Annotated in this window: 57 protein-coding genes (2 of these 57 cut by a window edge); 18 read left to right on the top strand and 39 right to left on the bottom strand. The window is 64.8% G+C overall.

The annotated features are described in order from the left end of the window. Positions 1 to 396, bottom strand: partial view of a tRNA 2-thiouridine(34) synthase MnmA gene (gene mnmA, locus JY451_06110; GenBank protein ID QZH76124.1) — the beginning only. 771 nt of this gene lie to the left of the window's left edge; the window shows 396 of its 1,167 coding nt (coding positions 1-396); it begins with the start codon at positions 394 to 396; its stop codon lies beyond the left edge, outside the window. A gap of 110 nt (positions 397 to 506) precedes the next feature. On the opposite strand from mnmA, the gene JY451_06105 reads away from it, so the two are divergent. The 6 genes from JY451_06105 to JY451_06080 all read left to right on the top strand — a co-directional run bounded on the left by JY451_06105 (position 507) and on the right by JY451_06080 (position 7,769). Further along, positions 507 to 842 (top strand): hypothetical protein, encoded by a 336-nt coding sequence (locus JY451_06105; GenBank protein QZH76123.1) that lies wholly within the window; start codon positions 507 to 509, stop codon positions 840 to 842. Then, positions 839 to 1,138 (top strand): DUF1153 domain-containing protein, encoded by a 300-nt coding sequence (locus JY451_06100; protein ID QZH76122.1) that lies wholly within the window; start codon positions 839 to 841, stop codon positions 1,136 to 1,138. The genes JY451_06105 and JY451_06100 overlap by 4 nt, the downstream gene beginning before the upstream one ends. A gap of 131 nt (positions 1,139 to 1,269) precedes the next feature. Continuing rightward, positions 1,270 to 1,536, top strand: coding sequence for a GlsB/YeaQ/YmgE family stress response membrane protein (locus JY451_06095; protein QZH76121.1), 267 nt, complete (start codon positions 1,270 to 1,272; stop codon positions 1,534 to 1,536). A gap of 282 nt (positions 1,537 to 1,818) precedes the next feature. Continuing rightward, positions 1,819 to 2,991 (top strand): efflux RND transporter periplasmic adaptor subunit, encoded by a 1,173-nt coding sequence (locus JY451_06090; GenBank protein QZH76601.1) that lies wholly within the window; start codon positions 1,819 to 1,821, stop codon positions 2,989 to 2,991. A 13-nt stretch (positions 2,992 to 3,004) separates the two neighbouring features. Beyond that, positions 3,005 to 6,505: an efflux RND transporter permease subunit gene (locus tag JY451_06085; GenBank protein QZH76120.1), complete on the top strand. Its 3,501-nt coding sequence runs from the start codon at positions 3,005 to 3,007 to the stop codon at positions 6,503 to 6,505. Between the two features lie 55 nt (positions 6,506 to 6,560). After that, positions 6,561 to 7,769: a DUF445 domain-containing protein gene (locus tag JY451_06080; protein QZH76600.1), complete on the top strand. Its 1,209-nt coding sequence runs from the start codon at positions 6,561 to 6,563 to the stop codon at positions 7,767 to 7,769. A gap of 3 nt (positions 7,770 to 7,772) precedes the next feature. Here the strand turns inward: JY451_06080 and JY451_06075 are convergent, their stop codons facing one another. The 18 genes from JY451_06075 to JY451_05990 form a co-directional block, all read right to left on the bottom strand. Further along, entirely contained in the window at positions 7,773 to 8,153 is a 381-nt protein-coding gene (locus JY451_06075) for a flagellar protein FliS (protein QZH76119.1), read from the bottom strand. A 1-nt stretch (position 8,154) separates the two neighbouring features. Beyond that, positions 8,155 to 9,594, bottom strand: a complete 1,440-nt coding sequence (gene fliD / locus JY451_06070) for a flagellar filament capping protein FliD (protein QZH76118.1) — start codon at positions 9,592 to 9,594, stop codon at positions 8,155 to 8,157. Between the two features lie 30 nt (positions 9,595 to 9,624). Continuing rightward, a complete protein-coding gene (locus JY451_06065; protein ID QZH76117.1) occupies positions 9,625 to 10,758 on the bottom strand; it encodes an EscU/YscU/HrcU family type III secretion system export apparatus switch protein in 1,134 nt (377 codons plus the stop codon). Continuing rightward, positions 10,755 to 11,555, bottom strand: coding sequence for a flagellar biosynthetic protein FliR (fliR, locus tag JY451_06060; GenBank protein QZH76116.1), 801 nt, complete (start codon positions 11,553 to 11,555; stop codon positions 10,755 to 10,757). The genes JY451_06065 and fliR overlap by 4 nt, the downstream gene beginning before the upstream one ends. Continuing rightward, positions 11,552 to 11,827 (bottom strand): flagellar biosynthesis protein FliQ, encoded by a 276-nt coding sequence (gene fliQ, locus JY451_06055; protein QZH76115.1) that lies wholly within the window; start codon positions 11,825 to 11,827, stop codon positions 11,552 to 11,554. Before fliQ ends, fliR begins: the two co-directional genes overlap by 4 nt. 13 nt (positions 11,828 to 11,840) lie before the next feature. After that, the gene (fliP, locus tag JY451_06050) at positions 11,841 to 12,632 is read right to left on the bottom strand and encodes a flagellar type III secretion system pore protein FliP (GenBank protein ID QZH76114.1); all 792 of its coding nucleotides are present in this window, start codon (positions 12,630 to 12,632) and stop codon (positions 11,841 to 11,843) included. Continuing rightward, complete coding sequence (locus tag JY451_06045) at positions 12,629 to 12,898, bottom strand: flagellar biosynthetic protein FliO (GenBank protein ID QZH76113.1); 270 nt, start codon at positions 12,896 to 12,898, stop codon at positions 12,629 to 12,631. Before JY451_06045 ends, fliP begins: the two co-directional genes overlap by 4 nt. Further along, the gene (fliN, locus tag JY451_06040; protein QZH76112.1) at positions 12,898 to 13,170 is read right to left on the bottom strand and encodes a flagellar motor switch protein FliN; all 273 of its coding nucleotides are present in this window, start codon (positions 13,168 to 13,170) and stop codon (positions 12,898 to 12,900) included. Before fliN ends, JY451_06045 begins: the two co-directional genes overlap by 1 nt. Next, a complete protein-coding gene (locus tag JY451_06035) occupies positions 13,160 to 14,086 on the bottom strand; it encodes a FliM/FliN family flagellar motor switch protein (GenBank protein ID QZH76111.1) in 927 nt (308 codons plus the stop codon). Before JY451_06035 ends, fliN begins: the two co-directional genes overlap by 11 nt. After that, the gene (locus tag JY451_06030; protein QZH76110.1) at positions 14,083 to 14,667 is read right to left on the bottom strand and encodes a flagellar basal body-associated FliL family protein; all 585 of its coding nucleotides are present in this window, start codon (positions 14,665 to 14,667) and stop codon (positions 14,083 to 14,085) included. Before JY451_06030 ends, JY451_06035 begins: the two co-directional genes overlap by 4 nt. A gap of 23 nt (positions 14,668 to 14,690) precedes the next feature. Then, on the bottom strand, positions 14,691 to 15,890 hold the full coding sequence (locus JY451_06025) for a hypothetical protein (protein ID QZH76109.1): 1,200 nt from the start codon (positions 15,888 to 15,890) through the stop codon (positions 14,691 to 14,693). A 34-nt stretch (positions 15,891 to 15,924) separates the two neighbouring features. After that, a complete protein-coding gene (locus JY451_06020) occupies positions 15,925 to 16,353 on the bottom strand; it encodes a hypothetical protein (GenBank protein ID QZH76108.1) in 429 nt (142 codons plus the stop codon). Beyond that, entirely contained in the window at positions 16,328 to 17,611 is a 1,284-nt protein-coding gene (locus tag JY451_06015) for a FliI/YscN family ATPase (GenBank protein ID QZH76599.1), read from the bottom strand. Before JY451_06015 ends, JY451_06020 begins: the two co-directional genes overlap by 26 nt. Positions 17,612 to 17,673: 62 nt before the next feature. Next, complete coding sequence (locus JY451_06010) at positions 17,674 to 18,282, bottom strand: flagellar biosynthesis protein (GenBank protein ID QZH76107.1); 609 nt, start codon at positions 18,280 to 18,282, stop codon at positions 17,674 to 17,676. Beyond that, positions 18,266 to 19,222: a flagellar motor switch protein FliG gene (locus tag JY451_06005; protein QZH76598.1), complete on the bottom strand. Its 957-nt coding sequence runs from the start codon at positions 19,220 to 19,222 to the stop codon at positions 18,266 to 18,268. The genes JY451_06010 and JY451_06005 overlap by 17 nt, the downstream gene beginning before the upstream one ends. 57 nt (positions 19,223 to 19,279) lie before the next feature. Continuing rightward, positions 19,280 to 20,842, bottom strand: a complete 1,563-nt coding sequence (gene fliF, locus JY451_06000; GenBank protein ID QZH76597.1) for a flagellar M-ring protein FliF — start codon at positions 20,840 to 20,842, stop codon at positions 19,280 to 19,282. Between the two features lie 54 nt (positions 20,843 to 20,896). Then, the gene (gene fliE, locus JY451_05995) at positions 20,897 to 21,265 is read right to left on the bottom strand and encodes a flagellar hook-basal body complex protein FliE (protein ID QZH76106.1); all 369 of its coding nucleotides are present in this window, start codon (positions 21,263 to 21,265) and stop codon (positions 20,897 to 20,899) included. Beyond that, entirely contained in the window at positions 21,262 to 22,395 is a 1,134-nt protein-coding gene (locus JY451_05990) for a sigma 54-interacting transcriptional regulator (GenBank protein ID QZH76596.1), read from the bottom strand. Before JY451_05990 ends, fliE begins: the two co-directional genes overlap by 4 nt. Before the next feature lie 388 nt (positions 22,396 to 22,783). Here JY451_05990 and JY451_05985 point away from each other — a divergent pair, with 388 nt between their 5' ends. Both JY451_05985 and JY451_05980 read left to right on the top strand, forming a co-directional pair. After that, entirely contained in the window at positions 22,784 to 23,602 is an 819-nt protein-coding gene (locus tag JY451_05985) for a flagellin FliC (protein ID QZH76105.1), read from the top strand. Positions 23,603 to 24,025: 423 nt separating this feature from the next. Continuing rightward, positions 24,026 to 24,721, top strand: coding sequence for an HPP family protein (locus tag JY451_05980; GenBank protein QZH76104.1), 696 nt, complete (start codon positions 24,026 to 24,028; stop codon positions 24,719 to 24,721). Between the two features lie 117 nt (positions 24,722 to 24,838). Here JY451_05980 and rplL read toward each other — a convergent pair whose 3' ends face one another. The 7 genes from rplL to JY451_05945 form a co-directional block, all read right to left on the bottom strand. Next, a complete protein-coding gene (gene rplL, locus JY451_05975; protein ID QZH76103.1) occupies positions 24,839 to 25,213 on the bottom strand; it encodes a 50S ribosomal protein L7/L12 in 375 nt (124 codons plus the stop codon). 99 nt (positions 25,214 to 25,312) lie between these two features. Next, the gene (gene rplJ, locus JY451_05970) at positions 25,313 to 25,828 is read right to left on the bottom strand and encodes a 50S ribosomal protein L10 (protein ID QZH76102.1); all 516 of its coding nucleotides are present in this window, start codon (positions 25,826 to 25,828) and stop codon (positions 25,313 to 25,315) included. 544 nt (positions 25,829 to 26,372) lie between these two features. Beyond that, positions 26,373 to 26,600 (bottom strand): helix-turn-helix transcriptional regulator, encoded by a 228-nt coding sequence (locus JY451_05965; GenBank protein QZH76101.1) that lies wholly within the window; start codon positions 26,598 to 26,600, stop codon positions 26,373 to 26,375. Then, entirely contained in the window at positions 26,600 to 27,127 is a 528-nt protein-coding gene (locus JY451_05960; protein QZH76100.1) for a DUF2975 domain-containing protein, read from the bottom strand. Before JY451_05960 ends, JY451_05965 begins: the two co-directional genes overlap by 1 nt. A 305-nt stretch (positions 27,128 to 27,432) precedes the next feature. Then, on the bottom strand, positions 27,433 to 28,707 hold the full coding sequence (locus JY451_05955) for an MFS transporter (protein QZH76099.1): 1,275 nt from the start codon (positions 28,705 to 28,707) through the stop codon (positions 27,433 to 27,435). Further along, a complete protein-coding gene (locus JY451_05950) occupies positions 28,704 to 29,573 on the bottom strand; it encodes an alpha/beta hydrolase (protein ID QZH76098.1) in 870 nt (289 codons plus the stop codon). The genes JY451_05955 and JY451_05950 overlap by 4 nt, the downstream gene beginning before the upstream one ends. Positions 29,574 to 29,593: 20 nt before the next feature. Next, on the bottom strand, positions 29,594 to 31,942 hold the full coding sequence (locus tag JY451_05945; GenBank protein ID QZH76097.1) for a TonB-dependent receptor: 2,349 nt from the start codon (positions 31,940 to 31,942) through the stop codon (positions 29,594 to 29,596). Positions 31,943 to 32,050: 108 nt separating this feature from the next. Between JY451_05945 and JY451_05940 the strand changes: the two genes are divergently transcribed. Then, complete coding sequence (locus JY451_05940) at positions 32,051 to 32,671, top strand: TetR/AcrR family transcriptional regulator (GenBank protein ID QZH76096.1); 621 nt, start codon at positions 32,051 to 32,053, stop codon at positions 32,669 to 32,671. On the opposite strand, the gene JY451_05935 is transcribed toward JY451_05940, so the two are convergent. From JY451_05935 to cysD, 3 genes are read right to left on the bottom strand one after another with little or no spacing between them, the layout of a single operon-like run. Then, positions 32,654 to 33,385: a 3'(2'),5'-bisphosphate nucleotidase CysQ gene (locus tag JY451_05935; GenBank protein ID QZH76095.1), complete on the bottom strand. Its 732-nt coding sequence runs from the start codon at positions 33,383 to 33,385 to the stop codon at positions 32,654 to 32,656. The genes JY451_05940 and JY451_05935 overlap by 18 nt on opposite strands. Before the next feature lie 11 nt (positions 33,386 to 33,396). Then, positions 33,397 to 35,322 (bottom strand): sulfate adenylyltransferase subunit CysN, encoded by a 1,926-nt coding sequence (gene cysN, locus JY451_05930; protein QZH76094.1) that lies wholly within the window; start codon positions 35,320 to 35,322, stop codon positions 33,397 to 33,399. Next, complete coding sequence (gene cysD, locus JY451_05925) at positions 35,322 to 36,227, bottom strand: sulfate adenylyltransferase subunit CysD (protein QZH76093.1); 906 nt, start codon at positions 36,225 to 36,227, stop codon at positions 35,322 to 35,324. The genes cysN and cysD overlap by 1 nt, the downstream gene beginning before the upstream one ends. Before the next feature lie 140 nt (positions 36,228 to 36,367). Between cysD and JY451_05920 the strand changes: the two genes are divergently transcribed. Both JY451_05920 and mmsB read left to right on the top strand, forming a co-directional pair. Continuing rightward, positions 36,368 to 37,369 (top strand): helix-turn-helix transcriptional regulator, encoded by a 1,002-nt coding sequence (locus tag JY451_05920; GenBank protein QZH76595.1) that lies wholly within the window; start codon positions 36,368 to 36,370, stop codon positions 37,367 to 37,369. A 53-nt stretch (positions 37,370 to 37,422) separates the two neighbouring features. After that, positions 37,423 to 38,295, top strand: a complete 873-nt coding sequence (mmsB, locus tag JY451_05915; GenBank protein ID QZH76092.1) for a 3-hydroxyisobutyrate dehydrogenase — start codon at positions 37,423 to 37,425, stop codon at positions 38,293 to 38,295. Between the two features lie 104 nt (positions 38,296 to 38,399). Here the strand turns inward: mmsB and JY451_05910 are convergent, their stop codons facing one another. From JY451_05910 to JY451_05885, 6 genes are all read right to left on the bottom strand, one after another. Then, complete coding sequence (locus JY451_05910; protein QZH76594.1) at positions 38,400 to 39,200, bottom strand: class I mannose-6-phosphate isomerase; 801 nt, start codon at positions 39,198 to 39,200, stop codon at positions 38,400 to 38,402. A 110-nt stretch (positions 39,201 to 39,310) separates the two neighbouring features. Continuing rightward, positions 39,311 to 39,523: a helix-turn-helix transcriptional regulator gene (locus JY451_05905; GenBank protein ID QZH76091.1), complete on the bottom strand. Its 213-nt coding sequence runs from the start codon at positions 39,521 to 39,523 to the stop codon at positions 39,311 to 39,313. After that, positions 39,520 to 39,942, bottom strand: a complete 423-nt coding sequence (locus tag JY451_05900; protein ID QZH76090.1) for a hypothetical protein — start codon at positions 39,940 to 39,942, stop codon at positions 39,520 to 39,522. Before JY451_05900 ends, JY451_05905 begins: the two co-directional genes overlap by 4 nt. Next, complete coding sequence (locus JY451_05895) at positions 39,939 to 40,532, bottom strand: hypothetical protein (GenBank protein QZH76089.1); 594 nt, start codon at positions 40,530 to 40,532, stop codon at positions 39,939 to 39,941. The genes JY451_05900 and JY451_05895 overlap by 4 nt, the downstream gene beginning before the upstream one ends. Next, on the bottom strand, positions 40,532 to 40,726 hold the full coding sequence (locus tag JY451_05890; GenBank protein QZH76088.1) for a hypothetical protein: 195 nt from the start codon (positions 40,724 to 40,726) through the stop codon (positions 40,532 to 40,534). The genes JY451_05895 and JY451_05890 overlap by 1 nt, the downstream gene beginning before the upstream one ends. 221 nt (positions 40,727 to 40,947) lie before the next feature. Next, entirely contained in the window at positions 40,948 to 42,993 is a 2,046-nt protein-coding gene (locus tag JY451_05885) for a TonB-dependent receptor (protein ID QZH76087.1), read from the bottom strand. Positions 42,994 to 43,057: 64 nt separating this feature from the next. Here JY451_05885 and JY451_05880 point away from each other — a divergent pair, with 64 nt between their 5' ends. The 3 genes from JY451_05880 to JY451_05870 all read left to right on the top strand — a co-directional run bounded on the left by JY451_05880 (position 43,058) and on the right by JY451_05870 (position 47,008). Next, on the top strand, positions 43,058 to 44,242 hold the full coding sequence (locus JY451_05880; protein ID QZH76086.1) for a winged helix-turn-helix domain-containing protein: 1,185 nt from the start codon (positions 43,058 to 43,060) through the stop codon (positions 44,240 to 44,242). Between the two features lie 130 nt (positions 44,243 to 44,372). Continuing rightward, positions 44,373 to 46,274, top strand: a complete 1,902-nt coding sequence (gene ftsH / locus JY451_05875) for an ATP-dependent zinc metalloprotease FtsH (GenBank protein QZH76593.1) — start codon at positions 44,373 to 44,375, stop codon at positions 46,272 to 46,274. 23 nt (positions 46,275 to 46,297) lie between these two features. After that, entirely contained in the window at positions 46,298 to 47,008 is a 711-nt protein-coding gene (locus JY451_05870) for a 2OG-Fe(II) oxygenase (GenBank protein QZH76085.1), read from the top strand. On the opposite strand, the gene JY451_05865 is transcribed toward JY451_05870, so the two are convergent. Beyond that, the gene (locus tag JY451_05865) at positions 46,986 to 47,948 is read right to left on the bottom strand and encodes a hypothetical protein (GenBank protein ID QZH76084.1); all 963 of its coding nucleotides are present in this window, start codon (positions 47,946 to 47,948) and stop codon (positions 46,986 to 46,988) included. The genes JY451_05870 and JY451_05865 overlap by 23 nt on opposite strands. Continuing rightward, on the bottom strand, positions 47,945 to 49,021 hold the full coding sequence (locus JY451_05860; GenBank protein QZH76083.1) for a DUF3667 domain-containing protein: 1,077 nt from the start codon (positions 49,019 to 49,021) through the stop codon (positions 47,945 to 47,947). The genes JY451_05865 and JY451_05860 overlap by 4 nt, the downstream gene beginning before the upstream one ends. An 80-nt stretch (positions 49,022 to 49,101) precedes the next feature. Here JY451_05860 and JY451_05855 point away from each other — a divergent pair, with 80 nt between their 5' ends. After that, on the top strand, positions 49,102 to 49,902 hold the full coding sequence (locus JY451_05855) for a sterol desaturase family protein (GenBank protein ID QZH76082.1): 801 nt from the start codon (positions 49,102 to 49,104) through the stop codon (positions 49,900 to 49,902). Positions 49,903 to 49,957: 55 nt separating this feature from the next. Here JY451_05855 and JY451_05850 read toward each other — a convergent pair whose 3' ends face one another. Next, positions 49,958 to 50,302 carry a DNA-directed RNA polymerase subunit omega gene (locus tag JY451_05850; protein QZH76081.1) on the bottom strand — a complete coding sequence of 115 codons (345 nt, stop codon included), beginning with the start codon at positions 50,300 to 50,302 and terminating at the stop codon, positions 49,958 to 49,960. 103 nt (positions 50,303 to 50,405) lie between these two features. Between JY451_05850 and JY451_05845 the strand changes: the two genes are divergently transcribed. The 3 genes from JY451_05845 (at position 50,406) to JY451_05835 (ending at position 56,566) form a co-directional block, all read left to right on the top strand. Then, complete coding sequence (locus tag JY451_05845) at positions 50,406 to 51,590, top strand: phosphatidylserine/phosphatidylglycerophosphate/cardiolipin synthase family protein (protein ID QZH76080.1); 1,185 nt, start codon at positions 50,406 to 50,408, stop codon at positions 51,588 to 51,590. Between the two features lie 127 nt (positions 51,591 to 51,717). Next, positions 51,718 to 53,904 carry a YadA-like family protein gene (locus JY451_05840; GenBank protein QZH76079.1) on the top strand — a complete coding sequence of 729 codons (2,187 nt, stop codon included), beginning with the start codon at positions 51,718 to 51,720 and terminating at the stop codon, positions 53,902 to 53,904. A gap of 214 nt (positions 53,905 to 54,118) precedes the next feature. Next, entirely contained in the window at positions 54,119 to 56,566 is a 2,448-nt protein-coding gene (locus JY451_05835; GenBank protein QZH76078.1) for a YadA-like family protein, read from the top strand. On the opposite strand, the gene JY451_05830 is transcribed toward JY451_05835, so the two are convergent. Further along, positions 56,563 to 56,673: the end of an epoxyalkane--coenzyme M transferase gene (locus JY451_05830; GenBank protein QZH76592.1), read on the bottom strand. It continues 948 nt past the right edge of the window; the window shows 111 of its 1,059 coding nt (coding positions 949-1,059); the start codon falls outside the window, past its right edge — the gene reads right to left on this strand; it ends in the stop codon at positions 56,563 to 56,565. The genes JY451_05835 and JY451_05830 overlap by 4 nt on opposite strands.

The raw sequence follows: 56,673 nt of genomic DNA, 5'->3' as shown, positions 1-56,673 counted from the left end.
CCCCATATTGCAGCGGATGCAGGGAATCGGGGTGCGCCCTGCGAGGTATTCATCGGCAAAGGCTTCGACCACATCTTCGCGAAAGGCGCTTTCGTGATCGAACACATAGTGCGCGATGCCCAGCCGGTCCGCCACCTTGCGCGCATCGCGGATATCGTCACCCGCACAGCAGGCGCCCTTGCGTCCGGTCGCCGCGCCGTAATCGTAGAGCTGGAGCGTGATGCCGATGACTTCCGCCCCGCTCGCCGAGGCCAGCGCCGCAACGACGGAAGAGTCCACCCCGCCCGACATTGCCACCACGATCCGGCACTGCGCTGCGGCGCGCGGCAAGTCGAACAGCGCTGCGGCGTTAACCGCAATCGGCAGGTCGGGAATCGAGGCGTGGACGGCAGGCATTGCCCGTGCGCCTACACGCTCTGCGGCCCTCGCAAAACCCCGCATAAATGTAACACAAGGTTAAGCGCCGCTTTACCCGATCTTGACGCTTGGACGCTATTGCTCTTGGCATGTTCGAAGGGAAACCTCTCATTGCATCGGGCGCAAATGGCTCAGAACACGGTGATTCCGTGGGCGGGGAACTGTTCGTGCCCAACTGGAAGGATTTGACCGCCCGGCTGGCTGCCGCCCGCGAGCTTAACCGCCAGCTGGCAGTCTCGGACGAGACCGAGTTCGCCAGCTTCGATGCGCAAAGCGCGCGCAAGATCGCATGCCAACACGGACTAGCCGCAGGGAGCGGCAAACATGGCGTTAACCCTGATGATTTAGCCAATGGCAAATGGCCGGAGCCCAATGTGGGCCAGCGGATCGCGACAAGCGAACCGGCCAACCGAGGAAACACATGATCGAGAACCAGAAAATCCGTCCAGCGCAAGTTATCGGCCCTCTCGGTGAGCCGCTGACCATTGCGGATCTGCCGTCTCCAGGGACGAAGCGCTGGGTCGTGCGCCGTAAGGCTGAAGTCGTGGCGGCGGTCAACGGTGGCCTGCTGACCATTGACGAAGTGCTCGAACGCTACGGGCTGACGCTGGAGGAATTCGCCGGCTGGCAGCGCGCGGTCGATCGCTCGGGGATGCAGGGGCTGCGGGTGACGCGAATCCAGCACTACCGCGACCTTTATGAACGCCAGCTCAAGTATTGATCTGTCAGGTGGCGCTGCGGCTGAGCCGCGCCACAATCCCTTCTCCGGAAAGAATTTCGGAACGCGCGCAAGCCTGCCACGTTGTCCCATGAAGAAACCCAAATTCGGGTGAAGCACAGGAGAACAGGGTTATGGGTTGGATCATCGCAATTATCGTCGGCGGTGTCGCAGGCTGGATCGCCAGCATGGTGATGAACCGCAACGGATCGATGGGTATTTTCTGGAACATCGTCGTCGGGATTATTGGAGCGTTGATCGGCAATGCATTGCTTGCCCCACTGCTCGGATTCGGCGGCAGCATCCAGACGTTCGATCTCGGTTCTTTCGTGATCGCCATTCTGGGCGCGATTATTCTGCTGGCGATCGTCAATCTCGTCCAGCGAGGCCGGGTGCGCTAATCCGCATACGGACAATTTGATACAAAATCGTCAAAGGGGCGGAAAGTCACGGCTTTCCGCCCCTTTTGCATGTGTTGAAACGGAATTCGTCGGACCGGATCGCAGCTTCGCAGAACGTTGCATTGCACCATTGGCATGGATGCAGCTATGAGCGGGCAACCGCCATAGGACCCGGTCGCGCGCGCAGCACAGTTGTGCTACATTCTCGCGCGGCGATCCCGTAAGGGCTACGATAAGGCATATGCGCCGATGAATTATGAAACCAGACTGACCCCCAGCGATATGTCCGATCCGCTGGTGATCGAAGACGGCATCGATGGACATGTCCCGGACGATGCCAGGAGCGGCAAGGGCGGGCGTCGCCTGTGGGTGGTGATCGCCATTCTTGTGGTGGGTGCGATTATCGCCGCCTTCATGCTTTCCGGTGGCGAGGAAGAAGTGCCGTTCATGGCCACTGACAGCGAAGGAACACTCCAGGCAGTGACCGTCGCGGCTCCCGGAGCAGGAACGCTTGAAGGCACGATCAACGCTACCGGCACGCTCGCTGCGCGGCGGGAAATGCCTGTTGGCGTGGTGGGTGAGGGCGGCCGTGTAGTCTCGGTTTCAGTCGAGGCCGGCGACTGGGTCCGCGCCGGGCAAGTGCTGGCAGTGATCGACCGCTCGGTGCAGAATCAGCAGGCTAGCGCACAGGCGGCGCAGATTGAAGTGGCACAGGCCGATGCCGATCTGGCGCAGGCCAATCTGGATCGTGCGCTGCAACTGGTGGAGCGCGGCTTCATCAGCCAGGCCGATATCGACCGGCTGACCGCGACGCGCGATGCCGCCGTGGCCCGGGTGCGCGTGGCTCGCGCCCAGCTCGGCGAACGGCAGGCGCGCAATGCCCAGCTCAATATTGTTGCTCCCGCGGCGGGCCTGCTGCTCGAACGCAATGTGGAGCCGGGTCAGGTTGTCAGTCCGGGTTCGGGTACGCTGTTCTCGATCGCGCGCGGCGGCGAGATGGAACTGCTTGCCCGCGTAGGAGAGACCGAACTGGCGACCATCCCCGTGGGTGCCACCGTAACCGTCACCCCGGCAGGCAGCACACAGAACTTTACCGGCCAAGTGTGGCAGATTTCTCCGGTGATCGACACGACCAACCGCCAAGGCACGGCGCGCGTAGCCCTTCCGTATGATCCCGCGCTGCGCCCCGGTGGCTTTGCTAGTGCGCAAATCGCCAGCGGCACTGTCGTTTCGCCAATCCTGCCCGAAAGTGCGATCCTGTCCGACGACCAGGGCAGCTATGTCTACATCGTGGATGCAGAAGACAAGGTTGTGCGGCGCAATGTTGAAATCGGCATGATTCGCGAAGATGGCATTGCCATTGCCGAAGGCCTGACCGGTTCGGAGCGAGTGGTGCTGCGCGCTGGCGGATTCCTGACCGAGGGCGACACGGTCCGGCCGATGGTCGAGGAATAGACAGACCCTTACGATGAACTTCAACGAGATCTCTGCCTGGTCGATCCGCAATCCGATCATCCCCATCCTTGCTTTCCTGGGGCTGACGCTTGCGGGCGTGATGAGCTTCATGCGCATGGATGTGCAGAACAATCCGGACATCGAGTTCCCGATTGCCATCGTCAGTATCTCGCAGCCAGGGGCCGCGCCAACGGAGGTCGAAAACCAGATCACCCAGCGGGTGGAAGCGGCGGTCCAGACGCTCGAAGGAATCGAGAACATCCGTTCGACTGCATCCGAAGGCAATTCGCAGACGGTGATCGAATTCGAACTGGGCACCGATATCGATGCTGCCGTCAACGAGGTCGAAAGCGCGGTGGACCAGATCCGCAGCGAACTGCCCGACGGCATTCTCGAGCCGCGGATATTCAAGCAGCAGACCAGTTCGCGCCCGATCGTCTACTTCGCCGCCGATGCCGACGATATGACGATCGAGCAGTTGAGCTGGTTCATCGACGACACGATTACGAAACGCCTGCTGACAGTGGAAGGCCTCGCCGAAGTCAATCGCAACGGCGGGGTGGACCGGGAAATCCTGGTTATTCTCGATCCGGCGCGGATGCAGTCGCTCGGCCTTACTGCATCGCAAGTGAATGCGGCGCTTCGCCAGCTCAATATCAATGCCGCCGGAGGGCAGACAGAGATTGCCGGGGCAAGGCAATCGGTTCGCGTGCTGGGCAATGCACAATCCGCCTATGAACTCTCACAAACGCAGTTGTCGCTCAACGGGCGGTCGATCAAGCTGGCGGACATTGCCCGGGTAAGCGATTCATTCGGCGAATTGCGCTCGCTGGCAAAGTTGAACGGCGAACAGATCGTCACCTTTTCGATAACCCGCGCGCGGGGCGAATCCGACGTCACCGTTTACGATGGCGTGGTCGAAGTGCTGCAGCAGATCGAGGAAGAAAATCCCGGGGTGAAATTCACCCGCCTCTTCACCGAGGTCGACTACACGAAGGCGCAATACGAAAGCTCGCTTGCGGCGATGGTGGAAGGCGCCTTGCTGGCGGTGGTGGTGGTGTTCCTGTTCCTGCGCGATTGGCGCGCAACGATCATCGCTTCATTGGCGATCCCGCTATCGGCGATTCCTACCTTCTGGTTCCTGGAAGCCTGGTTCGGCTTCACGCTGAACACCATGTCGTTGCTGGCGCTGGGGCTGGTTGCAGGGGTGCTGGTGGACGATGCCATTGTCGAGATCGAGAATATCGTGCGCCACATGCGCATGGGCAAGAGTGCTTATCAGGCCAGCATCGATGCGGCGGACGAGATCGGACTGGCAGTGGTGGCTACCACCTTCTCGATCGTGGCGGTCTTCCTCCCGGTCGGGCTGATGTCGGGCATCACCGGTATATTCTTCAAGAATTTCGGTATCACCGTGGTCGTATCGGTGCTGATGAGCCTCGCCGTAGCGCGCATGATCACGCCGATGATCGCTGCTTATTTCCTCGAAGCAAAGGGGCAGGCTTCGCACGGCGAGGGCCGGATGATGGATCGCTACATGGCGGTGCTGCGTTGGTCGCTGGACGACAGCGCGCTGCGCCGCCGGGTAAGCGAGCTTGGCAGGGTGCCTTTCAAGTGGCAGTATGGCCTTGCCGCAACACCGCTGTTCGTCCTTATCACTGGCGCGGGAATTGTCGCCTTCGGTTATGTGATCTACCTTTGGTTCACTATCGAGTGGCTGGCCCAGAGCATGGACGCGCGATATTGGGCCGGCACGGTTTCCTTCCTGCCCGAGATTGTCGCTCAGATCATCGGCTTCGTCATCGCGGTGATCGCAATGTCCGCTGCCGTGTTCGCTGCGGGAATCGCATCGTGGATGGCGGGCGGTGGAATGCGCCTTGGGCTCACCATGCTGACCAATCTGGGTGGTGGCGATTTCCATCGCTGGTTTGACAATCGCATGGGTCGCCTGCGCGCACGCTTCCTCGATCACCGCGTGTGGATGATGGGCGTGGGCGTGGGGGCATTGGCGATGACCGTGTTCACCATGTACGTGCTGCCCAAGCAGTTCTTCCCTGAAACAGACAGCGACTTCTCGCTGTTACGCGTGGAGATGGTGCCCGGCACCACTCTTGAGCAGACCGAGGTCGTCATCGACACAATCGCGGCACGGCTGCGCGAGGAACAGGAAGTGGCGCTGGCGCTGGGGATCGTCAACGAAGGCAGCGGGCTGGTGCGACTGGTGCTGAGCCCTGACCGCGAGCGCGACAGCCTGCAGTTCGAGCGCGAGATGACGCCGATCCTGCAAGACTTTCCCGATGCGCGGATCAATTTCCAGGACCAGAGCGGCCCCGGCGGCCCCAGTGCCACCGGCAGGGCCATCTCGATCATGCTGGCCGGATCCGACCCGGAGGCGCTCAACGCCACCGCGGAAACTCTGGCGGAGCAAATGCGCGGGGTTCCCGGTGCGGTCGCGCCGCGGGTGGAGATCGATCTCCAGAGGCCCGAGCTGATCATCGAGCCGCGCATGGATCTGGCTGCCAGTCTGGGCATAACCACCAGTGCGCTGAGCCAAGCCATCCGCATCGCCACGCTTGGCGATATCGATCAGAACGCGGCACGCTTCTCGCTGTCGGACCGGCAGGTGCCGATTCGCGTGCGGATGGACGAAAGTGAGCGGAGCGACCTTTCCTCCATCCGCAATCTACCGGTTCCCACCGCGTCGGGGGGGTCCGTTCCGCTGGAACGGGTAGCGGATATCAGCTTCGGTATGGGTCCGACCTCGATCGAGCGCTATAACCAGAGCCGCCGTGTATTCGTAGGGGCAGACATTGCCGCAGGTTATGCGCGCGGAGACATTACCGCTGCGATCAACGCCCTGCCGGTAATGCGGGATCTCCCAACCGGCGTTTCCAGTCCCGCTGTCGGTTCGGACGAAGCGCAGGAAGAATTGCAGGAGAGCTTTGTTCCCGCGCTGCTCACCGGAATCCTGCTGGTGTTTGCCGTGCTGGTGCTGCTTTACCGGCGCTTCGTCTCACCCCTGGTCAACATGGGTTCGCTGTTCCTTGCCCCGCTGGGCGGGCTGCTCCTGATTATGGCGGCAGGGATGGAACTGACCTTGCCGGTATTCATCGGCATGCTGATGTTGTTTGGCATTGTCTCCAAGAACTCGATCCTCCTGATCGATTTCGCTCTGGACGAACTGGAAACGGGCAAGCCGAAGCGTGAAGCGATCATCGAAGCCGGGCATAAGCGTGCGCAGCCGATTGTTATGACCACTGTGGCGATGACGGCGGGAATGATTCCTACCGCTCTCGCGCTCAGTGCCGACGGCGCATGGCGCCAGCCCATGGGTATGGTAGTGATCGGCGGGCTGATGCTTTCCACCCTGCTCACCCTGCTGATCGTCCCGGCGGGTTTCAGCCTGGCCGACGGGATGGAAAAGCGCTTCGGGCCTTGGCTCCGCAACAGCCTGCTGACCTACAAGCCGGGGGACGAAGGACCGGCCGCAGCGCAGCCGCAACCTGCCGAATAGGCTCACCATGACCATGCGTTCCGCCGCGCCGCTGCCGCCTGACAAGGCGCGGCGGATGCGCATCGCTGCGACGCTGATGCTGGTGGCGATGGCCGCGCTGTTCCTCGGCTCGCATCAGATGCTCGGCGCGCATCCCGCGTGGGGCTATATCAACGCCTTCGCCGAAGCGGCGATGGTGGGAGGGCTGGCGGACTGGTTCGCGGTGACGGCGCTGTTCCGTCATCCGCTCGGCATCCCGATACCCCACACCGCAATCATTCCGGCCAACAAGGACCGGATCGCCGACACGATGGCGAGCTTCCTGCGCTCGAACTTCCTCACTCCGGTGGTGGTTGCGCGGAGGATGCGCGAGATGAACGTGGCGCAGGCGGCGGGCGATTTCCTTGTCGATGGCAGCGCGGGTCAGGCAGGGCGGCTGCGCGCGGGCGCCGGGCAGATGCTGGTCGAACTGCTCGAGACACTCGATCCGGACCGTCTCGGCCTGCAAGTGAAGGCCGGGCTGGCGCGGCAGGCGGAAAAGCTGGACGTCTCGCCACTGCTCGGCCGGGTGCTCGAAAGCGCGATTGCCGACAACCGCCACCGACCGCTGATCGATGGCTTCATCCGCTGGGCCGGGCTGGCGCTGGAGGACAACGAGGACATGGTCCGCAAGATGGTGCAGGCGCGTGCCAATGCGGTGATCCGCTGGACCGGGCTGGACGAGCGGCTGGCGAACACGGTGATCGACGGGCTCTACAAGCTGCTGGCCGAAATGCATGTTGATCCCGAACACCCCGTACGCGGCAAGGTGGAAGAAGGACTGGCCAGCCTCGCGCGCGACTTGCAGCACGATCCCGAAATGCGCGCCAAGGTGGAGCGGATGAAGAACGACCTGCTCGCCAATCCTGCCGTGGGCGATTGGTGGATGGGTGTTTGGGAACGGTTGCGCCGCTCGCTGATCGACATGTTGCGCAACCCGGACAAGGCGATGGCGGGGCAGATGGGCAGCAGTATTGCCGAACTCGGACAGACGCTGCGCACCGATCCGGCCTTGCAGGTTCAGGTCAACCGCTTCGCCCGCCGCACCTTGGTCGGTGTGGTGAATCGCTATGGCGACCAGATCGTAAGCCTGGTGTCCAACACCGTGAAGGGCTGGGACGCGTCCACCATCACCCTGCGCATAGAACGGGCTGTGGGGCGCGACCTGCAATTCATCCGCATCAATGGCACGCTGGTGGGCGGGCTGGTGGGCCTGACACTGCATTTCCTGACCGGAATTCTTTAGGCGCTAGCCTGCGCGGTTCATCCGGTAGACGGAGGAGATATCGTCAAGATCGGCCACCACCCGCTCCATCGCCGGGCGATTGAAGCGGAACTGGCTGGCAGTAATGCTTGTCTCCATCGCCCCGTAGAGCGTAAGCAACTGGCCGGCGAGCGGGCTGGCGCTATCCACTCCCAGACGCAGCGCGACAAGCCCACTGCGCGCCCGCGCCAAGGACTTGTTTGCGCCATCGCGGCGACCATGGCGCTCCGCCCACAGCGCTTGTGACAGTGCGCACCGGACATGATCGATACACAGCAGCACAAGATCGCTGCTGCTCGATCCTGCGACGCAGGCGTCCAGTTCGACGCGACGATAGGCTTCGGCAGGGTCGGCGAGGCGCAGCATGTCAATTGTCCGAATTGTTCCAGATCGCGATCTGGTTCTGGATGAAGCTCAGGGTCGATTGCGAAGCAGAAACGTTGCGATCCACCGAAGCAAAGTCCTTGACCATCCGCTCGCGCAGCGCGGCTTGCTGGTCGGCGATCTTCTCCAGCTTCTCATCGACGGTTTCGAGTTGGCTGTTATACCGCGCCAGCGATCCGCCGAGCGAGCCGGGGTTGGTAGTGAGCGTGAGATCGCGCGCCAGCTTGTCCACCGTGCCGAATACGCCAAAAAGGCCGGTGGTGAACATCGCGCTTGCCGCTGCGAGATTGTTTCCCAGCGTGGCCGAGAGCCGTTCATTGTCGAGCCGGAAGTTGCCCTCGCGGGTTCGTACCAGGCCGAGGTCCGCAAGCGTAGAAGGAGCGCCGTCCGCAGCGATCGGCATCACGACCTGTGTGGTGAGCGACGCAAGCGCGCGCTTCAGCGCCCGCGCCCCGGGATCGTTGCCAAGATCTCCGCCCAGCGGTGCGGCCAGTTCAGCCAACGAGGTGGCAATTTCGTTCAGCGCACCGACGAAGTCGCCCATCATCGAACTGATCTGCGCGGACTTGTCGGCAAAACCGATCGTGGTTGGCGCACCCTGATTGGTGCCGGTAAGATTGAGAACCAGCCCTTCGGGCAGGCCGGTCACCTTGTTGCTGGAACTTGCCAGGGCAACTCCGTCGAACAGCAATTGCGCATCGGCGGCCACGGCCTTGCGCTGGCCGCTATCGCTTGCAGGGCTCCAGGCGAGATAATCGAGATCGCCCGCAGCCGGAGCCCCGCCCGAGACGGATGCTCCTGTCGCCTCCATCACAAAGGCATTGGCAGCCCCCGTCTCGCCCTTGACCACCAGTTGCGCGCCGCTGGCGGTCCGCGCGACATAGGCATCGAGCCCCGCGCCCGAAGAGCGAATCTTTGCGGCAACATCGGCGAGAGTGTCGGTACCGAGCACGTCGATGGTGGCGGCGGTACTGGAGGCATCTTCAGTAAACGCAGCCCCGGCAATCGTCCCGAAGCGGATCGTCAACTGGCCTTCACCCGCCAAATCGGTAGCTGCGCTGTACGCATTGCTCGCCAGTGTCTGCGAAGCGGCGAGGCTCTGCACTTCCAGCGTGTAACTGCCCGATGCGCTGCTGCCCGAAAGCACCGAGACCTGCGCCACCCCACCGTTGGCGATGGTTGCCGAAGGCGCGAGATCGCCGTTACGAATACGGTCACCCAACGCGCTTGCGAGCTGGGTCAACTGGCTGCGCAGGGTGGAAGCGGCGGATATCTTGGCTTCCAGCGCCGTGCTGCGCGCTTCAAGCTGGCCGATCTGCGGAAGGAAGCGGGCTTCGGCGAGATCTTTGGCGAGCTGCGCCATATCAACCCCGCTGCCGCCGCCGAGCCTGCTGACAATCGATGAGGTTGTGCTGGTTTCCATGCTCTCCAGAACGGCGAAACCGGGAGACCTTTAAGCGCCTTTCACCCTCCCCTCGGCATCGAATTGCAGTTCTACCGGCACGTTGATGTGCGGTCGCTGTGGGCTTTCGCCGCGCTTTAGCGACATCACAAAGGCGAGCACGCCGGCAATCGCGCCATAGAGCTCGGCGCGCACAACCTGGTTTTCGCGGGTGGTGAAGTAGATCGAACGCGCCAGCGCCGGATATTCGAGCAGGGGCACCGCATATTCCGCCGCCAGCTCGCGCATCGCCAGCGCCTTCTCGCCGCGCCCCTTTGCCAGCACATAGGGGGCCGGGGCCACCGCCGGATCGTAAGCCATTGCCACCGCAAAATGCGTCGGGTTGGTCAGCACGAACTGCGCTTCCTTCACCGCCCGCGCCACTCCGCCGCGCGCCATGTCGCGCTGGCGCTGGCGGATCGCCGTTTTCTTTTCGGGCGATCCTTCGGCCTGCTTGTGCTCGTCGCGCATTTCTTGGCTGGTCATCTTGAGCTGGGAATTGCGGCGGAACCAGGCAATCGGCCAGTCGATCAGCGCGATCACTGCCAGTCCGGCGGCGAGCAGCAGCAGCAGGGTAGCAATGGCGTGCCAAGCGGCGCTTAACTGCCCGGTCAGTTCACCACGTCCGAGCGACAGAACGGTGAGCAGGTTCGCTTTCCCCCAGTACCATGCAATTGTACCGAGCAGCCCCAGCTTTGCCAGGCTCTTGCCCAGTTCGATCAGCCCCTGCATCCCGAACATCCGCTTCAGCCCGGTGACCGGGTTGAGCTTGGATGGCTTGGGCAGGGCATTGCCGGAAACCCAGCGCCCGTCGCCCAGCAGCAATTGCGCCGCCATGGTCGTGAGAATCACCAGCATCCCCAGTCCCAGCAGCAGTGGAAGCACGTCGAGCATGGCATCGCGCAGCATCTGGCCGGGACGGAAATCGGCGATGGTCTCGCGGTCGAACGCAAGCGATGCAGCGGCATTGCCTTCAATAGCCGCAAGCAGGCTTGGCCCCGCCAGTTTAAGCCATAATGCACCGACCAGCACCGAAATCGCCGTCGCCACTTCCTTCGAGCGCAGGACATTGCCCTTCTTGGCGGCATCCTGCTTGCGCTTTTCGGTCGGGGCAAAGGACTTTTCGCCCGATGGCTGTTCGCTCATCGCGGCGCCACTCTGTCAGGCCGTGCCACCGCGCCGACCTGTTCGATGGCGCTCCCCGCCAGCGTGAGAAATTGTTCGTTCAGCAGCGGGGTCGAGGCAATCAGCGCCACCAGTCCGGCCAAGACCCCGGCAGGCAGGCCCAATGCGAACAGGTTGAGCGACGGGGCCGAGCGGCTGATCACCCCGGTCACCATTTGCACCAGCAGCAGCACCAGTGTCACTGGCAGGGCAATGGCCAGCGCAGTGGCGAAGGCCTGCGCGGCAAAGCTCGCTACCAGCCAGCCCTGCGCGCCCACATCCCAGTCGCTTCCCGGCGGGAACAGCACGTAGCTTTCCAGCACCAGCCGCAGCCACAGCAGGTGCCCGCCAATGGCGAGGAAAATCAGCGTCAGCATGATCCCCAGCAATTGTCCGACTGCGCCCGACTGGCTGCCGCTGGCGGGATCGACCGCCGTGGCAATTGCCATGCCCATGCCGCCGGCAATTTGCTCGCCGGCTATGGAGGGAATGGCGAAGGCCAGTTGGAGCACGAAGCCGAGCGCGAAGCCGATCACCGCCTCGCCCACCAGCGCCACGAAAGTCTCGACCGCCAGCATGTCCTCAGGCACCCGTACAGGGATCCAGTTGAGCACGAACACCGCCATCGCAGCGGAGAAGATGATCCGCACCTGCACCGGCACCGCACGAATGCCGAACAGCGGCGCGGCAAGCAGCGCCGCCCCCACCCGCACCATCGTGAACAGCAGCATCCACGGATAGGGCTCCAGCCCCGCAATGCCAAGATCGAGCAAGTTCACTGGCCGGAAATCCCGGCAATGCGGGTGAAGATCTCGGTCATGAAATCGCCGATCAGGCCGACCATGCTCGCCCCGAACAGCACCAGCACAACGGCGGTGACTGCCAGCTTGGGGACGAAGGTAAGCGTCTGTTCGTTGATCGAAGTCGCGGCCTGGATTACCCCGACGACCAGGCCGACCACCAGCGCGGCAAGCAGGATCGGCGCGGCAACCAGCGTGGTGACCCAAAGCATCCGGTCCGCCAGCGCGAGCAGCGAAGCATTGTCTTCCATCACGCGCCTCCCGCTACCCGAAGCTCATCGCCAGCGATCCCATCAGCAGTACCCAGCCGTCCACCAGCACGAACAGCAGCAACTTGAACGGTAGCGAGATGATTGTGGGTGAGAGCATCATCATGCCAAGGCTCATCAGCACGCTGGCAACGACGAGATCGATGACGAGGAACGGCAGGAACAGCATGAAGCCGATCTGGAACGCGGTCTTGAGTTCGCTGGTGACGAAGGCGGGGAGCAGGATCGAGAACGGCACATCCTGAGCGCTGGCGAAGTCCTCCTGCCCGGCCATGTCCGCGAACATGGCAAGATCAGTCTCGCGCGTCTGGCGGATCATGAAGGCGTGGAAGGCGTCCCCGGCATTGGCGATGGCGGCATCGGCTTCGATAGTGCCTTGGGCATAGGGTTCGATCGCCTGGGTGTTCACCTGCTCCAGCGTCGGGGCCATGATGAACAGCGAGAGGAACAGCGACAGGCCGATCAGCACCTGATTGGGCGGCGACTGCTGCAGCCCCAGCGCCTGCCGCAGGATGGCGAGCACGATGATGATGCGGGTGAAGCTGGTCATCATCAGCACCAGCGCGGGCAGCACGGTGAGCAGCCCCATCAACAGCAGCAATTGCAGCGAGAACGAGAGCGGCGCACCGTCCGGCCCGTTTGCCCCGTCGAGCGCGCGTTCGAGCGCGCCGCCGATTCCGGCGGGCTCGGGCATGACCGGCGCAGCCGTGGTAGTGGCGGCCTGGGCCAAGTCGGGGGCAAAAAGCGCGGCGAGGATCACTCCGCCAAGGGCAAGCGCGCGGATCATTGCACCTCCTCCCGCTTGGCTTCGGCCAGCCGCACCAGCCCCTGCCGGGTCGCACCGACGAGGATTTCGCGCCCGCGAAACTCGATCACCGCCAGCCGCATTCCGGGGCCGAGCATGGTGGTTTCCACCAGCCGCGCCGCCCGTTCGCCGCCGCCCGGCTTCACGCCCATGCCGCCCTGCACCTTGCGCGCCAGCCACAGGCTGCCCCAGATCATGCCCGCCAGCAGCGGCAGCAGCAGCGCCAGCTTGAGGATGTAGACGAGCATCAGGCGGCTTCCTCGGTGGTGCTGCGACCACCTGCCAGCTCGACGATCCGCAGCCCGAAGCGATTGCCCTCCGTCACCACTTCGCCGCGCGCGATCAGCTTGCCGTTGACCAGGATGTCGAGCAGCTCATCCACCTGCCGGTCAAGCGGAACGACCGCGTCCTCGACCAGGTTGAGCACGTCTTTCAGCGCCATTGTGGTGCGGCCCAGTTCCACGCTCAGCGCCACATCGACATCGCGGATCAAGTCCAAAGCGCGCAGGTTATCGGTCATTTTCGGTGTTTCCTTCGGTCCAGAGAATTTTCGTCAGCCGCAGCGCCAGTTGCCCATCGGCACTGCCCGCTTCGGCATGGGCGATCTCCACCTTGCCGAGCCGCAGCGGCACCTTGCTGCGCAATGGCATCGGCAGAATGTCGCCGGGCTTGAGGCTGGCCAGCCGCCCAACCGGAATGCGGGTTTCGGCGAGCACGGCGGTGAGGGTCAGCGGCATGTCGCCGAACGGTGCGCCATCGGGGCGGCGGCGGTCCCCGCGCGAGCGGGCCGAGGCATTGCCCGTGCCGCGCAGCAGCCGCTCCACTTCGCTTTCGCGCAACACCAGGTGGATCGGCCAGCTATCGCCTTCGCCAACGGCCACGGTGCAGCGCAGCAGGAAGAACATGTCCTCGTCTCGCGCAGGAAGCAGTTTGCCGAGCACGTCCGCGCGTTGCGCCAGAGCCAGCGCGGCGGGGCGTTCGAATGCACTGCCGATGGCGCGTCCCAGCGCTTCGCCAAGGCGGTCCATCGTCAGGCTGGCGGCGGCGGGCAGGTTGTCGGGCAGCTTTGCCGGAGCCGCGCCGCTGCCGCCGAACATCTGGTCGGTCAGCATCAGTGCACCCACCCGGCTGAGCGAGACGAGCAATTCGCCCGCTCCGCGCATTCCCAGCGCCATGTGCACGCCTACGGGTTCGAGCAGCCGGTGCGCCTTCGCAGCCGCGATCCGCTCGATTTTGCCAGAACTGACTGCGGCGCGCTTCTGCCCAGTCAATTCACAGACAGCGGAGGCAAGCGCATCGCGCAAGCCAGGCAGCGCTTCGTCCAGCATCTCGGCCAGCGACTGCGGACTGGCAGCGCCAGCACAACTGCGGGCCGCCAGCCGCTCGCTATGGTGCGCCAGCGGGCGTTCTGCCACGAGGAAGCCAGGCGACTTCACTGGACGAGGAAAGTCTGGAAGTGGACCGCTTCGACGCCGCCGAAACCTTCCTGTTCTTCGAGAACGCGGTTGATCGCTTCGGCCAGCCGCTCCTTCAGCCGCTCCTTGCCCTCGACGGTATAGACATCGTCTTCCACCGTATCGGCGAGTTCGACGAGGATCGCCGAGCGGATCGCCAGTTCGTGCAGTTCGAGCCACTGGATCACCCGCCCGTCATGCCGGGTGGAGGCGGCGATGCTCACCTGCACCAGCCCTGCCGAATCCTTGAGGTTGGAGGTGAAGCCTTCCTCGAACACGTAGTAGGCGGTGCGATATTCGCTGCCGCCTTCGCCATGGACGATCGGCGCAGCGTCGGGTTCGGCAGCGGCGGAATAGGGATCCTCGCCATCCTTGGCGACCAGCTGCGGCACATCTGGCCCGCTTTCGCCGCCGTGCGCAGGGCCGAGCAGGCCTGCCGCCACGGCGCCGTAGGCCCCGCCGGCCCCGGCGGCGAGCAGCACCAGCGCGCCGATCACGATCTTCATCTTGCCACCCCTGGGCTTCTCGCCATCGGCGGTTGCGGGTGCAGGTTTCTTGCTCATCGTATCATCCTTGCTGAAGCGGATCAGGCGAACAGGCCGGAACCGCGCCGGTCAGTCCTGGCAGCGGGATCGCGGGATTCGGGGGTGTTCCGGGATTGTGGGCCGGGTTCGGGCTGGCGGCTGGCGGGCGTGTTGTTGCCGTCGCGATGTTGACCGGGCTGCGGCGAACCGCTGCCGGACTGCTGGCTTGCAAAGCCGCCGGGATTCTCGCTCCGGGACGTCTCCACCACTGCCAGCGGCCCGCGTTCGGCCAGCGCGGCCTGCACGGCAGGTGCGAAATCGGCGTCGGCGCTGGCGAGCGATACCCGCAGCTGCCTCCCCGCCATGTCGAGTTGCATCGCCACATGGCCGAATTCGCGGTGCAAGAGAGTGATGTCCGCGGAGGCTGGACGCGCGGTTTCGCGCGCTTCGGCGAGCCGCTGGATGATGGCTTCGAATTCCTGCGGCTGGGTTTCGGTAGCGGCGGGCCGGAAGCCGGGCGCGGTATTCTCGCTGATCGGGGAAGCGGCGTATTGCGGGAGGGCGACGGGAGCGGTGGTGACTGCCGGAGCAGTGGCGCCCTGCGCAGGGCGGTCGGTTGCGGGCGCGGCAGGCACGGGCTTGGCGGACTTGCCTTCCTGCCTGTCTTGCCTGCCTTCGCCCGATTGCGGCTGCGCTTCCCCGTCATCCGGCTGTCCCGCAATGGGCGCGCGAACGCCCGGTCCTTCGTTACGCTGGATCAGGGCGTCGGGTTTTTCAGCCGTAGGCGGCGCAGATGGCAACAGGGGGGCAAGTGGCACCTCGGTGATTGCCGCTGGCGTCATGGGAGCCTGAGTGACGGCTTCATCGGGTGTGCCAACGGTGATGGTCAGAGATGGGACCGATTGGGCCTGGGCCTGCGCGGTGCTGGCGAGAGTTGTGAGCGGAGAGTCTTGTCCCTGCACCGGCGCAGCGGCAATTGCCGGGAGCTGCGGCAAGCCCAGCGGCAAGAGCGGCAAGATCTTGCCGCCCGTCTGCGGCGGGGGATTGCCGGGCACTGCCGCTTCTGCCGGTGATGCCGGGATCAGAAGAGCAGCGACAGCGAGCTCTTCCGCCGCCAGTTCCGGCGCGACAGCGGCGCTGAGTTCTGCAAATTCGAGCGAAAACAGTGCATTCGCGCCATTCTCGCCCTCGGCCGGGGCAATTGCACCTGCACCTGACGCCGCAGCGGAACCGGCAGGCATTGGAGCAATGGTGAGGTTCACGCGGTTCGTCCCTTCAGAAAGGAGTGCTTCGCGATCAGCCTTTCAACTTCCGTGCCAAAACGGGATCGCGCTGCGCATCGCGGGCATCGAGCAGTTGCCGCAGGCCGCGTCGTTCGGTGGAAAGCCGTTCGCTGGTGACTTCGCGCTTGCGTTCGGCGCGGTGCAGTTCGGCGAGCGCCTCGCCGCTCAGCACTTGCGCGCGGGCATGTTCGCTGGCGGTCTCGCGGCGAATCCGCCCCACGGCCTGGGCAAATCCGAGCAGGCGGGCGAGGTCCGCCCCCGTCTGCGCATCGCGCCGCGCGGCATAGCTGGCAGCGATTTCGCCGCTACGGGCTTCCAGCGCGGAGAGCTTGCCCTGCGTGTCCTGCGCGTCCGCAGCGCGCCGGGCGGCATCGCGCTTCTCCACTTCGCGCAGCAACTCGAGCCGCCGAAGCAGTTCAAGCCGCCGGGGATTGGCCTGCATCGTCCATCAACCGTCCCAGCGCCGCGCGGCTGTCGGCCAGCGTAACGCTTGTGCCCGATTCCTGCGCGAGGAACGCCGTGATCGGCCCCTGCATGGTCACCGCCGCATCGAGCAGCGGGTCTGCCCCGGCGCGATAGGCACCCATCAAGAGGAAATCGCGATTGCTTTCATGCGCGGCAATCATCGCCCGCAAGCGGCGTGCCTGCTGGCGGTGGGCGGGATCGGCAATCGCTTCCATCACCCGGCTGAGCGAGGCGGGCACGTCGATCGCCGGATATTGCCCGCGCTGGGCGATTTCGCGCGACAGCACGATATGCCCGTCGAGGATGGCGCGCGCTGTGTCCACCACCGGGTCGTTCGCGTCGTCCCCATCCGCCAGTACGGTGTAGATCCCGGTAATCGCCCCGCCACTGGTGGCGGAATTGCCCGCGCGTTCGATCAGCTTGGTGATCGTTGCCAGGGCCGATGGCGGATAGCCGCGCGCCGCGCCCGGTTCGCCCAGTGACAGCGCAACTTCGCGCGCAGCGTGGGCGACGCGGGTAATGCTGTCGAGCACCAGCAGCACGCGCTTGCCCTGGCTGCGATAGTATTCGGCCAGGGCGCAGGCGTGTTGCGCCCCGCGCAGCCGCAGGTTGGCGGCGTGATCGGCGGGAACGGCGATCACCGCAGTGCGCTTGCGCCGTGCCGGATCGGCCATGTGCCTTCCGACGAAATCGGACACTTCGCGTGCCCTTTCGCCGATCAGGCCGACCACCATCACATCCACGTCGCAACCGCGCAGGATCATGTCGAGCAGCATGGATTTGCCGACGCCCGATCCGGCGACGATCCCCACCCTCTGGCCTTCGCCCAGCGTGGCGAGCGCATTGATCGCGCGCACCCCGCAATCGAACGGACGTTCGACCGAAGCGCGTTCAAGCGCCCCCTCACGCACCCCGCCGAGCGGCCAGAACGTGGCGCAGGTAATCGGCGCACCGCCGTCGATCGGATGGGCAGAGCCATCGACCGCGCGGCCAAGGAATTCGGTGCCGACCATCACTTGCCCCGGATGGCCTTCGGCGCGCACCAGCGATCCGGGTTGCAGGCGGACGGTATCGCCGAGCATCATCATCAGGCTGCGTCCGCCGCGAAAGCCGACGACTTCGGCGGCGGGCGTTTCCTCACCGTGGCCGGTCTGGATGCGGCACAGCGTGCCAATCGGGGCATTGATGCCAGACACCTCGATCATGGTCGAATCACAACTGACGATCCGCCCCATCGGCACCGGGCCGTATGCCGGGGCCGCGCGCGCAATCCGCCCGAGCTGGTCGTCGAGGAAGCCTAGCACAGGCCCAGTGCCTCGCGCAGGGCGATCCGCCATTCCTCTGGCCCGTCCCTCACCGCACCTTCGGGCATGTCGAACACCACCGTGCCGCGTTCAAGCGCGCCGTCGGCAACGATATGCCAGGTGGCAGCGAAGGCGGGATCGAGCAGGTCGATATCTGCCGGGTGCAGCCGCAGGCTGGCATCGATGATCCCATCGCCCACCGCGCAGGCCGCATCGACGCAGCGGCGCTGCAAGGCTTCGCGATCCAGCGCCAACGGGGCGAGCGTTGCTTCGCACAAGGCTGCCACCGCTTCTGCCAGACGACCGGCGAGCACATCGCGCAGTTCCCCATCGAGACCGGCGAGTTCAATGGCCAGCGCCTTGCGCGCGGCATCGTCCAGCGCCGCTTCCGCCAGCGCCGCCGCGCGTCCCGCCGCTTCGCCTTGGGCATAGGCAGCGGCAATGGCCGGGTCTTCTGCAGGCGGCATCGTGGCGGGAAGGACCTCTTCATAGGTGTGTCGCGCCGTGAATCCGCCTCTGCCCGGTTGTGCCGCCAGCGCAGTCAGCCAGTCCGGTGCGCCGTCAGCGCGTGGGTGCAGAAGCGGCTCAAACGAACTCGCCATCGTCGCCTCCCAGGCTGATTTCGCCCGCTTCGGCGAGCTGGCGGGCCTTGGCGATGATGCTCCGCTGCGCCGTGATCACATCCTGCCGTCGCAGCTTGCCGCGCATGTCGATCTCGTCCTTCACGCCGTCGGCGGCGCGGCTGGACATGGCGGCGAAGAACGGATCGCGCTGCGGCTCTTCCAGCCCCTTCAGCGCATCGACCAGCACTTCGTTTTCGACTTCGCGCAGCAGGCGGCCCATTTCCATCGGCGCGAGGCCGAACAGCATTTCGAAGGTGAACATCTCGGCTTCGATCGCCCGCGCCAGATCGGCATCGCGGCTGGTAATCGCAGGCATCACCGTCTTGCCGACATGGCCTGCTGCCATGTTGATCAGTTCCGCCGCTTCGCGCGCGCCGCCCATTTCCATCGGGGCAGAGCCGAAGCGATTGGCGATGCGACTGGAAAGGATCGTATCGAGCATTCCCATCGCCTGCGCCGAAACGCTACGCATCCGGGCGATCCGTTCGACCACGTCCGACTGGCGCTCGCCAGGCAACATGGCGAGCAGTTCGGCGGCGGGTTCGGCTTCGAGCAGCAGCAGCAGCACCGCAATAGCCTGCGGGTGCTCGTCCTCCAGCAATGTCAGCAGCACCGGCGGGGCGAGCCAGCGCGCCAGTTCGAGCGAGCGCGACTGCGCCTGCTGAGGGGCGATCCGCTGCATGATCGAGTCCGCCTTAACTTCGCCCACCGCGCGCACCATCCGCCCGCGTACCTGCGTGGGCCGATCGTGGGCGGAAAGGGTGGTGGCTTGCGCATGGCCCACGAATGCCTCGATTGCCGCCGTGATGCGATCCGCACCGATTTCCCCCAGTTGAAGCATTTTCTCGCCGACCCGCTGCAATTCATCCGGTCCGAGCTGGGCGAGCAATTGCGCGGCCTCGTCTTCCTCCATCAGCATGAGGATGACGGCGGCGCGCTCGACTTCGCAGGGCTGGCTGGGACTTTCCACGTCCACTTATCCGCGCGCCGGTTCGGCGAGCATCCGCCGCAGCGCTGCGGCGGCGCGATCGGGTTGTTCGCTGGCAAGGCGGCGCGCGAGTTCGACCTGCTCGCGCAAGTCGCCTTCGCTCGGCGCAGCACGACCCTGAATGGGGATTTCGTTGCTCTCGATGCCCGTGACTGGGGTCTCCGGGTCATCTCCCTCTGCCGCGCTCAGGCTTTCGGCAGGTGTAGCTGGCTTCAGCGCGCGCATGATCGGGCGCACCACGAAGAACAGGCCGAGCAGCGCGACGATGAGGCCGATGCCGTAACGCAGCGCCAGCGCGAACCATCCGGCTTCATAGAACGGCTCGCTCACTTCCTCCACCGGATCAAAGGCGCCGGCGACAATGGTTACCTGATCGCCGCGATCGGCATTGGCACCGACAGCAGCGCTGACGAGTTGCTGGAGCTGTTCTTCGGTCGCCGGAGCGATCGCTGCCAAGGCTTCGCTGCTCAGGGCCACCGCTACCGAAATGCGCCGCACTCCGCCGGGGCTGGTGCTGGTCACCGCCACTTCGCGGCCGATTTCATAGGCGCGTTCGGTACTCCGCGCGCCGTTGACAGGGGCAGCACCGGCAGCGGGATCGGTGCCTTCGGGTGCGCCTTCCTCCAGCACGGCAGCGGGTGGAGGAGTGTTCGCCAGTACGCCCGGAACCCCGCCTGCCAGTGCCTCGCCGCCCTGTGTGGACGTGCTCTCGCGTTCCTGCCGCACCGCCCCCTGATCGTCGTAGCTTTCGCGCGCCTGTGTCACTTCACTCATGTCGAGTTCCACCTGCACTTCGGTGGAGAAATTGCCTTCGCCCAGCATCGGCAGCAGCAATTGCCCGACTTGCAACCGCAGCTTGTCCTCGAACTCACGTTGCAGTTCGAGCGCCGTGGCGCCGTTGCCGCCGGTATCGGAAAGAAGCCGTCCGGACTGGTCCACGACCCGTACCGCATCAGCAGAGAGTCCCGGCACCGATCCGGCAACCAGATTGACAATCGCCTGCACCTGATCGGGAGTGAGTGAACGCCCGCGCGCCATCCGCAGCATGACCGAGGCCGAGGGCGGGGCATTGTCGCGCACAAACACCGAGCGTTCGGGCGAGGCGAGATGGACGCGGACCGATTCCACCCCGTCGATTTCTTCAATGGTGCGCATCAGTTCGCGTTCGCGGACATTGCGGAGCCGTTCGCCTTCGAGCGTCCGGCTGGAGCCGAGCGGGATCGAATCGAGCAGTTCGATGGTGTTGTCGGGGCTGGCGATCGAGCCCTCCGAAGCAACCAGCATCCGCGCGCGATAGACGTCGTCTTCCGCTACGCTGAGCATCCCGGTGGCGGAATCGATGTCGTAGGAAATGCCGCCGGTTTCCAGCGTGGTGACGACGCCCGCGCGTTCGGCATCGGAGAGAGTCGAATAGAGTACCCGTTGCGGCCCTTCGGCCAGCGCCAGATAGGCAAGACTCACGGCGGCCATGGCGCCGATTCCGGCCAGCGCTGGAAGCACGCGGCGGACGGCGGGTTGGCCCAGCGCTGCGGCAAGCCGTTCGGGCAACAGGCCACCCGCTGAAGGTGACCCTGTGGGAGATGGAAGCGTTGCTTCAGCCATTCATCAAACTCCCATCCGCATGATTTCCTGGTAGGCTGAAAGCAGCTTGTTGCGCACCTGCAGGGTGGCTTCGAAGGCTACCGATGATTCCTGCCGTGCCAGCATTACCTGCGCGATGTCCGTCACTTCGCCGCGCTCATAGGCTTCGGTAATCGCACTGGAGCGCGCCTGCGTGGCGCTGACCTGGTCAATGGTGGTACGAAGCGTTTCGGCAAAGCCGCCCCCGATGGTGGTGGCGGCGGGTTGCGGCGCAGCGGTGGGCGATCCCGATTCGCGCAGGCCGCGCAGGGTTTCCGACTGGTCGGCAATCTGCCGGCGCAGCGCCAGCACGTCCTGCAGGCCACCCATCGCGGCTGGTCCCACGCTGCTCATCGCACGCCGCCTGCGGCCAGCAATCCGGCCTCGCGCATGGTGGCAAGGCGGTAGCGCAGCGTGCGCTCGGAGATTCCCAGCGCCCGTGCAGTGGCCTGGCGGTTACCGTCATTTGCGGAAAGAGTGTCGGCGATGGCCTGCATTTCCGAATGGCGGGCGATGCTGGACAGGTGGCGCGGGGCGCTGTCGCCGAGGACGCGCGGTGCGGTTTCAGTCAGCGGGGTGGCCATTTCACGCGCTGCGACCACGCGGGCGCGGTGATCGAACACGATGTGGTCCGGCCCGATGACTGGGCCATGGCCCAGCAGGAGCAGCGCCCGGCGCACGACATTGGCCAGTTCGCGCACATTGCCCGCCCAGCAATGCGTTTCCAGCTTGGCGATCGCGGCGCTGGACAGCCACGGGATGTTGCCCCGGTCCGGCGTATGGCGCAGCAGCATGGTGAAAGCGAGCGGAGCGATGTCGGCACGCCGCTCGCGCAGCGCTTCGAGCTGGAGCGGGAAGACGTTGAGACGGAAGTACAGATCCTCGCGGAATCGCCCCTCGGCAATTTCCTGCGCCAGATCTCGGTTGGTGCAGGCAATGATGCGGACATCGACCGGGATCGGCACAGTAGCCCCCAGCGGCACCACTTCGCCCTCTTCCAGCACCCGCAGCAGTTTGGCTTGCAGGCTGAGCGGCATTTCGCCCAACTCGTCGAGCAGCAGCGTGCCCCCGTCAGCCGCGCGAAAGAAGCCCTCGCTCGCTTCGGTCGCGCCGGTAAAAGCACCCTTGCGATGGCCGAACAGCAGCGCTTCGAGCATGGTTTCAGGCATTGCCGCGCAGTTCACCGCCACGAACGGGCCGGTGGCGCGGGGGCTGGAGTTGTGGATGAAGCGGGCGAGCACTTCCTTGCCGGTCCCTGTCGGCCCTTCGACCAGTACCGGGATTTCGCTCTGCCCTACCCGCTGGGCGAGAGTGAGCATGGCGATGGTGCCGCTGTCCGCCGCCACCGGCTCGCCGGGCGCAATCGCGGCGGCAACCAGCGCGGCGCGCGCAGCTTCGGCTTCGGCGGCTGGATAGGCAATCCGGGCGGCGTTGCTGCCCAGCAGTTCGAGTGCGGGCACATCGGCGTGGGCAATCGTCACCATCCGGTCGTCCCGGCGACCGCCGGGAGAAACTTCACCCGGCTCGCAAAGCACCAGGCGAGCGGTTCCGGGCAGGCTGGCGACAATCGCCGCCGCGTGGCCGGCCACTTCCGGATGTTTTTTTTGCAGCTCCGGCGTGCTTGAAACCCGTGTCATTGCCTTGCCCCTGTTAACCTTGTTGGCACGCCATTCGGGCCTCAACGGGCAACGAAGCGAAAAGTTAATCCCTCGCACTAATACCTAATGCCGAACGGGCCGGGTTGATCTGCCTCCCTTAAACATTCCCGCCGGGGGCCGCTCTGGGTCTTGGCAGCCGCGCCAAACGCAAGGTTCGGAAGGCTGCGGCTACGACACTTAGACCCAACGAAGACACCCAATCAGGAGACCAATCATGGCCGTTATCAACACCAACATCAGCGCGCTGCGCGCTTCGAACGCTTCGAGCATGGCTGACCGCATGCAGGCAGTCGCCATGGAGCGCTTATCCACCGGCAAGCGCATCAACGGTGCGAAGGACGATGCCGCCGGCCTCGCCATCGCCACCACGATGACCGCCGACATTCGCGCCATGAAGCAGGGCGCCCGCAACGCCAACGACGGTATTGCCCTGGCGCAGACCGCGGAAGGTGCGCTGGATGAAGTGAGCAATATGCTGCAGCGCGTCCGTGAACTCGCCGTGCAGTCGAAAACGGACACCTATTCCGCTGCCGATCGTGGCCACATGGATGCCGAAGTCGACCAGTTGCAGGAACAGATCAGCGACATCCTTGCCAACACCGAATTCAACGGCGTGACGCTGTTCAGCACCACGGCGGGTACTGATGTGACGGTGACGATCGCTACCGATGCCACCAACACGGTGGATCTCACCAGCGTCGGCATCGACGGCACCAACCTGACTGCCACCGCGCTCGATGTGACGACCACCGCGCTGGCCGACACCACGATTACGGCGGTCGACGCGGCGCTCGAAGACATCAGCGCCACCCGCGCCACCCTGGGTGCCGGTCAGAACCGGCTGGAATCGGCGATCAACAACCTGACCACCAATTCCACCAACCTGGCCGACGCCCGCAGCCGCATCATGGACACCGATTACTCGGCGGAAACGACCGCGCTGGCGAAATCGCAGATCCTCAGCCAGGCGAGCACCGCCATGCTGGCGCAGGCCAACCAGAGCCAGCAGAACGTTCTCTCGTTGCTGCGCTAAACGTACCGAGAGCGACCCGAGGGGTCGCCACCCAGGACGGCCCGGAGCTTCGCGCTCCGGGCCGTTTTGGCGTGGGCTGGCCCAGCGAAGGCGGGGAATTATGGAGCACTTGGAGCACAGTCCAGGGGCAAGAAACCGCCCTCTGTCACCCTGGCGGGTAATCGTGTAACCCTGCACCGCGAAGCGACACCCTTTGCAGAGCAAGACGTGGCCTAGCGGCGGCGGCGAATCCGAACGCGGGTGGAGCAAGGCAGGCGACGCGTGCATGGCTGCTGCCGAGCACGGCAGGCGGAAGTAGGAAAGGGGCTGCTCCGGGCAGACGGTTACCGCAACTTGCGCCAGGACGAACAATTCTTTGCTGCAATCGACTGCGGATTGCCCCACAAGCGCGCCGGTCCCGCAGCAGCAGATAGAAACCCCACCTTGTTCCAGGCTTTTCTCGATCGTTCGGCAACGCTTCTGCCGCAGGCAGCGCTCGGCCACATCGGCTGGTTGCGCGGTGCAGTGGGCGCGACGATCGCGATCGGTTGTTCTGCGTTGCTGACTCGACTCCTGCTCGGCCAGAACAGTGCCGACCTGCCGTGGCTGGTGGCACCACTGGGCGCTTCCGCAGTGCTGGTCTTTGCCGTTCCCGCGAGTCCCCTGGCCCAGCCGTGGCCCGTCATCGGGGGCAATCTCCTTTCTGCGCTCATCGGCCTCGGGTTGGGGGCCTACCTCGGATCGCCCTGGCTTGCCGCCAGCCTCGCCGTGGGGCTGGCGATCGCCTGCATGAGCCTCGCCCGCTGCCTGCACCCGCCGGGCGGTGCCAGCGCTCTGCTTTGTGCGCTGGGAGCAAGCGGGCCTGAGATGTGGTCGTGGCCGCATCTGGTGCCGATCGCGACCAATGTGGTGATGCTGGCTGTGGCCGGATGGGCCTACAACAACGCCACAGGGCACCACTGGCCGCACCGTGCAGGTCCTGCCCTGCTTGAGCCGGTTACCCCGGCAGGAAATCATACACGTGAGGACATCGAGCACCTTCTGCGCGAATGGGATGAAGTGCTTGACGTCGATGTCGATGATCTCGATGCGTTTTATCGCGAACTGAACCGGCGGATTTCCTTGCGGTCGCGCAGCTAGGGTTGCCGCGAGGTTGCAAGGTAGCGGAGCCAATGGGCATTGAAAAAGGGCGGCACCTTGCGGTACCGCCCTTCCTTCCGCAGGTGCTTCAAGACACCTGCAAAATCGTTTTCGAGATTACTTGATCTCGACCGTGCCGCCAGCGGCTTCGATCTTGGCCTTGATCTCTTCGGCTTCGGCCTTGTTGACGCCTTCCTTGATCGCCTTCGGAGCCGATTCCACGAGGGTCTTGGCTTCGGTCAGGCCGAGCGCGGTGATGGCGCGGACTTCCTTGATGACCTGGATCTTCTTGCCACCGTCGCCGGTGAGGATCACGTCGAATTCGGTCTGCTCTTCAACTGCTTCGGCGGGCGCGCCACCGGCGGGGCCGGCCACGGCAACAGCAGCAGCGGCGGAAACGCCCCACGCTTCTTCAAGCGCCTTGGCGAGTTCGGCGGCTTCCATGACGGTCAGCGCCGACAGGTCTTCTACAAGCTTGGCAATATCAGCCATGATGTTCACTCCAAATTATGGGCGGGGCAAAAGAACCATTTCCTGGGCCCCAGAATGTTTCGTTTCGAAATTCGAAAAAACGTCTCTTGCGCCTGAAACTCAGGCAGCATCCTTCGCCGCGTAGGCGCCGATGACACGCGCCAGCATTCCGGCGGGCTCGGCAATCGTCCGGACAACCTTGGTTGCCGGAGCGTTGACGAGGCCGACGATCTTGCCGCGCAGCTCGTCGAGGCTGGGCATCGAGGCCAAAGACCGGATGCCTGCTTCGTCGAGCACTTGCGCGCCCATCGATCCACCGACGATTTCCAGCTTGTCGTTCGTTTTCGCGAATTCGACGACAGCCTTGGCAGCCGCGACCGGGTCTTTCGACCAGGCGAGGCCGACGGGACCGGTGAGATATTCATCCAGCCCCGTGTAATCGGTGTCCTTGACGGCGAGTTTGGCGAGACGGTTCTTCGCAACCTTGAAGCTTGCACCGGCATCGCGCATCTTCCCGCGCAGGGCAGTGGATTGCTCCACCGTCATGCCGAGATTGCGGGTGACAACCACCACTCCAACCTCGTTGAAGACTGCGTTCAGCTCGGCGACCGCTTCGGATTTCTGCGAACGATCCATGCCGTACTCCTTCACTATGGCTGCGGGCCTTGTGACAGGACCGCAACCGGCTCAAATTACCACGAGGCTCATGCCCCGCAGCAAAGTCCGTTTGATGGGGAAGGAGGTGCGTGAACATCACGCGAAGGGCGGTTCCTGTGCGGAGCCGCCGTAAACTCTGTCCCCGTCTAGGCTGGAAATTAAGACCGGCAGATTCCGGTCACCAACTGTCTCGGACGGATGACCGGCGAGTCTTGCGACTTTGCCGATCGGGCAGGCCATTAGCTTATGCGGGCCATGAGTCAAGCGGGGAACATCCCCGTCCGCCAAACGCTGTTGGCCTGAAGATGGGATTTTACAGGAGAGAAGTTATGGGTCGCAACGTCACAATCGGGCTGGGTACGCTGATCCTTATCATCATCGTGGTCATCCTGCTTTTCTGAATCGGAAGGGCCGGGGGCCGAACCGGCCAAAGCATGAACCCCCGCGCAGGCGGGGGTCTCGTTCGGTCTTGCCAGAGTGGAAGAAACGAGGTCCCCGCCTGCGCAGGGACTCACGAAGATGATTACGCTGCGGTATCGTACCCCAGCAAGTCCCCCGGCTGGCAGTCGAGTTCGCGGCAGATCGCTTCCAGGGTCGAGAAGCGGATCGCCTTGGCCTTGCCGGTCTTGAGGATCGACAGGTTGGCGAGGGTGAGTCCGACGCGTTCTGCCAGTTCGGTCAGCGTCATGCGGCGGGCGTGGAGCAGGTCGTCGAGTTTGACCACGATGTTGGTTCCTTCTTCAGCGGGCATCACACGGTCCCTTCGAGATCTTCGCGCATTTCGGTGCCCTTGCGGAACACCCTTGCGAGGATGAAGAGGGTGAGGATCAGTACCAGGCCACCGGCATCGATACCGGCCTCGGCATGGACATCGGCCTCGCCTGCCAGATCGGCGATATACATGCCCAGTGCCCCCAGCGGGATCGACAGGACATTGATGGCGAGCATGATCCACGCCATCGCCGTCAACCGGCTGGCATTGGCGGGGATGAAGGGATCGCCTTCGCCCACACTGCGCAGGATGGCTTGCATCGCCCGGAAGAACCGCCAGCCGAGGTAAAGCAGTCCGGCAACGCCTGCGAGTAGCAGAGCGATCAGCATTCTGACATTCATGGTCAGCGGTGGCAGGTCTGCGGCGTTGACGAATTCACCCCCCCAGATCAGCACGGCGGGAATGCAGAGCACGACGATCATCCCGGCAAAGGCCATCACGCCGAGCATGAACCAGAGGATCGCCCCGGCAATTCCCAGCAGCGGGTCGGATTTGAATGTGGACATGGTGTCTCTCCCCCTGCGGCCGGATCAGGCCAGGACCGGCGCGGCGCCCAGCGCGAGGCGCGGCTGGCCGGGCACGTCGGTGACGGCGAACAGGCTGGTGGCGGTGATGGCCACGGCGAGCAGCGCGGCGAAGGTGTGGGTGGTGAAGCGTGACATTATCGATCTCCTATATGTGGGTTACTGAATATCGATATGGCTGAGTCGCGGCATATTGTCAATCAATAATATTGCTAAACAATATGTGACATATCGTTTCCCTAGGAGACGGCAATTTCAGGAGGGAATCGCGGGCTTTCCCGCAGGCGCTACTCGGCGACCCAGTCCTTGCGCAGATGCGGCCCCGCCGCCGCCATCAGCAGCGCTGCCACGCCGTAGAGGCCAAGTGCGTAGAGCATCGACCAGCGCAGCGCTTCCTCGCCATAGGTGGGCGCAAGGAAGGTGGACAAGGCACCCAGCGCGTAGATTCCGCCGCCCAGCCCGATCAGGTTGTTGATCAGCAGGAATAGCGCCGATGCGGTCGAACGCGCGGCGGGCACCACCAGGTGCTGGATCGCCGAGAGCACCGGGCCGAGCCAGACATAGGCGAGCGCTTGCGGCAGCAGGAACAGCAGGAAGGCGATACTGGCATTGCTGCTCAGGATCCCAGCCGCAAACAGCGGTGCGCCAAGGAAGAAGCCCACGCCCGGCAGCCAAGAATAGTAGGCCCGATCCCGCCCGCCCAGCCGGTCTGCGAGCAAGCCCCCCGCCATAACACCTGCCACGCCGCCGATCAGCAGCAGCGCGCCGAAGAATTGCGAGGCTTCCACGAGGGTATAGCCGAAGCTGCGGATCAGCAGGCTCGGCAGCCAGAAGGCGATGCCGTAGCCGAGCATCGAGGACATCGCCGCGCCGAAGGAGAGGAACCAGAACGAAGGCTTGCGCGCCAGCACCGCGGCGGTTTCGCGCAAGGTGGGGCGCGCGGGAAGGGCAGGCGCATTTGCCGCCACCGGTGGTTTCAACTTGTCGCGCACCAGCAGCTTGAACGGTATCACCACCAGCACGCCGAGCAGTCCGACCGCGAAGAACGCTGCCCGCCAGTCCACCGTCGCCGCGATATAACCGCCCAGCAGCACCCCGAGTCCCGAACCGATCGGAATGCCGAGCGAATAGACCGAGAGTGCGGTGGCGCGTTGCGAACTGGGGAAATAGTCGCCGATCAGCGCGTAGGATGGCGCCACGCCCCCTGCTTCGCCGATGCCCACGCCGAGCCGGGCAAGGAAGATGTGCCAGAAATTCTGCGCCAGCCCGCAGGCAGCTGTGAACCCGCTCCACGCGAACAGCGAGACTGCGATCACCCAGCTCCGGCTGGTCCGGTCTGCCAGCGCCGCCAGCGGCACTGCCATCGTCGAATAGAGCAGCGCGAAGGCGAGGCCGCCGAGGAGCCCCATCTGCGCATCGTCCAGTTGCAGGTCGGCCTGGATCGGCGCGGCGAGGATCGAAAGGATCTGCCGGTCGACGAAGTTGAAAATGTACACCACCAGCAGCATTCCCAGCACCACGTTGCGGTGCGGATCGGGCCTTGCGGCAGCGGTGACGGTCATGGGCAATGGTCCTTCAGGAACTCTGTAATGGCTTCAAGCGCCACGGGTTCGTCGAGCAGCGGGGCATGGCCGCGATCGGGTACGGTCACACTGGCGAAAGGCCCCGCATGGCGTTTTCGCATTTCGGCCAGCGTATCCGGCGTGAGCAGGTCCGACAATGCACCGCGGATCGCCAGCACCGGCGTAGTCCCCAGCATATCCCACAGCGGCCAGAGATCGGGCTGCGGCGTGTCGCCGACATCGGCAAAGCCACTGGCGATGGCGGAATCGTAGGCAAAGGCAATCAGCCCGTCGGGCAGCGCCCTGCAGGTACGCCGCGCCCAGGCCTGCCAATCGGCTTCTCCGAAATCGGGGAAGGCATCGCCGTTGATCGCCGCACAGGCGCGCGCGGCCTCGTCCCAGTCAGCCATCGGCTGCCCGCCACCGACATAGGAGCCGATCCGCGCCAGCCCCTCGGTTGCGAGCACCGGGCCGATGTCGTTGAACACGATCCCCGGAAAGGTGCCGGGTGCCACGGCATTCATCACCATGGCCATCAGCCCGCCCATCGAGGTGCCGATCAGGCCGGGGCTTTCCACCCCCAGACTGGCAAGCAGGGCGAACATATCCTGCGCATAGACGTCGGGCCGGTAGTTGGCCGGATCGGGATCGACTTGCGATAGCCCGCGCCCGCGCTGGTCGGGGACGATCAGGCGATAGTCCCCGGCCAGATGCGCCGCCAGCGGTTCGAAATCGCCGCTGTTGCGCGTCAGCCCGTGCATCAGCAGCAGCGGCGTGCCATTACCTGCCCCATCACTGGCATAGTCACGCGCGAAAAGCTCCAGCCGCCCATCCGCGCTGGCGTATCGGTGCTCCCGGTATTCCACCGCCAGATCCTGACCGGCGATCAGAATTCGATCGTGGCGGTAAGATAGACCTGCCGCGGGTTGCCGTAGAACGCCGTCAGCGTTCCTTCGGTGCCGAGCGAGGGGATCGGGCGACCGTTGGTCCCGATGGTCGGGACTCCCGTCACCGCATTGCCCTGAATGAAGGTATAGCCCGAAGTGCGATATTCCTTGTCGGTCAGGTTGCGCCCGTAAAGGCCGAGGGTGAACCCGCTGTCCGCCGTATAGACGATACTGGCATCCCACAGAGCGAAGCCGCCCTGATCGAGGAAGGGGCTGGGAATTTCGAATTGCGTCGTCGAACTGCGGTACGACAGCGTGCTGCCGAGATAGAGTTCACCGCCGCCCATCGGAGTGGAATAGCCCAGCGTCGCGCTGCCGCTCCATTCGGGAGTGTTCTGCACTTCGCGGAATTCGGATACGTCGGTCGGCACGCCGCCGATGTTGGTGACGAATTCGGTATATTCGGCATTGATCCAGCCGAGCGAGCCGAGCAGCCGCAATTCGTCGCCTGAAGCCAGCATGTCTTCGGCCAGCCGAGCGTTGGTTTCGAATTCCAGGCCGTAGAATTCCGCTGCCCCGGCGTTCGACACCACGCCGCAGAAGGTGGCGATACCGCCGACATTGCAGGCCACCGAGCCCGGGATTTGCACATTGGTATAGTCGGCATAGAAGCCCGCCACTGCGACATAGAGCGCATCGTCGAGCAGGCTGCCCTTGTAGCCCACTTCGTAGCTGTCCACCGTTTCCGGATCGAAGCTGAGGAAATCGGCGATTTCCGCATCGGTCGGTGCGCCCGGCGTGGCGGCAGGCGCGTTCACGCCCACGCCGCGCGGATCGAACCCGCCGCCCTTGAAGCCCTGCGAGAAGCTGGCGTAGATATTGTGGTCGGGCGTCGGCTGGAAGCTCAGCGAAACGCGCGGGGTGAACTTGTTGAAGTTCGCGGCCCCGTCGAAATTGGTCCCTGGCGCGCCGAAGGGAATCCCCGCGCCGCCGAACACCGGCGAACCGCCGCCAAGATAGTTCTGCCGCAGGATCGTCGCCTGCCGCTCATCCCAGGTATAGCGCCCGCCCAGCGACAGGCTGAGCTGTTCGGTGATGTCGTAGGTGAAATCGCCGAACACCGCGAAGGTCTCGGTATCGACATTGGCCTGGGTGAAGGCCGTGAAACCGGCAAAGGTGGTGAACAGCCGCACGTCGAACGCGGTATCGGCGCGGGCATCGAGGTAATAGCCGCCGAGCAGGCCGGTGAAGGCGCCGCCATCGTCCCAGATCAGCTGGACTTCCTGGCTCACCTGCTCGTTCGAATAGAACGCCGGCACATCGACATCGACCGCAGGGAGCGCGTCGAAATCGATCGGGCTGGCGCTGTCGTCGCCGCGATAGGAAGTGATCGAGCGCAGCGTCAGCGCGTCGGACAGGTCGACGCGGGCGTTGATGGCAATGCCGAAGCCTTCGACATCCTGCTCGGGATCGACCAGCCCGCCGCGTGTGTCGAACACGTTGTCCAGCACCGGCGCGCCCGAAACCGCACCCGGAATCAGCCGGTGGCCGCCGCGGGCATTGCTCTGGTCGTGGGTATAGTCGCCGGTCACGCGCAGCAGGTAGGGCTCGCCGTTGCCGCCGACTTCGATGGTGCCGCGCGCGGCCCAGATATCCTTGTTGTAGTTCTCTTCCCCGGTGGTGAGGTTCTCGCCGAACCCGTCCCGCGACAGGCGGGCGACCGATGCGCCCACGCGGACGATGTCGGTGATCGGGGTAGAGGCGGTAACGATGCCTTCGGCGCGGCCATAGGTGCCCACCGTGCCGCGCAGCCGCACCATGGGATCGTCGGGCAGTTCGCTGGTGACATACTTCACCGCGCCGCCAATGGTGTTGCGGCCATAGAGCGTCCCCTGCGGTCCGCGCAGCACTTCGATCCGCTCCACATCGTAGATGTCGAGCACGGCAGCCTGCGGACGGTTCAGGTATACATCATCGAGATAGATGCCGACGCCCTGTTCGAAGCCCGAGACCGGGTCCTGCTGGCCGATTCCGCGAATGAAGGCGGACAGCGTGGAATTGGTGCCGCGCGATTCCTCCAGCGTGGTGTTGGGCGTGATCTGGGCGATATCGGTGAGATCGACCGAGCCGCGCCGCTGCAGTTCCTCGCCGCCGAAGCTGCTGACCGCCACCGGCACATCCAGCAGTCGTTCCTCGCGCCGACGGGCGGTGACGATGATGGTGCCGCCGTTTTCGCCTTCCGCTTCCGGATCGGCCGGAGCCTGCTGCGCCTGAGCCTGAGTGGGCAGCGCGAGTGCGCCCAGCACAAGCGCAGCAGCGGTGGATTGCCAAAGAAGGGCCTTCGTCATCGATTCTCTCCCAAGAGACATTTCGTTGGCAAAGGCTAGTATTGAAACATGAACCATCTTTCAACTTTAATCTTTGCCTCGGGCGGCAAATGGGTTTAGCCCCGTGTCATGGCAGCAACACAGACCCGTCCTCCTGAGAGCGCCAAGGCCCCGCGCACCGCTCGCGGGCGGCAGACCTTGCGCAACCTGCTCGATGCGGCGGCCAAGGAGTTCGGGGAAAAGGGCTTTCACGAAGCCTCGATCAGCGGGATCACCCGCCGCGCGGGGACGGCGCTGGGCAGCTTCTACACCTATTTCGACAGCAAGGACGCGATCTTCCGCGCGCTGGTAAAGGATATGAGCGCGCAGGTGGCGGTGCAGGCGCGCGACGCGGTCGCGGGCGAAACACAAGCCTTCGCCATCGAACGCGCGGCGCTGCACTCGTTCCTGGAGTTCGCGCGCGAGCACAAAGAAATCTACCGCATCATCGACGAAGCCGAGTTCGTCGATCCGGCCACCTTCCGCGAGCACTACGAGACCACCGCCAAGCGCATTCTCGCTCGCCTGAAGAAAGGCGAGGAGGCAGGCGAAATGCGCGCCGGGATGGACGAGGCGCACGCCTGGGCGATCATGGGAATGAACGTGTTCCTCGGCCTACGCTACGCCGTGTGGTCGCAGGCGGAGGATTCCGCGCATGTCGCCGACATTGCCAACGACCTGTTGCAGCGCGGTCTAGCCGAGAGCAGCTAGAGCCGCGAACACCGGCTCGGCGTGCTCGTTCCGGCAGATCAGCAGGTCGGGCATGTAGGTATCGCGCTGGTTGTAGAGCAGCGGCGAGCCATCAATGCGGCTGATGTGCAACCCGTGCGCAGCAGCCACGGCGGCTGGGGCGCAGCTATCCCATTCGAACTGCCCGCCCGAATGCAGATAGATATCCGCTTCGCCGCGGACGATCGCCATTGCCTTGGCCCCGGCGCTGCCCATCGGCACCAGTTCGGCACCGAGTGCTTCGGCCACCGCCACCGCTTCGGCAGCCGGACGCGTGCGGCTGACGACCATGCGCAGCTTGGCAGGAGCGGCTGGCACAGCCACCGGTGCATCGGTGCGCAGCACCTCGCCCAGCCCTGGCAGAGCCACCGCGCCGATGACCGGCACCCCGTCCACTGCCAGCGCGACGTGCACGGCCCAGTCGGTGCGCGCTTCGCCGTATTCGCGGGTGCCGTCCACCGGATCGACAATCCACACACGCGACTTGCCGAGCCTTTCCTCGGTATCCTTGCTTTCCTCGCTCAGCAGCCCGTCATCGGGGCGCTGCGCACGGATCGCGTGAACGAGGAACTGGTTGGCAGTTTCATCCCCCGCCTTGCCCAGCGCCTTCCCGTCGAACATTCCTGAGCTGCGCACTTCGAGCAGGATTTTACCCGCACATTCGGCGAGGTGGGCGGCCAGTTCGGCGTCAGTCATGCTTGGGTTACTCACTTCAGCGGCCAGATAGTGTGGATGATGAACTCGGCTGCTTCTTCGGGGGTCATCTCCACCGTGTTGACCACGATCTCGGGCTTCTCCGGCGCTTCATAGGGGCTGTCGATGCCAGTGAAGTTCTTCAGCTGGCCCGCCCGCGCCTTCTTGTAGAGCCCCTTCACGTCGCGCGCTTCGGCCACTTCGAGCGGGGTGTCGACGAATATCTCGATGAACTCGTGATCCGCCAGCATTCCCCGCACCATGTCGCGTTCGGCGCGGAACGGGCTGATGAAGGCGGTGAGCACGATCAGCCCGGCGTCGGTCATCAGCTTTGACACTTCTCCGATCCGGCGGACATTCTCGATCCGGTCGGCCTCGGTAAAGCCCAGGTCCTTGTTAAGCCCGTGGCGGACATTGTCGCCGTCGAGCAGGAAGGTGTGGCGGTTCATCCACGCCAGCCGCTTTTCCACCTCGTTGGCGATCGTCGACTTGCCCGAACCCGAAAGCCCGGTGAACCACAGCACCCGCGGAGTCTGGTTCTTCATCGCCGCGTGGTGCTGGCGGCTGATGTCGCTTGCCTGCCAGTGCACGTTCTGGCTGCGGCGGAGGCTGAAGTTGAGCATCCCGGCAGCGACGGTGGCATTGGTGATCTTGTCGACCAGGATGAACCCGCCGAGCGTGCGGTTCTCGGCATAGGATTCGAACACCAGCGGCTTGTCGGCGAACACTTCGGCGACGCCAATGTCGTTGAGCGACAGGCTCTTGGCAGCCAGGTGCTCCATCGTGTTGACGTCGACCCGGTACTTGGGCTGCTGCACCGTGGCGGAAACGGTCTGGGTGCCCAGCTTCAGCCAGTAGCCGCGACCGACATGCAGGTCCTCGTCGTTGAGCCATACCAGCGTGGCTTCGAACTGGTCGGCCACTTCGGGCGGATTGTCGGCGACGCTGAGCACGTCGCCGCGCGAGCAATCGACCTCGTCGTTGAGCGTCAGCGTGACCGACTGGCCTGCAACGGCTTCCTCAAGCTCGCCGCCGAAGGTGACGATCGACTTGACCGTGCTGGTCTTGCCCGAAGGCAACACGCGCAACGCATCGCCCGGCTTGACCTGCCCGCTCGAGATCAGCCCCGCAAAGCCCCGGAAATCCAGATTGGGGCGATTGACCCATTGCACCGGCATCCGGAACGGCTTGTCCGCCGCAATGTCGGACAGCACCTCGACGCTTTCGAGATGCTCGATCAGGCTGGGCCCCGAATACCACGGGGTATTCTCGCTGGGAGCGATGGTGATGTTGTCGCCCTTGAAGCCGGAAATCGGCAGCGCGGTGAAGCTTTCGATGCCGATGCTCTTCGCGAATTCGGCATAGTCGGCGACGATTGTGTCGAACACCGCCTGGTCGTAACCGACCAGGTCCATCTTGTTCACCGCCAGCACCAGGTTCTTGATGCCGATCAGGTGGCACAGGTACGAATGCCGCCGCGTCTGCACCAGCACGCCCTTGCGCGCATCGATCATCACCACGGCAAGATCGGCGGTAGAAGCGCCGGTCACCATGTTGCGCGTGTACTGCTCGTGCCCCGGACAGTCGGCAACAATGAACTTGCGCTTTTCGGTGTTGAAGAAGCGGTAGGCGACATCGATGGTGATACCCTGCTCGCGCTCGGCAGCGAGACCATCGACCAGCAATGCGAAATCGATATCCTGCCCCTGCGTGCCGACCTTCTTGCTGTCCGCGCTGAGCGCCTCAAGCTGGTCTTCGAAGATCATCTTCGAATCGTAGAGCAGCCGCCCGATCAGCGTGCTCTTGCCATCGTCCACGCTGCCGCAGGTGATGAAGCGCAGCATGGTCTTGTGCTGGTGGGTTTCGAGATAGGCGTCGATGTCCTCCGCAATGAGGGCATCGGTCTGGTAGATGGCTTCCCCAAGAGTCTCTTGAGTCATCAGAAATACCCCTCCTGCTTCTTTTTCTCCATGCCCGCGCCGCCGGCATCCTTGTCGATTGCGCGGCCCTGCCGTTCGCTGGTGGTGGTGAGCAGCGTTTCCTGGATCACTTCGGAAAGCGTCGCCGCCTCGCTTTCGACCGCGCCGGTCAGCGGATAACAGCCCAGCGTGCGGAAGCGGACCGAGCGCATCACCGGCTCTTCCCCTTCGGCGAGCGGGAAGCGGTCGTCGTCGACCATCAGCAGCATCCCGTCTCGTTCGACCGTGGGGCGTGGGGCGGCGAAGTAGAGCGGGACGATCTCGATGTTCTCCAGCTGGATATATTGCCACACGTCCAATTCGGTCCAGTTGGAGATCGGGAACACCCGGATGCTCTCGCCCTTGCGCTTACGGGCGTTGTAGAGGTTCCACAGTTCGGGCCGCTGGTTCTTCGGGTCCCAGCCGTGGCTGGCAGTGCGGAACGAGAAAATGCGCTCCTTCGCCCGGCTCTTTTCCTCGTCCCGCCGCGCGCCGCCGAAAGCTGCATCGAAGCCATAGAGGTCGAGCGCCTGCTTGAGCCCTTCGGTCTTCCACATGTCGGTGTGCAGCGGGCCGTGGTCGAACGGATTGATCCCGCGCTCGGCGGCTTCGGGGTTCTGGTAGACAAGCAGTTCCATGCCGGTCTTGGCGGCCATCTCGTCGCGCAGCTTGTACATGGCCTGGAACTTCCAGGTTGTATCGACATGCAGCAGCGGGAAGGGCGGCGGCGCGGGATAGAAGGCTTTGCGCGCCAGGTGCAGCATCACGGCGGAATCCTTGCCCACCGAATAGAGCATGACCGGCTTTTCCGATTCCGCCGCGACTTCGCGGATGATGTGGATCGCCTCGGCTTCGAGCCGCTGGAGATGGGTCAGGGGTGCAGTCATCGGGATGGCCTTTGTTGCTTGGCGCCGCAGATAGGCAGGATGGGATCAATCTGGACCTCCCAAATGGGAGGAGGTAAGAGTAGGCTATGCGTGTTCCCAATCTTGGCGAGACCGATCTGCTGGTGCCGCTGCATGATGGCATGTTCGAACAGCCGATGTGGCAGACCTTCCTCGCCCGGCTGCGGCAGGTGGCGCGCGCCGATTATGCCGGGATCGTGCTGCGATCGTCGCAGGGGGAAGATACGGTGCGGCTGACATCGGCAAGCGGCGAGTGGTCCCCGCTGCTCGATACGCTGTTCGCCGACCGGGTGAGCGACAAGGGCGCGGCGCGACGCACCATGCGCGAGGAGCGGGTTTACGCGCTGAGCGAATTGGTGGACACGGTGGGGGAGGGTGCACCGAACCTGCGCGCCATGCGGCTCACCAGCGGCACCGGGCTGGATGCGGCACTGGTGGTGGCGGGCGCGCGCGAGATGGGGGCGGATATAGCCCAACTGCTCACCGCGCTCGCTCCGCATTTCAAGGTTGCGCTGAAAGTGCTGGCGGCGATGGAGCGCGAACGCGCCCGGTCCGAAATGAGCGCGGAGGCCTTTGCGCGAATCAATTTCGGCTGGATTTCGCTGGCGGCAGGAGGACGCATCGTCGACTGCGACGCGCAGGCTGCGCGGCTGCTCCAGCAATCAGGGGCGCTGCGGCGCGGGCATTATGACCGGCTCACCCCGTCCTCCCCCGTCGTCGATCGCCAATTGACCGCGCTGGTGCGTACCTTCGCTGCCAATCCCCGCGCCCGCCCGCGCGCGATCAATCTCAGCCACGATCCGTGGATCGACATCCTAGTCGCCCCGCTCCGGCTGGAGGCAGGGGGCAACGATGCCGTTGCGGTGGTCTATATTCGCGGCGACCGTTCATCCTCTGCCGACCGGGCGGAGCAATTGGTCGATCTGTTCGATCTGACTCCTTCGGAAGCGCGGCTGGCCTGGTCGATGGCACAGGGCCTGTCGATTGCCGAGGCGGCACAGGAACACGGGCTCACGGTGGAAACCGCGCGCAATTACTCGAAGAAGATATATGCCAAGACCGGCGCGCGCGGGCAGGTCGATCTGGTGCGCCACGTGCTCACAGGAGTGCTGGCGCTGGCGTGAGCCTTGCGAAATCCCGCGCGCTCTGACAGGCCAAAGCACAAGGAGAGAGACGAATGAAAATCGCATTCATTGGGCTTGGCAACATGGGCGGCGGAATGGCCGCGAACCTGGCGAAGGCGGGGCACGAGGTGCGCGCCTTCGATCTGTCGGAGCCCGCGCTGGCGGCGGCGCAGGGCAAGGGCTGCGCCACTTTCACCAGTGCCGCCGAAGCCTGCGAAGGGGTGGAAGCGGTCGTCTCGATGCTGCCCAACGGGGCGATTGTGAAATCGGTCTATACCGACAGCGTGATCGGCCATGCCCCGGCGGGCGCGGTGCTGATCGACTGTTCGACCATCGATGTCGCCACCGCGCGCGAGGTTGCCGAAGCGGCGGCCCAGGCGGGCTATCCGATGGTCGATGCGCCGGTCTCGGGGGGGATTGCCGCAGCCGATGCGGGGACGCTGACCTTCATGGTCGGCGGCAGCGCCGAAGGCTTCGCCCGCGCTGAAGCAGTGCTGCAAGCCATGGGCAAGGCAGTGATCCACGCCGGGCCGGCAGGCAACGGGCAGGCGGCGAAAATCTGCAACAACATGCTGCTCGGCATCCACATGATCGGCACCTGCGAAGCCTTTGCCATGGCGCAGAAACTGGGGCTCGATCCGCAGACCTTCTATGACATTTCCAGCGTCAGTTCGGGCCAGTGCTGGTCCATGACGAGCTATTGTCCGGTCCCCGGCGTCGGCCCGAAGACGCCTGCCGACAACGATTATCAGGGCGGCTTTGCCACCGCCCTGATGTTGAAGGACTTGCGGCTGGCGATGGCGGCGGCGGAAACGGCGGGCGTCGATCCGCGCATCGGCGCGAAGGCGCGGGAGCTTTACGAGGCTTTCGACGCGGCAGGGAATGGCGGGCGCGATTTCAGCGCGATCATTACCGAGTATCAGTGATTTATCGTCACCCTGGACTTGATCCGGGGTCCCGCTTCTTCCGATATGGCAACACCCTTTGCCCAAGCGGGACCCCGGCTCGGAGGCCGGGGTGACGGAAGGGGTTAAACAGGCGCGGCCAGCAGGCATTTCCCAGCGGGGGCGAAGGTGACGCTGGCAAGGTCAGGCGCCAGCGCACATTCGCCGGGCTTCACCACTTCGCCCGAAACCAGCACCTGGCCCGACAGCGGGATCACCAGCAGCGCCCGGGCATAGCCATAGAGCAATGCGTCATCGGCTACCCCATGCACCAGATCGAGCGTGAAATGGGGGCCGTCCACCAGCGACGCATGGCCGCTCGCTGGCAGCGACCCACGCAACTGGGGCGGATGCGGCACGCCGCGCGCCACGGCAATCCCGGCATCCAGATGCAGTTCGCGCGGGCGGCCATAGTCGTAGAGGCGGTAGGTCACGTCCGAATTCTGCTGCACCTCGATGATCGCGCAGCCCGGCCCGATCGCGTGGACGGTGCCCGCCGGGATATAGAAGAAGTCCCCCGCCCGCACCGGGTGCCAGACCAGCAAATCCTCGATCGACCCATCGAGCGCGGCCGCGCGCATCGCTTCGGGCGAAAGCTCCTCGCGGAACCCTACGCCGAGCGTGGCGCCCGGTTCGGCTGCGACCACCAGCCAGCACTCTTCCTTGCCCTGCCGCCCCAGCCCCGCCGCCTCGGCCTGATCGTCAGACGGGTGGCACTGGACCGAGAGTTTCTCGCTGGTGAACAGGTACTTCACCAACAGTTCGGCCAGTTCCGGCGGCGGCTCGAACCAGATCTCGCCCACCCGCATTCCCTCGGACGCGGTGAAAGGCGCGGGCAGGACGTCGCAGCCCCAGACCTTCTCGACCGTACGGATCGGCAGCAGCATGGTTTCGGGCTCACACTTTCCGACGGGCATCATCGCCGCCTGTTGCAGAGGAAATGTTGCGATTTGCACAAAGCCCCGCGCAATTCCACCCCGGCTGGGGAGGAGCCAGACTACTGCGCCGCCTGCGCTTCTACATCGCGCAGGAAAATCTCCTCGATCCGCAGCCCGAACACATCGGCAATACGGAAGGCGAGCGGGAGCGAGGGATCGTATTTTCCCGTCTCGATGGCGTTGACGCTCTGGCGGCTGACGTCCAGCCGGTCGGCGAGGTCCTGCTGGCTCCATTCGCGCTCGGCGCGCAGGACGCGAAGGCGATTCTTCACGCGCAGTCTCCCACGGTGCCCATTGTCACCCTGTTGTAGAGCGCGCCCACGCCAAGCCCGAAGCACCAGATGGTGGGCCACCAGAACGCCTCGACATGGCCGACCGGCAGGTAGGTTTCGAGAAAGCCCCACACCGCCGCCGCCGTCAGCGCGAGGCCGGTGGCGACCATCCCCTGGCGGACGTAGAGCAATCGCTGGAATTCATCGCGTTCCTCCACGACCAGGCGGGCGAAGATCCAGAACACGGCGGCAAACGACAGACCGGGCAGCGCGGCCAGCGCATAGGCGGGCCAGCCGCTCAAGCCGCCATCTTCGATCAGCACCTCTGCGGCGTAGAGCGATCCGAGATAGACCGCCATCGCCAGCGCAAGCCGGATCAGGTACCGTCGCGCCTCGGGCTTCTTGAATGCGGATGTCACGCGTCTTCTCCTTCGCGGCGGGGCCAGCAGGTGCCGAGACCGAGGCCGATTGCCCAGACGGGGACCACCCACCAGTTCCACACCTGCGGAACCAATCCGAACATTTCGAGGAAGCCCCAGACGGTGCCCAGCAGCAGTACCAGCAGCAGGCCGACCAGCGCGGCGGTAACATGGCGGTGGCGCAGGAACTCGTCGGTTTCCTCGTGGTAGTAGCGATACATGGCCCAGATTAGCCCGATCACAGGGAGAACCGGCACCAGCGCGAGCAGCCACATTAGCGACGAGCCTTCGGCGACGCTGTCATGCAGGTTGCCCGCGCCGATCATCGCCACTGCGTAGAGGGCCATGCTCGCCAGCGCCCGCGCATTGTAGCGCCGCAGCGCCGGGCTGATCGCGCCTTTCGCTTCCTGTTGCCGCATCGCCGCGCGGCCCATCGGAACCAGCAGCACCATGTTCAGAGCCATCAGGATCCACGGTACCGGGGGCTCGATCGCCTCGCTGATATGCAGCACCGCGATCAGCGCCATGTTTACGCAGAACAGGCCCGCCCACACGCCGGGTTTGGCTGGAGTTACGGCAGCGGCAGTCATCATTCGCCTCCTGCGCGGCGGAACAGGCCACAGGGCGCGCAGCCGCGCGATGCCCGGATCGAAGTCCACATCAGCACCGGCAGGACGATGAACATGGTCCGGGCCACGTCCTCGTCGAGCCAGCCGGTGGCCGCGGCCAGGGCATAGAGGGCGATTACGGCGCTCCAGATAAGCGCCTTTGCGGCTGTAGTCATGTCAAGCTCCCTTGTTACGATGTAAAGGAAACTAGACTTTCTGCATTCCGTTGTCAAGGTCACTTGTCAAAATGACCGGGAGGCTTGACCAAAGCTGCACAAGTATCTGGAGTAAAGACATAAAAAGGCCCCGCCTGCACCATGCTCGCAGGCGGGGCCTCGTCGGGCAGGCGCGGCCCGCAATGCTGCGCCTTCCCATTGCCCGAATCAGAACGGCCCCATCAGAACCGCCTCGTCACTCCCACCCGCAGCTGGCGCGGTTCGACCACGCGGCTATTGGTGCCGAGCACGCCGCCCGGCGGCTCACCCGGCAAGCGGGTTTCGTAGTAATAGTCGATATCGTCAGCCTGCGAGCCGAGGGCATTCAGCAGTTCGGCGTGAAATTCCCAGCCTTGCAAAAGGTCTTGGCGCTGCGGAGTCCAGGCCAGACGGGCATTGACCAGCGTTGTCGAAGCGCCGCGTACCGAATTGTCCTCCACCAACGGGTGCGGGCCGAGATAGCGCAGCCGGGCGGCGGCGTTCCATTCGGGGAAGGCGGCGATCACGCCGAGTTCGCCCGAATTCTCCAGCGCACCGGGAACGAAGTTTTCTCCTGCGGGCAGGCCCTCGAAGCGAGACGTGGTGCCGGTCCAAACGCCGTCGAGCGCAAGCCAGCGGGTGGGGCGCCAGAAGGCAGTCAATTCATAGCCATGCCGCCGCCCCGGATCGCTGGGTTCGACCGCGCCCGAATCGCCGACGTAGATCAGCTCGCTTTCGATACTGCTCCACCAGTAGACCCCGGTAAGGATCAGCCCGCCACGTTCGAACCGCCCTCCGACCTCCTCGAAGTGGCCCTCGACCAGCCCCGGCGCTGGACTGGCGGGATTGGTGACGCCGCGCGCATCGTTCGAATGGAAGCCCTCGCCCCAGTTGGCGTAGAGCGCCACGCCGTCGGCGACTTCATAGTTCACCCCCAGCTTTGGGGAGAAGACATGGTCGCTCGCTTCGCCCGACCAGACGTCGACACCGTCAAGCGCTTGCGTCTCGAAGTCGTACCAGTCTCCGCGCAGCCCCGCGATCACCATCAGCCGTTCGGTCGGTCGCCACACGGCTTCCGCATAAAGCCCGAGCGACGTCTCGCGCACACCGAAGCTGTTGTAATTGAACTCGGTCTCGCCCGCGATGGTCTCGTCCAGCCCGATCGGGCCGATATCATCGTGCCGCACCTCGCCGCCCACCCGCAGCGAGAAGGCGTCGGAAAAAAGCGCGGTATGCTCGACCCGCCCGCCCAGGCTCCAGCGGCTTTCGAACTGGCGGATCTGGTCCCCGTTCACCGGGTCTTCGAGCAGGAAAGTGAAATTGTTGAGCAGGCTCCAGTCATAGTGCTGGCCCCAGGCGGTGACCCGCCAGTCATCCGAAACGTAGCCTGCGGTGACGATCCCGCGTTCGGTGCGCCCGCGCAGGGTCAGGTCGAGCGAGCAGTAGCGGTCCGCGCAGAGCTCCGTGCCGACTATGCGATCAGGCACCTGCTCGGTCGGCGCCCAGTTGGCGCTGTAATAGTTGTAGCTGAGCGAAAATTCGCCTTGGCCCAGTGGACGTGAGAACTTGGCCAGCGCCGAATAGCCTTCAAAATCTTCGGGCAATTGCCACGGGCCGTTGTTGAACTTGGCCTGCCCGGCCAGCAGCAGATCACCGCCTGCCAGCGGCACCGATCCGCCGCCGACCACGCGGTAATAGTCGAAGCTACCCGCCTCCACGCTCACGAAGGGAGCCATCCGGTCGTGCGTGGTGATCGCGGAGGAACCGACGAAGCTGAAATCGCCCGCGTCCACCCTGTACGGCCCCTTACGGTAATCGACCCGCGCCACCGTTTCCGGGATCAGCCCGTTGACATCGAGATAGCCCTGCCCGTGGCCGTGGGTGCGGAAATTGAGCGGGACATCGTCGAGATAGACCGAATAGTCGGTCCCGTGATCGAGATTGAATCCGCGCAGGAAGAACTGGTTGGCCTTGCCGCCGCCCGAATGCTGGGTGGCGATCAGGCCGGGGGTAGCTTCAAGCAATTCGCCAGGGCGCAGCAGCGGGCGCAGGTCGATATCCGCCCCGGCAATGCCGCCTTCGCTGGCGGCGCCCGCCGTGCCGATCCGCTCCTCACCGCGCCCGTATACGTAGATCGTCTCCCCGGTCTCGGCATCTTCTTGCGCTTCTTCCTGCGCGATGGCGGGTGCGGACAGGATGGGCAGCGCGACAGCGCTCAGAAGCAGCGAAAGACGGATCGATCTGGACATAGTCAATCGACCTGCCGCGATCCCTCTCGCGCCGCACCGTAAATTACGGTAATCGGTACGTTACATGGACGTTACATCGCTATTTGCAGCCGAGGCGGAGCGCTTGCGGCAGGCCGGAGTGGCCGGGGCTAGCGGGAGGCTGCGCGATCTGTTCGACTGGCTGGCGTCGCGTGGCCCGGATGCGGCACCGGCGACGCAGGAAGAGATCGCTCGTGAGGTTTTCGGGCAAGGCGAGGCCGATGCCGACGATGCCACGGTGCGGGTCTATGTTCATCGGCTGCGCAAGAAGATCGACGATCACTATGCGTCGAAGGGTAGGGGCGAAGCGGGGACACGGCTGGAACTGCCATCCGGGATTTATGCCTTGCGGCCGCAAGGAACCGCGAATGAAACGGCGTCCCCGCCAGAGCCTACGCGCGCACGACCGGGCCGACTTGCTCCCGCCCTGCTCGGCGGTCTCGCAGTCGTCCTGATCGCTGCTATCGCGTTCTACCTCGTTCAGCGCCCCAGCGTGCCCAATCCCATCTGGCAGCCGCTCGCCGAATCGAATCGCCCGGTGCTGCTGGTGCTCGGCGACTATTACCTGTTCGGGGAGATCGATCCGGTCCGCCCGGATGAAGGGCGCCTGATCCGCGACTTCCGCATCGATTCGGCGGAGGAACTCGCCGCCCTGCAAGAGGCCGAGCCGGAGCGTTACGGCAATGCCGAGGACGTCGGGCTGAATTACCTGCCCTTTTCCAGCGCCTACGGGTTGCTCGAAGTGCTGCCGCTGCTCACCGAAGCAGGCGAGGAAGTCACCGTCATCCCCGCCTCCGGCGTCCAGCCCGACATGCTCAACTATTTCGACGTGGTCTATGTCGGGCTGTTGTCGGGGATGCATGTGCTGGAGGAACAGAACTTCCGTGCCGGCGGCTTCGCCATCGGCAACAGCTATGACGAATTGGTCGACCGCGCCAGCGGAGAGACCTGGACCAGCAGCGAAGCCCGCAGCCTGCCCAGCCCGGCATTCTATGAGGATCATGCCTACGTGGCCCGCTACACCGCCAGCACCGGCGCGCAGGTTATAGTGGTGGCAAGCCAGCGCGATACCGGCCTTCGCGGAATCGCTCCGCTGGTTGCCGGGAGTGTATTGCCTGCCGAACTCGCAGATGTGGCGGAGGGCGAAGGGTTCGAAGCCCTGTTCCTAATCAGCGGCCAGCGGGGAGCCAATCTTGCGAACCGTCTGCTGGTCGCTCGCCCGCACGACTAGCAAATCCCCACCCGAAATCCCGTATCGACGTTATCTTGCCATTCACCCAGCCGCGCCTACATTGGACGCCTGAAAGGATTCCCTTTGCATGAGTGACAACCGCGAGCCCGAAGAACAGCCCAACCCCTGGATGAAGAGCCTGCTGGTCTGGGGCGGCATTTTCATGGCGCTGCTACTGGCAGTATCGATGTTCGGCGGGCAGAGCGAAGCGCCGGGCACGCCGATCCTCTATTCCGATTTCAAGGAAAAGGTCGAGGAAGGCAGCGTCCGCGAGGTCACCCTGGCCAGCGACCGCATAACCGGCGTGTTGCGGAATGACGAGCGCTTTTCCACCACGCCGGTTCCCGGTGATGTGCGGCTCACCGAGCAGCTCGAAGAAGCAGGCGTGCAATACACCGGCACCCAGCCCGAGCAGACCAACATGCTGCTCTACATCCTGATCCAGACCTTGCCGTTCCTGCTGATCCTCGGCATCGCGTTCTTCGCGCTGCGGCAAGTGCAGAAGGGCGGCGGTTCGGGCGCCATGGGCTTCGGCAAATCGAAGGCCAAGCTGCTTACCGAAAAGCAGGGTCGTGTCACCTTTGCCGATGTCGCGGGCATCGATGAAGCGCGAGAGGAATTGGAGGAAATCGTCGAATTCCTCAAGGATCCGCAGCGCTTCTCCAAGCTTGGCGGGCAGATCCCCAAGGGCGCGCTGCTGGTCGGTTCGCCTGGTACCGGCAAGACCCTGCTGGCCCGCGCCATTGCGGGTGAGGCGCGGGTGCCGTTCTTCACGATTTCGGGTTCGGACTTCGTCGAGATGTTCGTCGGCGTGGGTGCAAGCCGCGTGCGCGACATGTTCGAACAGGCGAAGAAGAACGCGCCGTGCATCGTCTTCATCGACGAAATCGACGCCGTGGGCCGCCATCGCGGCAATGGCATCGGCAATTCGAACGACGAGCGCGAGCAGACGCTGAACCAGTTGCTGGTGGAAATGGACGGGTTCGAGGCGAACGAAGGCATCATCATTATCGCCGCCACCAACCGCCCCGATGTACTCGACCCGGCGCTGCTGCGTCCGGGCCGGTTCGACCGGCAGGTCGTGGTGCCGATCCCCGATATCGACGGGCGCGAAAAGATCCTCGGCGTGCACATGAAGAAGCTGCCGCTGGCACCCGACGTCAATCCGCGCACCATCGCCCGCGGCACACCCGGGTTCTCCGGCGCGGACCTCGCCAACCTGGTCAACGAAGCCGCCCTGCTCGCCGCCCGCCGCAACAAGCGGCTGGTCGCCATGCAGGAATTCGAGGACGCCAAGGACAAGGTGATGATGGGCACCGAGCGCAAGTCTATGGTGATGACCGAGGACGAGAAGAAGATGACCGCCTATCACGAGGCCGGCCATGCGCTAGTTTCGATCAATGAACCGGCGTCGGACCCGATCCACAAGGCCACCATCATTCCGCGCGGCCGTGCGCTGGGCATGGTGATGCGGCTGCCGGAACGGGACAATTACTCGTATCATCGCGACAAGATGCACGCCAACCTGGCAGTGGCGATGGGTGGCCGTGTGGCGGAGGAGATCATCTTCGGCCATGACAAGGTCTCCAGCGGCGCTTCGGGCGATATCCAGTATGCTACCGATCTTGCGCGCAACATGGTGACCAAGTGGGGCATGTCCGACAAGCTTGGCCCGCTCCAGTACGAATCGAGCCAGGAGGGCTATCTCGGCATGGGGCAGACCACCCGGACGATGGCAGGGGCCGAAACCAACAAGCTGATCGATGCCGAGATCAAGGAACTGGTCGAAGGCGGGCTGAAGCGCGCTACCGATCTCCTGACCGAGCAGGAGGACAAGCTTCACCTGCTGGCGCAGGCGCTGCTCGAATACGAGACGCTGACCGGGGACGAGATCAACCAGCTCATGGCGAACGGAAAGATCGACCGCCCCAATGCGCCAAGCGGGCCGATCCTCGTGCCGAGCACCCACGGCTCCTCGATCCCCAAGGCAGGCAAGCGCTTCGGCGGCGGCGAGGCTCCGCAAGGGGCCTGACACGGCGCGCGTGGCCGCAGCAGGTGTTCTCGCTGCACGAATCGTTAGACGCAGGCGCGCTGGCGGCGGAATATGCCGCCAGCGGCCGTGTCACGCTTGCACCCTTTGTGAAGCACGAACAGGCCGAAGCGCTCTATCGCCTGCTGCGCGAGCGGAGCGACTGGCGGCAGGTGATCAACAGCGGGCACGACAAGGTTTTCGAGTTCGATCGCGCAGGGCAGGCCGCGCTGACACGGGATCAGAAGGAGGCCCTCGACAAGGCGGTCTATGCCGGGGCGCGGCAGGACTTCCAGTTCCGCTATGAAACCGTGCGCGTGCCCGATGACGACAGTGAACGTGCCGCAAGCGATGACCTGCTGTTCGCCTTCGCCCGCTTCCTTTCGCACGGCCCTGCGCGCGACCTGTTGCGGCAGGTGACGGGCGATGCGCGGATTGAATTCGCCGATGCGCAGGCCACCGCCTATTCGCCGGGCGACTTCCTCACCCGCCACGATGACGATGTCGCGGGCAAGAACCGCAGCGCTGCCTACGTCATGAGCCTCAATCCGCAATGGCGGATCGAATGGGGCGGGCTGTTCCTGATGCACCATCCTGACGGCCACGCTGCCGAAGCACTCGTGCCGGGGTTCAACCGGCTGAACCTGTTCGCCGTGCCGCAGATGCATTCAGTCAGCGAGGTGACGCGCGCCAGTCCCTTCAGGCGCTATTCGGTTACCGGCTGGCTGCGGCGGTAATCCGGCTTTCAAACCAAGCGAGCGCCATGTCGAAGCGCGCCCCGTGATGGTGTTCGATCTCGCGGTTGGCTGATTCCTCGGCGTCGGCCGAGGAGACTTGAGCCATGTCCTTCGAATGGCGGGCCGCATCGAAGTCCGCCGTCGGCTCCCCCGGCAGATCGAGCACCGCTGCTGCCCTGCGGGTGGCCTCCAGCGGATCAGCGGCCAGTTCGGCGTGATCGATCCTTAGGGCGCAGCCATCCGCCAGCCGTGTCTCCGCCCGGTCGAAGAGGTCGAGCTGGAAGCGGTGCAACAGCACGACCAGCAGCGCCGAACGGTCAAGCGGATCGTCGGCCCGGGCAATCGCCGCCCGCACCAGCTCACCGCCGCCCGCCACGGAATGAGCCAGCAGTTCCGCCAGCCGCAGGCAGTGCGCCAGCCGATCACGCCCGCCGCGAAACACCGCGCGAAGGTAGGCGCGGGGCGCCATCGTCAGGAATATCGCCCGCCTCACGTGCCCGCCGCCCGCCAGCGCCGGGGCGAGACCGTTGATCCAGTTCGAGGGCTTGATGACGCAGGCCTCCCCCGCCGGAGCAGCGGCGGCGAGATGCGGCATGGCCCAGCCCAGCACCTCGGCGAGCCGCGCCTCGCCAAGTTGCGGTGCCTGACTGGCTAGATCGGCCAGCGCCTGCGGCTCCTTCAGCACCAGCACGGAGCCTGACCGATCAAGCAGCCGCGCCAGCAGCGTCGAACCACAGAACCCGACATGGAAGATCATTCCCGGCGATTGCGCTTCGGGGGCCGGACGTTCGGCCAGTGCCTCCACCCGCGACCCGCTCCAGAAGGTCTCCCGCCCGTCGAGAAAGGTCGCCGCGCGCAACTGTGCCACGCTGGTGCTCGCCCATTGCACATCGCCGCGCAGGGCATCGACCCGGTGCGGGAAATCGAGAGTGGCGCTCACACGGCCCCCAGCAACAGCAGGGCTTCGAGGAACAGGAAGACGATGATCCAGATGAACACGCTCAGCACCAGCAGCCGCCAGAAGGCCGAGAAGCGGCTGAGATCGTAGGCATAGCGCAATTGCTTGTAGAGGTGCGCCGGCGGGATCAGCATCACCAGCAGCCCGATCAGCGCACTCGGCACCCGCGCCACCCCCAGCAGCGAAGCTACGATGAACAGGATGGTCATGAAGCTCAATGAATAGGTGACGAAGATCGCGTGATCGTATCCCCGGAAACGTCGCTTCCATGCGAATACCAGCCAGACGAACGGGATTGAAATCGGAATCAGGAGCCAACTGAACTTGTAGGCATTTGCCTGCAACTTGTAGAGCATCAGGCCGGGGTTTTCGTTCCATTTCGCGATCAGTCCGGCATCGATGGCTTCGATGCCGGTGAGCGTGACATTGCTCTCGTCAAGGCCGCTGTTCCGGAATTCCTGGAGCTGCTCGATCCCGTCCTGCGTCGCGTCGAGCACGCCGAGATCTTCCTGCACCTCGGCGCGCGCCGGATCGCCGGGAGCCAGCGTGTCCAGTTGCTCCCGCAGGGCGGCACGCTGCTCCTCCACGTTGTTGTCCACCGCAACGACGCCGCCATTCAGATCCGCGCCGTCGAGACCTCTCCCGTTGACGGTGCTGGGCGCGGTCAGGCCGACCATCTGGAACACCGCGAACATCAGGAACACGCTGAAGAGGAACAGCGCCATCGGGCTGACGAAGCGGGCGCGCTGGCCCTCGATATAGCGGCGGGTCAATTGTCCGGGGCGGAACACCAGCATCGGCAGGGTGCGCCACAGCTTGCCTTCGAAATGCAGCGCGCCGTGCAGCAGGTCGTGCATGAAGGCGCCGATGGTGCGGTGAACGTGGCCGCTCTGGCCGCAGGCGGAGCAATAGGCGCCGGTGAGCGGCGTGCCGCAATTGAGGCAATTATCCGGCTGGTGCGGATCGGGAGCCTTCGCGCCCGATTCGGGTTCGAGCACACGCGCAAACAGCCCGCCGCTCGCCGCCGTGCCGATACCCTCCATGATGTCGCTCATCCGCCCCGCGCTCCTGTTCGCGGTTGGAGTATAGGACAGGGCGGCTTGCGCTGGAAGGCGCGGCAGACCACATCCTTCAGGTGGACTTCACCCCCGAAACAGCGCCGATCATCGGCCTCGCCGTAATCGCGGCAGGCTTCTTGCTGTTCGCCACACTCGAACTGGTGCTGCCCTTCCGCCGCGGGCTGCAGCCCAAAGGGCGGCGGTGGGTGACCAACCTGGCACTGTTCGCAATCGATACGCTGGCGGTGCGGCTGCTGCTGCCGCTGGCGATGCTCGGCACCGCGCTGCTGGCGGCAGAACGTGGCTGGGGGCTGTTCAACACCATCGCTGTTCCCGGCTGGCTGGCTTTCGCGCTCACCCTGCTGGCGCTCGATCTGGCGCTGTGGGTGCAGCACTGGGCCACCCACCGGGTTCCGTGGCTGTGGCGCCTGCACCGCGTCCACCACACCGACCGCGATTTCGACGTTACCACGGCGGCGCGATTCCATCCGCTGGAAATCGTCCTGTCGATGGGCTGGAAGATGGGCGTGGTGGCAGCGCTTGGCGCGCCGGCGCTGGCGGTGGTCGTGTTCGAAACGGGCTTTGCGCTATTCACCCTGTGGACCCATTCCAACCTCGCGCTGCCCGCGCGCGTCGAAAGCATGGTGCGCAAGCTGATCGTCACGCCCGACCTGCACCGCATTCACCATTCGGTACGGATGGAGGAAACCAACAGCAATTACGGCACCGCGCTGACCCTGTGGGATCGCCTGTTCGGCACCTATCGCGGCAGCGCGCGCGATCCGCAGGAAAGCATGGCGATAGGGCTGGCCGAATGGCAGGATGATCGGCCTGCAAGGCTGGGTTTCAGCCTGTGGCTGCCGTTTACGCGGCGATGATACGAAAAGGGCCGCCCTTTCGGACGGCCCCGTTCAAATTCGTTTCAGCCTCGAATCAGCCGTCGTAATCGCCGCCGATCGAGGTCGAGCGGGCAGGCGCAGCGGCGGAAAGGCGCATCGCCTCGGCCGACTGGCTCAGCGAACCGATATCGTCGGCCTCGTCCTCTTCATCGGGCAGGATGTTCTGCAGCGACTGCACCAGCGATTCCTGCAGGATCTTGGGCTTCACCGTGGTCTCGGCGATTTCGCGCAGGGCGACGACGGGGTTCTTGTCCCGGTCGCGGTCGATGGTCAGTTCTGCCCCGCCGGAAATCTCGCGCGCACGCTGGGCTGCCAGCAGCACGAGGTCGAAACGGTTGGGGATCTTGTCGACACAATCTTCGACGGTAACGCGCGCCATGGGGCACTCCGATATAGCTGGTGTTGTCGGAAAGCCGCGCAGATAGTCGGGCAAGGCGCGCTCGTCAAGGTTTTCCACAGTGCGAGGGGTGCTATCAAGGGCTATGACCGATCCGCAGATTGCCGCCTGGAGCGACCCCGAACCATTCGCGGCGCAAGCGCAGGGGCTGTCCTTCATCTTCTATCCGGCGGGTAAGGATCGCCGCACGGCGCTGCTCGACATCATCAATTCGGCGCAGGATAGCCTGAAAATCGCTTTCTACATTTTTGCTGCCGACGGGGTGGGGGAAGAAGTGCGCGATGCGCTGGTGGCCGCCGCGCTGCGCGGGGTCGATGTGACGCTGATCGTCGACGGGTTCGGTGCCAGCGTCGATCAGGCGTTCTTTGCCGAAATGACTGCCGCGGGTGGCTGCTTCTGCATTTTCATGGCCCGCTGGTCGCGCCGGGCGCTGATCCGCAACCACCAGAAAATCGTCCTCGCGGATGATACCGTCGCGATGCTCGGCGGGTTCAATGTGGAGGACGACTACTTCTCCCCGCCGCAGGACAATGGCTGGAACGACCTCGGCTTCCGGCTCGAAGGCCCGGTGGTGCAGCGGCTTGCGGATTGGTTTGCCGAGCTGAAAGCCTGGGCGATCAACGAAAAGGCGCAGTTCCGCGATATCCGTCGCCGGGTTCGCGAATGGGATGCAGGAAGCGGGCCGGTGCAATTGCTGATCGGGGGGCCGACCAAGGGGCTATCGAGCTGGGCGCGCTGTATCCGCTTCGATCTGGCCGAGGGCGAGAGGCTGGACATGATGATGGCCTATTTCTCGCCCAACCTGAAGCTGCGCAAGCGGATCCGCCAGATCGCCCGCAAGGGGCACACGCATCTGGTGCTTGCGGGCAAGAGCGACAATGGCGCCACCATCGGGGCCAGCCGCGCGCTGTACAAGAAGCTGCTGGAATCGGGCGCGAAGATCTACGAATTCCAGCCGTGCAAGCTGCACACCAAGCTGATCGTGCTCGACGATGCGGTCTATCTCGGCAGCGCCAACCTGGACATGCGCAGCCTCTATCTCAATCTTGAAGTGGTGCTGCGGATCGAGGATGCGGCGCTGGCGGAGACGATGCGCGCCTATATCCACCAGCATATTCCGGCGAGCGAGGAAGTGACGCCGGAGGCCCACGCCCGCAACGCAACCCTGCTCAACCGCGCCAAGTGGTGGATTAGCTGGCTGCTGGTCGGCGTGCTCGATTACACCGTCACCCGGCGGCTCAATCTGGGGTTATCGGGCGGCGCGGATTGACCCGCGTGAGAGTGGTGATCTACTGACAGGCAATCAAGCATAACGGGTCGCACCGCATTTCTGTCCCTGTTCGGGCGGGCGTAGTGCGCGTTCTTCCGAAGGGGATTTCACCTCGGGAGGACTACCTATGCTCACCACCAAGTACACCCTGTTCGCCGCCACCCTGCTCGCCGGCACTGCCGGAGCAGCATTCTTGCTTGCCCCGCAGCAGGCCCGCGCCGACGACTGCCTGCTCGACCGCGACAATGACGGCGTGGTCGATGCCGGGACCGATAACGATGGAGGGGCCAATTCGAATAACGACGACACCTCGACTGCTTGCGGAATTGGGGCTAATACGGGCACGGCATCCTTTGCCACCGCTATCGGCTCCAACAGCAATGCCACGGCGGACCGCACAGTCGCTGTCGGGCGCATCGCCGATGCCACCGCTGCTGATGCAACCGCGCTTGGTCACAATGCCGATGCCACCGGACAAAATGCGTTGGCGGTCGGGCAGAGCGCGGTGGCGAATACGATCAACGCCGTTGCCGTGGGGCAGGCGGCCATCGCCACGGCTGAATCCGCCGTGGCGCTGGGCCGCAGCAGCGCGGCCTCGGGTCAGGGCGCAGTTGCCTTGGGGGGCGACGGAACCGATCTTGGCGTCGGCGGAGCATCCGCCAGCGGAGCCGATTCCACCGCCGTCGGGGCCGACACGATAGCCAGCGGCACTACTTCCACTGCCTTGGGCGCACGCGCGAACGCCACCGGGTTGCGCGCCATCGGCATCGGCAGCGACGCCGATAACGATGGATTCGGCGCACGTTCTATTAGTACCAATTCGATCGCCATCGGGGTCGACAGCTCAGCGGCCGGTGCGCACACGGTCGCGCTGGGCAATCGCGCCACGGCAACGGACAACTCAGGCACTGCGGTCGGCAACAGCAGTTCGGCAACCAATCTGGGTTCAACTGCCCTGGGCGCCTCGGCCACCGCCAGTTCGATCAACGCGACAGCGATCGGCGTGGATTCGGAAGCGGCGGCCGATGCATTGGCGGTCGGGAGCGGAGCCCAGGCTCTCTTCGCAGCCGATGTCGCCATTGGCGGCTTTGCGACGACCGCAGGCGGCGCGGTCAGCGGCGGCAATATCGCTATCGGCGGGACAAGCTCAGCCGGCGGGTCTTACGGCAGCACCGGCGTTAGCATTTCCCCGTCAGGTACCCGCACCACTGCCAACGGCGGCAATTCGATTGCGCTGGGCACAGCTGCGCAATCGACCGGGGCATCGGCGCTGGCGCTCGGCAACCTGTCGCTGGCCAGCGGGCTTGGCGCCATGGCTTTCGGAGGGGACGGGGCGGATGACGATACGGGGGGCCAGTTCGGCGCCCGCGCCACCGGAGCGCAATCCATCGCTTTGGGCGTCGATGCCGAGGCGCTGGCGGAGGACGCCACCGCGATCGGGCGCGATACGCTCGTTACCGGCCTGCGCAGCGTGGCGCTGGGCAATGCGGTGGAAGTGACCAACAACAATGCCACAGCCGTTGGCGCCTCTGCAGGGGCCACCGGCCTATCCGGCTCGGCCTTCGGCGCGCTGGCGCGGGCCGATGCGCAGAATGCGACGGCCGTGGGCCGGTCGACCGATGTCACCGGCATCAGCGGCACGGCGGTGGGCTTTTCTTCCACCGTTTCCGGCACCCGGGGCACGGCGGTGGGTGCCGGAGCCAGTGCCTCCGCCACCCGCGGCACGGCGGTGGGCGACAGCGCGGTGGCGGACCAGGTCCAGTCGACCGCAGTGGGCTACCTCGCCAACACCACTGCCGCCAACCAGGTGATGATCGGCGGGGCAGGCTCCTCGGTCGCCATCGGCGACATCATGGCGAGCGATGCCGTGCAGGTGGGCGAGGAGCAGGTCGTTACCATCGATAGCGCCGGAACGCTGGGTGTCTCGAACGTGGCCAGTGCCGCCAGCGTCGCCAATGTCCGGGTCAGCGTCGATTACCTCGCGGCGGTGACTGATGCGCAGTTCAGTGCGCTCAGCAATGATGTGGGGATGCTGGGCACGCGGATGGATGCGCTCGAATTCGGGCTGGAGCGGCTCGACGATAGGATCGCCGGGTCCACTGCCGTGGCGGTCGCGATGGGTGGTGCGGTGTTCCTGCCCGAGAAGCACTTCAACCTCACCGCCAATGTCGGCACCTATGACGGGGCGCACGCCGGATCGGTGCAAATCGGCGCGCTGGTAAGCGACAATCTGGCGGTGAACGCCGGGGTGGCGACGGGATTCAACCGCCGGGGCAGCACCGCCGGACGGGTCGGTTTTACGCTGGGGTGGTAACGCCGTCCCGAAACGGGATTTCCGCTCGTAGTGCGCGATTGACGTGGTCGCGGACGGGTGTTCTATAACGGTTGTGCGGGTGGGGCCGAGCGCCCTTCCCCGCACCGCTGATTCTTGCACAACAGTTCGGGTCGCTCCGCTTTCTCGTATCCTTGCCGGAAGGGCGCAGCGGGTGCCTTTCCGGTGGGAAACATTCCACTGGAGGGAACCCGAAATGAACACCACCAAGCGCACCCTGTTTGCCGCCACCCTGCTCGCCAGCACTGCCGGAGCAGCATTCTTGCTCGCCCCGCAGCAGGCGCGAGCTGACGATTGCCTGCTCGATCGCGACAACGACGGCGTGGTCGACGCCGGGACCGACAACGACGCTGGAGCCGATTCGCTGAACGACGATGGCAGTCTCGCATGCGGTCTGAATGCCGTCGCATCTGGCAGCGCTTCCACCGCCATCGGTGCCAATTCCGATGCTACGCAATTCGTCGCTACTGCGGTCGGTGCTTTTTCCCAGGCGACCGGCAATCAGTCGGCAGCACTGGGCGGCGGAGCGCAAGCAAGCGCCGACAAGTCGCTCGCGGTGGGGGTCAACGCCAGAGCCACCGGAGCAGGTTCGGTATCGATCGGCGGCGGCAACGCCCTGTTTCCGCAAGCGAGCGGGATCGGCTCTATTGCCATCGGCGGGGAAGAGGGCGGGAACACCGGCGCCCGCGCGATAGCTGACCGCGCCATCGCCATTGGCACAGCCACCACGGCCAACGCGGTGGGAGCCATCGCCATCGGCGGCGACGGGGCAGATGCTGGAGGAGCGGGAGCGCAGGCGACGGGCGCGGGCACGATTTCGATCGGCGAAGATGCGACCAGCACCGGCAGCCGCTCGATCTCCATCGGCAGCAATGCCCGCACGCTAAACGGCGGCGCGGTGGCGCTGGGCTTCGACAGCACGGCGCAGATCAATGCGACGGCGTTGGGCGGGCAGGCCAACGCCAGCGCCGACGGGGCGACAGCAGTCGGCCAGGGGGCGCAGGGCTCCGGGATCCGCTCGTTTGCCGGGGGCCAGTTCGCGCAGGCGCTTGGCCTTGAGTCGGTGGCGATCGGCGGGGGAACCCTGTTCGCGAACACCGCCACCGCCAATGGCGAACGCGCGATTGCGCTTGGTTCCAACTCCGATGCGGTAGGCGCGTCGACCGTCGCCATCGGCAATGGCGCCAATGCCGCTCTGGAATCCGGGCTGGCTATTGGCACCTCGGCTGCGGCAACCGGGTTTTTCGGCATCGCCATCGGCAAGAGCACAACAGCCGCGGGCAATTCCAGCGTCGCACTGGGCAACTCGTCTGCGAGTTCATCGAGTGGCGGAACGGCGCTGGGTTCGTCCGCCCAGGCGCTGAGCACTGGTGCGACCGCCGTGGGCGGGGCGAGCGACGCAGGCCAAGTCAGCTTTGCCGGTGGTTTCGAAAGTTCGGCAACCGGATTCAACGAGGTTGCGCTGGGCGCCTTTGCCACCACTGCGGGCGGCTTGGGCAACACCGGCAATATCGCTATCGGCGGGACGAACTTCGGCAGCCTCAGTGCTGGCCCGGCAGGGACCAGTGGCAATCCATTTGGAGCGCCCACGAGGGCCAATGGCGGCAATGCGATTGCAGTCGGCTCCTCCGCGCAGGCGACCGGCCTTGGCGCCATTTCCATCGGCGGCGACGGAGTGGATGATCTGGCGCTGGGCGCACAGGCCACCGGGGCGCAATCCATCGCTTTGGGCGTCGACGCCGAGGCACTGGCAGAGGACGCCACCGCGATCGGGCGCGATGCGCTCGTTACCGGCCTACGCAGCGTGGCGCTGGGCAATGCGGTGGAAGTGACCAACAACAATGCCACAGCCGTGGGCGCCTCTGCAGGGGCCACCGGCCTATCCGGCTCGGCCTTCGGCGCGCTGGCGCGGGCCGATGCGCAGAATGCGACGGCCGTGGGCCGGTCGACCGATGTCACCGGCATCAGCGGCACGGCGGTGGGCTTTTCTTCCACCGTTTCCGGAACCCGCGGCACGGCGGTGGGTGCCGGAGCCAGTGCCTCCGCCACCCGCGGCACCGCGGTGGGCGACAGCGCGGTTGCCGACGAGATCCAGTCGACCGCAGTGGGCTACCTCGCCAACACCACTGCCGCCAACCAGGTGATGATCGGCGGGGCAGGCTCCTCGGTCGCCATCGGCGACATCATGGCTTCGGACGCTGTGCAAGTGGGCGAGGAGCAGGTCGTCACCATCGACAGCGCCGGAACGCTGGGTGTCTCGAACGTTGCCAGTGCCGCCAGCGTCGCCAATGTCCGGGTCAGCGTCGATTACCTCGCGGCGGTGACAGATGCGCAATTCAGTGCGCTGTCGGGCCGCGTGGGGTCGCTCGAAAGCGGGTTGGCAGCGACCAACTTCCGGCTCGACGAGCTTGACGAACAGCTCTCCGGCGGGATTGCGGCGGCGATGGCGATGGGCAATGCGCCGATCATTCCCGGCAGCAATCTCTCGCTCTGGGTCAATGCCGCGACCTACGGCGGGGAACAGGGAGTCGCCGGGTCGTTGACCGGGCGCGTTTCCGAACAGGTCTATGTCTCGGCAGGCGTCAGCGGCAGCACCGGCGGCGGCGAATGGGGCGGGCGCGTGGGGCTGGGGATCGGCTTCTAGCAGTACCGCGCCGAAGCAATGGCGGCGCCTTCGGCAAGCGCCGCCAGCTTGGCCCAGACGATCTCCGGATCGAGCACGTTGCTCCCCGCGTGGACCGAGAAGCCGCA

The organism is Erythrobacter sp. (genome assembly GCA_019739335.1).
Classification (GTDB): domain Bacteria; phylum Pseudomonadota; class Alphaproteobacteria; order Sphingomonadales; family Sphingomonadaceae; genus Alteraurantiacibacter.
This window is presented reverse-complemented; position numbering and strand designations above follow the sequence as displayed.

Coding starts and splice junctions, on each gene's coding strand:
- JY451_06010 (QZH76107.1), bottom strand. CDS start 18,282: ATGGCGAGTTCGTTTGAGCCGCTTCTGCACCCACGCGCTGACGGCGCA.
- cysN (QZH76094.1), bottom strand. CDS start 35,322: ATGACTCAAGAGACTCTTGGGGAAGCCATCTACCAGACCGATGCCCTC.
- JY451_05990 (QZH76596.1), bottom strand. CDS start 22,395: ATGGTGACGATTGCCCACGCCGATGTGCCCGCACTCGAACTGCTGGGC.
- JY451_05840 (QZH76079.1), top strand. CDS start 51,718: ATGCTCACCACCAAGTACACCCTGTTCGCCGCCACCCTGCTCGCCGGC.
- JY451_06005 (QZH76598.1), bottom strand. CDS start 19,222: ATGCTGATGGAGGAAGACGAGGCCGCGCAATTGCTCGCCCAGCTCGGA.
- JY451_05890 (QZH76088.1), bottom strand. CDS start 40,726: ATGACTACAGCCGCAAAGGCGCTTATCTGGAGCGCCGTAATCGCCCTC.
- JY451_06095 (QZH76121.1), top strand. CDS start 1,270: ATGGGTTGGATCATCGCAATTATCGTCGGCGGTGTCGCAGGCTGGATC.
- ftsH (QZH76593.1), top strand. CDS start 44,373: ATGAAGAGCCTGCTGGTCTGGGGCGGCATTTTCATGGCGCTGCTACTG.
- JY451_06045 (QZH76113.1), bottom strand. CDS start 12,898: ATGCTCGTCTACATCCTCAAGCTGGCGCTGCTGCTGCCGCTGCTGGCG.
- mmsB (QZH76092.1), top strand. CDS start 37,423: ATGAAAATCGCATTCATTGGGCTTGGCAACATGGGCGGCGGAATGGCC.
- rplL (QZH76103.1), bottom strand. CDS start 25,213: ATGGCTGATATTGCCAAGCTTGTAGAAGACCTGTCGGCGCTGACCGTC.
- fliQ (QZH76115.1), bottom strand. CDS start 11,827: ATGGAAGACAATGCTTCGCTGCTCGCGCTGGCGGACCGGATGCTTTGG.
- cysD (QZH76093.1), bottom strand. CDS start 36,227: ATGACTGCACCCCTGACCCATCTCCAGCGGCTCGAAGCCGAGGCGATC.
- JY451_05850 (QZH76081.1), bottom strand. CDS start 50,302: ATGGCGCGCGTTACCGTCGAAGATTGTGTCGACAAGATCCCCAACCGT.
- JY451_06015 (QZH76599.1), bottom strand. CDS start 17,611: ATGGGGCGGATCGTCAGTTGTGATTCGACCATGATCGAGGTGTCTGGC.
- JY451_05885 (QZH76087.1), bottom strand. CDS start 42,993: ATGTCCAGATCGATCCGTCTTTCGCTGCTTCTGAGCGCTGTCGCGCTG.
- JY451_05920 (QZH76595.1), top strand. CDS start 36,368: ATGTTCGAACAGCCGATGTGGCAGACCTTCCTCGCCCGGCTGCGGCAG.
- JY451_06085 (QZH76120.1), top strand. CDS start 3,005: ATGAACTTCAACGAGATCTCTGCCTGGTCGATCCGCAATCCGATCATC.
- JY451_06105 (QZH76123.1), top strand. CDS start 507: ATGTTCGAAGGGAAACCTCTCATTGCATCGGGCGCAAATGGCTCAGAA.
- JY451_06065 (QZH76117.1), bottom strand. CDS start 10,758: ATGAGCGAACAGCCATCGGGCGAAAAGTCCTTTGCCCCGACCGAAAAG.
- JY451_05910 (QZH76594.1), bottom strand. CDS start 39,200: ATGCTGCTGCCGATCCGTACGGTCGAGAAGGTCTGGGGCTGCGACGTC.
- fliE (QZH76106.1), bottom strand. CDS start 21,265: ATGAGCAGCGTGGGACCAGCCGCGATGGGTGGCCTGCAGGACGTGCTG.
- JY451_05985 (QZH76105.1), top strand. CDS start 22,784: ATGGCCGTTATCAACACCAACATCAGCGCGCTGCGCGCTTCGAACGCT.
- JY451_05895 (QZH76089.1), bottom strand. CDS start 40,532: ATGACTGCCGCTGCCGTAACTCCAGCCAAACCCGGCGTGTGGGCGGGC.
- JY451_05945 (QZH76097.1), bottom strand. CDS start 31,942: ATGACGAAGGCCCTTCTTTGGCAATCCACCGCTGCTGCGCTTGTGCTG.
- JY451_05935 (QZH76095.1), bottom strand. CDS start 33,385: ATGACTGACGCCGAACTGGCCGCCCACCTCGCCGAATGTGCGGGTAAA.
- fliD (QZH76118.1), bottom strand. CDS start 9,594: ATGGAAACCAGCACAACCTCATCGATTGTCAGCAGGCTCGGCGGCGGC.
- JY451_05955 (QZH76099.1), bottom strand. CDS start 28,707: ATGACCGTCACCGCTGCCGCAAGGCCCGATCCGCACCGCAACGTGGTG.
- JY451_05940 (QZH76096.1), top strand. CDS start 32,051: ATGGCAGCAACACAGACCCGTCCTCCTGAGAGCGCCAAGGCCCCGCGC.
- JY451_05880 (QZH76086.1), top strand. CDS start 43,058: ATGGACGTTACATCGCTATTTGCAGCCGAGGCGGAGCGCTTGCGGCAG.
- JY451_06080 (QZH76600.1), top strand. CDS start 6,561: ATGCGCATCGCTGCGACGCTGATGCTGGTGGCGATGGCCGCGCTGTTC.
- fliP (QZH76114.1), bottom strand. CDS start 12,632: ATGATCCGCGCGCTTGCCCTTGGCGGAGTGATCCTCGCCGCGCTTTTT.
- rplJ (QZH76102.1), bottom strand. CDS start 25,828: ATGGATCGTTCGCAGAAATCCGAAGCGGTCGCCGAGCTGAACGCAGTC.
- JY451_05845 (QZH76080.1), top strand. CDS start 50,406: ATGACCGATCCGCAGATTGCCGCCTGGAGCGACCCCGAACCATTCGCG.
- JY451_05860 (QZH76083.1), bottom strand. CDS start 49,021: ATGAGCGACATCATGGAGGGTATCGGCACGGCGGCGAGCGGCGGGCTG.
- JY451_06100 (QZH76122.1), top strand. CDS start 839: ATGATCGAGAACCAGAAAATCCGTCCAGCGCAAGTTATCGGCCCTCTC.
- JY451_05965 (QZH76101.1), bottom strand. CDS start 26,600: ATGCCCGCTGAAGAAGGAACCAACATCGTGGTCAAACTCGACGACCTG.
- JY451_06020 (QZH76108.1), bottom strand. CDS start 16,353: ATGCAGGCCAATCCCCGGCGGCTTGAACTGCTTCGGCGGCTCGAGTTG.
- JY451_06030 (QZH76110.1), bottom strand. CDS start 14,667: ATGAGCAAGAAACCTGCACCCGCAACCGCCGATGGCGAGAAGCCCAGG.
- JY451_05960 (QZH76100.1), bottom strand. CDS start 27,127: ATGTCCACATTCAAATCCGACCCGCTGCTGGGAATTGCCGGGGCGATC.
- fliN (QZH76112.1), bottom strand. CDS start 13,170: ATGACCGATAACCTGCGCGCTTTGGACTTGATCCGCGATGTCGATGTG.
- JY451_06075 (QZH76119.1), bottom strand. CDS start 8,153: ATGCTGCGCCTCGCCGACCCTGCCGAAGCCTATCGTCGCGTCGAACTG.
- JY451_06090 (QZH76601.1), top strand. CDS start 1,819: ATGTCCGATCCGCTGGTGATCGAAGACGGCATCGATGGACATGTCCCG.
- JY451_05835 (QZH76078.1), top strand. CDS start 54,119: ATGAACACCACCAAGCGCACCCTGTTTGCCGCCACCCTGCTCGCCAGC.